Here is a 57671-nt window from a genome sequence, read left to right as displayed (position 1 = left end):
TAACAACAATGATGTCTTTTCCGTAAGTCAACACAAATTCGGCATCAATCAGCACTTCTTTGTTTTTCACATTAGCTTGAAGTGCCGTGATTGCACCGCCATTTTCGTCATCAACGACAAATTCGGAAACTTTGCCGATAAGTTCCCCTTTTCTAGTAATAACATTTGCATCGATAAGACCGATTTTTTTATTTACTAATTCACTGGCAATCGGAATTTCGTTCAAATCCATGATGGCATGGGCATTTTCAATCGTTACTGCATACTCGCCGACACCGACCACTTTTTTAAACGGAATAGCAAAATTGTTGTCCTGCCATTCTTCTTGTTCGATTGTCAAGAAATCTACCGTACCCTTTTCTGGGTTAATAATAAGTGATTGAACCTTTCCTTCCTGCTGTCCGTTTGAAATGCTAATGATTGGCAATCCTTTAATTTGTGTACTGTTTTTCATAAAATATCCTCACCTTATTCACATATTTAATTATTTAAGTAATTCTTCTCCATGAAGCTTAGCTGTTCTAAGATGATTGGTTCATGTTGGTATTTAGTTTGCAATTGAACAAACAATGACCGCAGCTTGGAACTTTCGTTATGCTGAACATAATGCTCGATCAGTAAATTAGACAGAGCAAAGTATTCATGTAATGGCAATGTCTCTGTTAGGCATTTCAGCAGGATTGCTTCATATTCCTCTCTGCTGAGGCTGTTCTTCATCAGGTCAAGCTGCATTAACGTATTATTGATAACCTGATGCGCCACTCTATTGTCTTTAACTGTCACTTCGTCTTCTATGACGTCGACTTCTTCCATACTTTCTTCTTTAATATTTTCTTCTTCGCTGATTTTTTCTGTGCTTAGTTCTAATAACGGTTCTTTATGGGCTAGAATGTCTGGCAGCAAATCTTCTGCTACAGTGTCGACTTCTTCTCGTTCCAACAAGTCAGGGTTTATAACAAAATCATCCACTTCTTGTTCTTTTAAGCTCTCATCATTAGCAGCCGGTGTTACGGCATCTTGGTCATCCTCTATACTTGCCGCTGCTTGATCTAAATCTTCTAGTAAAGACATATCAAAATCAGCAAACTCGGCTGCTGTTTTGCTCTGCTTATTTTCTTGCTGTGTTTCATTTTCATCAGAGTTCATCAGCATTTCCAGCTCCTCCATATAAGAAAAGCTTTCTGCTGAATGTTCTGCTACCGCATTTTCAGTTGGCGATGTGAGAACTTCCATTGCTGGAATTTCCTCTGCATCCTCTAATTCCCCTATGATTATTTCGTCCGCAACAGCTGAATTGTTAACATCTTCTTTCGCAGAAAAATCACTTTTCATAAATTCTTCCTCGACAGAAACTGCCGGAATAATAATATCTTCCTCATCATTTGCTTTTTCAGCTGTTAAAACTGGCTCGACTTCTTTTACTTCAGCTGCTGCAGGCAGCTTTTCGCTTTTGATATCCCATGTGCTATTTCGCTGTGTCACCTGCTGAGCTGTAGCCATTTCCCAGTCATAATCTTCTTCATCCATTTCTTCCTCTGCTTCAAACATCATTTCTGGGGATTTTTTAATGAAGATATAAGTAAATATAATTAAAAATAAAAGCATTAAAAGCACTGTTTGCCACCATGCAAACAATCGCTGTGTCAATAACCCGCATACAGATGTGAGCAGTGCAGCACCAATAATCCACCATTTGCCCTTTTTCGTAAACCCTAATGGGAGAAAATACACAATTGGCACAATCAAAATTAGGGAGAAAAGAGCTAGAACATACGATATCATGGTACACCTCCTTATAACGATATCTAATTTCCTAAAAAAACGACATTTTTTTCTATTTTTCCAATACTTTAGCACTCTTTTTCGACTTTTTTAGTCAATTTACGACTAATAAATATTGTATAATAAGATTAGTAATTTTGAAAGCAGGGGAATATATGAAATTTTTTAAAGTTCTATCTAGTAATAAAGGCTTAACTTTGATTGAGGTTCTCGTTTCCCTTACTATACTCAGTCTAATTTTATTAGGTATAATGAACTTTTTTAATCAAGCTTATTCTTTTACAAACTCGAACCAAAAAAAGACTGCTGCCATTAATGTTGCTAGAAACGCTTTAACGTATATGGAACAGTCTTCAGGCAATAACTCGTTTATTGCGCTAAGAGACAGGCTGGAAAAAAATCCGGCCACAGAAGGTACATTAAGAATTTGTGATAATTCCTATCAAGTATTTTGGAATGATGAGGTACAGGGCTGTGAGCCAATCACCATAAATAATGTAGCCTACAATGTTACTATTGTTCCTTCGCTGGATGAAAACAATACAGCTTATTTCATTCCCTTAACTGTTGAAGTGGCTTGGACGGTGAAGCAGCATGACTACACAACTTCAATGGAAGGGGCAATTAAAAGTGAAGATCTTAGATGAAAAAGGACTGACCTTGGTTGAGGTTCTTGCAGTGCTTGCGATAACAGCTATCGTGCTGCCTGTTATATATGGTGTCTTTCATACAGGTATTAATCTGTACAATAAGATACAAGTAGAAGGGCAGCTCCGTGATGATGCTGATTATGCGGTGTCTGTGATGATGAATTCCTTTAACAGCATTCCGTTTGATTATGTCACACAAGATGGCGACAAAATCGTCCTTGTTAATTCAGAGCAGACAGCTATTAACGAAAATGAAAAAGAGAATTCAACCTTTTACTCCTACAGTAAAGAAGAAATTGATGAAGAGAACACAGAAACACGATCGATTGAATTTGTAGAAAAAACAGTAGGTGGCAAAGAAATTCAGTCTGTTTCCATTGATGGAAATACACTGGAAGGAAACGGCGATTACAGTGCATCCACTATTAATTTAATGTGCAGTGATACCGATAGAAATGATAACAACAAATGTTTACACGGCATTATTGCAGTGGATTTCACCATTCAAAATGCCAGAATAGAACGGCCACTAACATTAGAAAGTCGATTTGGCTTTTAAGGAGTATTATATGAAGAAACTGAATGAAAAAGGAAATGCCCTCCTTACAGTCCTTTTAGTGTCGATTGTATTCACGACGATTGGTCTTGCCATTGTGGCATCTTCCATCAGTGGAGCAAAACGAGTGGAAACAAGGGAATCGGACATCACCGTAACGTTTGAGAGCAAAAAGGTGCTCGAGGAAATTACATCTGAAATTGCGGCAAGGCTGAATACATTAAATTTAGATATGGTGAAAAGAACAGATGGCACTTACCGAGTAAATGCATCATTTGAAGGAAATCTGCAAAATAGAGTGCTCGTTCCCAGTCTTGAACATATCCTTGAAAATACCAATTACGATGACTCTATTAAATGTTTAAGCATACAAGACTTAAGCAATACCAACGACATTCTATCTATCCAGCCTACTTCGGCACAAAACCAATGTGAGGCTGCAACGTTGGAAAATACAAGCTCTTATTCCATTAACAGAGATGATGATTACACAAGAGTGCTGGAGATTGTGCTTGTAACGAACAACCCGAATGAAAATGAGGGAGATGTCACGCGAACGTTGAAGAAAAAGATCATTCTGTCCCCACTTCCAAGCTTCCTTAAGTATGCTGCAGGGTCAGCTTCAGAAGATGATAAAGGCGGACTTTTCTTGAATGGTTCTTCTAATATTAACGGAAATGCCTTTGCTAATTATCTGACGATATCAGATGATGCAAAATATCAAGACCGGCAAGGAGGCGCAAGAACAGTACATTCTCTCCCGCCATCAGTTAATGGTGACTTCTACAGCACAGGAGCGCATATACTTCCGTTACTGAAGGAAAGCAATTTCTATCAGGAAGATGTACCTGATCTTAAGCATGATAGTCAATTTATCAATATTGAGTTTGATAAAACACTCAGAGACCGAATTAACACAATCCTTGGAAATAACAACATAACAGCAACTGTTTCAACAACAGAGGATATAAAGTATCTTCCAAGTGTATTAAAGCAGGAAATAAGCTCTAAGGTGACTACAAATGTTACCGAAAGTGAGATTGCAAAGACTGAAACACAGCAAGTCCCTCAATCTGTGCTAGGAGACTCCCTTGAGGAGCTGGAGGGCGGTTTCACGATTGACAGTAAAACTGGTCCAATTCAATTTAATAATACAGTACAAGTTAATGGAGATGTTGTTATAAACAGCAGCAACTATCCAATTACATTTAACAAAGATCTTATCGTTAATGGTGATTTATATGTTGTCAGCAATAAGGATATATCCCTTCAAGCTGTCAAGACAGCGGGCAATCTTCATCTTATTAACTTTGAAGGCAATGTCACAGTTGCGCAAGACATGGTGGCTACCGGAAAAATCGTAATAGAGTCCAGCGCTGACAAAACGGTAAACACAGCAAACGGAGTGAAGCTGAATGGCGATATCTTTTCAGGAACAACACTCAGCATTCGCCCCCTTAATACAGAAATGGATTTAAACAGTAATATTATCAGTCTTGGTTCTTTTACAGTCAAGGGCGATGAAACAGGGGAATCTGAACAAGAAAATGACATTGTGCGCTTTAATTCTGTTGTTTATTCGAATGCAGACAGCTTTATCTCCAACGTTAATATTATTGGCCTGCCATACACAAATACTTTAGGTAACGCAACGGAAGGGCAGCTGATACTGCTTTCAAAAGACAGGCTTACGATTACAAGGATGAATGAATTTAACAATTATGCTGACATGAATGAGCCGAGCTATCCGTACTTGCCAATCGAGGAAATGAATATCAAGCCATTACAAGCATTTTTCTATACAGAAAGGGATGCAGAATTATATGGAGTAGGATCGTTGTTTTATATTAAAGGAGGCATATTTGCCAGAGGTTCTCTTGAAATCAATGCGATCAGAGCGAACCGCTCATTTAAAGCAATCGAAAATGTTCCTGGGTCAACAGAAGGTTACATGTCCAGATTCATTGTCGATTATGACCAAGACGTATTATTGCAAGGAATAGATGCATTGCCGATAGTTGACCGCTTGCAGATTATTCCTGATGATTTTGTTATTCAATAACCATTCAAGGGTGCCCTATCTGGCACCCTTTTTAATTCTACAAAAAAAGGGATGCTTACATTTAGCATCCCTTCCTTATTACCATTTACCGTCCGTGCTGTTTCCAGAACCGCCGTTATCACCATCGTCTGTACTAGTATCCTCCACAACTTCAATCAAGGTGGATGCACTTGGACTTGTGCTATCTCTTTGTTCTTCTGCAGTTGCTGTCACATTTGAATAACCGACTTCTTTCCCTTTCAAGTAGTATTCGCCATCTTTATGAATGACTTCTACTTTATCTGGCTGATCTGCTACAACACTAATAATATCTTTGTCTGTTGCGTTGCTTGGGTTGAAGATTAAGTTATCTGTTACTGGCAGCTCTTCCCCAACCTCCACTTGGTAGGCTGGTTTCGTGAATTTAATTTCATCAAGGGCAATATACGGGTCCGTAACTGTCACCGGAATTCTTACCTCAAGATTAGAACCGTCTTTTGTCTTCACAATCAGCTCTGTTTCCCCTGCCTTATTTCCGTAAATGCTGTACTTTCCATCAAGGATACTAGCTATTGATGTGTCAGCAAGTTTAATATCCAAGTCTTTGTTTGTGGCATTTTCCGGGTTAAAGGTAACAGTGAAGTCAGTCGTGCTTCCTACGATAATATTTATAGGGTTAGGCGCAACCGAAATAGATTGTACTTTATCTTGTATTGTAATTGTCTTTGTGATTTCCTGGCTGTTAGCAAAACCACCTTCAGCCTTAACGTGAATCGTATTCTTGCCTGTCTTGTCTATTATGATTGCTTCAGTTGGATTAAATTTAATCCAACCTGTTGTCTCCTTGCCATTGTCCACTTTATAGGAGTAGACAACATCATCTCCTGCAACTTTCTGGACAAGCCTTGCCTCTACCGTTTCTGATGCTGTTTCGCCACTTCCATATTTATCGCCTGTAGACTTTCCGGTCAAATCATAATCTGGCGTGAAATACAGATAGGCTTTACTGTCATCATTATACGTGATTTCTATTGCCTGATTGTTCGTCCCTTCTTTAAAAACCATATCTTTCACAGGCTTATTTTCAAGTCCATAATCTTCCTTGAAATCAGCAGTGCTTGCTATTTTCGTATTTGTTGCCTGATCTCTCTTTTCAATCGTTCCTGCAGCATCACCTGTGTATACATTCGCTGTGTTTTCTTTTAACTGTACCTTCATATTAATCATTTGCGATGATGCTGGAATCGTTGTTTGACTGCTGTATGAAAAACGAGAATCAGTAAAATATAAATTGGCGATTGGCATCGTCATATTAGTGACCGCCCAATCTACTTTCAGCGGCAAGGAAGCCGTAATTTCTGAGGGCGTAAAGCTGCCTTTTGCGTAGTTTGCCACATCACTTAATGACATCACTGCATAGTTTTTACCATTCCTTGACTCTACCTTCACATTATCCTTAGGAATAACCGTAATCCCAGCTGGCAATGGCTGTTCAATAACTAAATTCTGTAATTTGCCGCTGACAGTGCTGTTCACTAAATTAATAGGCTTTAAAGAATAATTGACATTAAAATAATTTGTTCTGTCATTCGAATTGCTAGTTTTGACTAAATTATTTAAGTCATTCACTACTTTTGACAATGTCATAGAGGACTGGAAGCCGGCAGGTGCATCATCTTTAACAACAATCGTTGCAGAGGTTGATTTCTCCTGAAGCTTTCCATCTAGATCGGTATATTCAAGCTTAATATTATCAAAATTATATGTCCCTTTTTGACTGAATGTCAAAGGCAGTGACACATCAATCGGAGTCGTAACATTTTGATTGATTGGGAACAATATGTCCTTTTTAATGATTATATTTCCTGAAGAATCCAATGTAGCATTGGCATTGTCTGCAAGTTTAACAGTATCCCCAAACTTAGCAATATTAATTTTAACAGTAGCCGTGATAGTTGGTGTGGATACCTTCTGTGATATATCTTCAAATATTTTCGCAATAGTATCTGTTGAAGCCTGCTGTGCTGTCACACCAGTCTTCTCTGATAACTTACTTAAATAGCTCATATCTACTTCACTATTTGTCCCAAAGCCGACGGAATACAGCTTAATGTTATTGGCAGCAAGTTCGTCGACCTCTTCATCAACATATGATTTAATGGCTGTTTGCACTGTTTTTAAGCTGTTGGAAACAACTGTCCCATTAGAACGGACAGCAGTCGCTGTATTATTTGTATAAACAGTGTATGTTACTGTATCCTGCACTTTTTTGTCATAGCAGAAGTACTTAGATTGACAAACTCTATCAGTAAATGTCTCTACGTTTTTAGAAGATGTCGGCTCTCCATCTGTCATAAAGATGATATACTTCCTCGCTTGGCTTGTTCCAGTTGTTAACATGCTCCTTGCTTTTTGGAAGGATTGTGTATAGTTTGTTCCGCCAACGGCAGAAAGCTCCTTCACTCGGTTGTTAATAGTCTGCAGGTTTGTTCTCACATTATCTGTCGTTGGCGTGGACACAACCGGAAAACTTACAACCTTATCTGTTTCCACATCTGTAGAAAAAGGAATAAGAGAAAACCTGTCATTTTTATTAGGATCTTGGCTAAAGAAAGCCGCCGCTTCAGCCATGGCATTTTTTGCACTCAAAAACTTATACGGGCTTTTGCCTAGCTCATCCATGGAGCCTGATTTATCAAAAACAAATGCAACATCTATTGGAGAACGATTTGCATTTGTTGCCTTCCCCTCAGGAGTTAAACGAATATCTAAACTTCCCTGTGCCGAACTGTTTGCCGGTTTAACGATAACACTTTGAGATGGTGTCACTGTAAAATTAACTGTCGGCGCTGATGCAGCCGCATTTGCTTGGAAGGGTATCAACAGCAATGACAGTATTGACAATATAATAAACTTACTGAAACGTAACGCTCTCCTCATTTCCCCACTCCGTTCTTACTACTTTTAAACTAGTATAATATCTTCATTATATCAAGGACTTTTGAACTAGGATAGTCTTTTCTGCTGGGAATATATTACGCTCTAGCCTCTTGTGTTATCGTCCTTTCCCCCTATTTTTTCAGCATGTTTCTCGTGTTACTAAATCTTTGCAAAAAAAAAAGAAACTGCTAAATCAATAGAAGTTCCTTTGCACTTTATGAGCTATTTCATATAACAAGCGACGCGATTCCTGCCTGCCCGCTTCGCCCCAACATACAGGGCTCTGTCAGCATGCCTTATCAGCGCCATTGCTTCATCAGCTTGTTCAGGAGCACATGCAAGTCCCAGTGATGCTGTGATGCTTACCTGCAATTCTTTTTGTTTTTCATCTATATTTTGTTTGATGAAAAACGGCCGGGTTTCAATCATTTTTCTTAAAAATTCTGCAAGCTCCTGTGCTTCCTCGATTTCCGTATTTTCAAGGAGAATCACAAACTCTTCTCCCCCGTATCTCGCTACCACTCCGTGTTTATCGATAAGCTTTGAGACTCTGTCTGCAAACTCTGTTAATATTTCATTTCCTGCTTGATGACCATACGTATCATTAATTGACTTAAAATGGTCAATATCAAGCATAATGACAATTAAATTGTTAATAACATTATTGTTCATCTCTGTAAATTTTGCTGTTAAGTGCTTTTCGAAATAACGGTAATTGTATAGCTTTGTCAGCGCACAGCGCTCACTCTTTTCTTTCGTTTTTTCAAAGTATCGCGCATTATCAAGAGCAACTGCAAACTGGGTGCATAACAGATCCAATATCATCAGCTTTGTATGCGCGAATGCCTTTTTTTGCACGCTTCCTAGCAGCAAGATACCTATCACACCATTGTTTTTGATGATTGGCATGCACAGCACACTTTCAATATAATCGGGCATAAAGCCTTTGTTAAGCTTTTCCCAATCTTTGCGCCTATGATAGACAGCTGGTTTTTTTGCGGCAAGTACTCGGCCAATAATTCCCTCATTTTCCTTCAGTACATCGGAAAAAATCGGGAGCTTCTTCTGCTTCTCTACCCTGGCAATCGACTCTAGCTCATTTTTGCTGTTTACTTGATCCACATACACAACATCAACCTTCATCAATTCAAATATGCTGTCGATAAACAAATTGATTGTTTCCTTTACAAATAAGGCTTGTGACAGCTGATGTCCAATTTCGGCAATTTTTTTCAAATAGTCATTGATTGATTGGCTTGAATGATACAGTCTCAATACAACAGACAGGCAGATGAAAGGAATTCCTATCAAAACGAGAGCCATTAACCCAATATCCAAGTACATAATATACAGCGCGAAGCCGACAGGATATGTAATAAGCGTAGTGAAAAACTCCCACAAAACATCCTTCGTGAGAAAATTTACTTTTCTTTTATATACTAGACGGTCAATGCAAAAAATGAAAAGCGCATTCAGAACAAAATAAATAAAAGGATAAAAAAGAATGAGCATAAAAGAGTCAAAGTGGAACAGAAGGTCCGCTCCATGGCTTCCGCCAAGACTGTAGTATATAATTCCGCTCAATACAGAAACGAGAAAGAACATTGCTGAATTCATCGGCAGCCGGAATAATGATTTTTTATCGAGACGCATCTGCAGCATTAAGGTGAACAATGCTATTTGCACAAGCACTGTCTCGATAAATAAACCAAATATCAAGAAAACGGAGATCGTTGCCCACTGCAGGAAGAAAACAGGAGTTCCATTAATCATCATTGGCATGCTTGCAACGATTGCCATAAATATTAAAAACGCAAGGACATCACCATATTCCCCCGTAATGTCTGGTGGATAGAAGTGATATGTCAGCAATAAGCCAATAGGGATAAGCACTATCCAAATTGCCCATATTATTTTTTTAGTAGATGATTTAACCAAATGCTCCACCTAATTTCTTTTCTAAAAAGATGCATTGCCTATTTGGCCTTTAACAGGCTATTATTTCATATTACGAAATTTCAAACTTTTTACCTATTAGTATTATACTATATTTTTTTATTGCAAAAATATATAAAAATTTGTAAAAAATTCTGTTACTTTCCTCCTAAATTTCGTTCTTTCCAAAAGGCAAGCACATTTGACAAGAAATACAAGGAGCCAGTGATGACCAGCAGCTCATCTTCATGAAGTCTTTCGAGTTTTTCTGTAATTAATTTTTTCCAATCATCAGTAAAGCGTTTATTTGAATGACTGCTTTCTCTAAACAGCGCTTCAGCTGCTGCTGCGCGGGGAAAGTCAAAGCTTGTGAAAGTGATGTCAGAAGCTGCTTGTCCTAACTTTTCAATCATTTTATCTGTTTTCTTATCAGATAATGCAGCAAACAAAACACTCTTCTTCTTATCTTTGTATCTTGTTTCTAAGACATCAACTAACGCCTCAACACCTTCCTGATTATGTGCACCGTCTACAAGCACATACGGGTGTTTAGAGAGAATCTCCAATCTGCCTGCCCACCGTGCTTGAAGCAATCCTGTTCTGATATCTGCTTCACTCAAGTGTAAGCTGTCTTTAAGAAGCAATGCAGCCATAACGGCAAGAGCAGCATTTTCTGCTTGATGCTCTCCTAGCATGCCAATCTGCAAATGTAGAAGTTTTGTTGCTGCTGTTTTAAAGGTGAAAACCTCTCCATCTTCATTCGATTGATAATCTTCCACCACAAAATGTTTGCCTAATAAATAGTAAGAAGCGTTTTCCTCTTTAGCTCTGCGTACAATTACTTCCTCTGATTCCTGTTGCTTGACTGCAGCAATTACCGGTGTGTTCTCTTTAATAATCCCAGCTTTTTCAAACGCAATTTCGCTGTATCTTTCTCCTAAAATAGCAGTATGGTCAAGACCGATACTTGTGATGACAGATAAGAGAGGTGTAATGATATTAGTAGAATCAAAACGACCACCTAAGCCGACTTCATACAGAACAACATCTGGTTGATGGACAAATGCAAAATAATAAAGAGACATTGCTGTAATAATCTCAAATTCTGTCGGTCCGCCTAATTCGTCTTTATCCATTTCCATAACTATCGGATAAAGAATATTAGCAAGCTCCTTAATTTCCTCGTCGGCAATCGGCACGCCATTGATGCTGATTCTTTCATTAAATTGTTCAATATATGGGGAAGTAAAGGTTCCAACTGTTAACCCGGCACTTTCCATTATATTGCGCAAATAGGCAACCGTTGAGCCTTTGCCATTTGTGCCGCCCACATGAACAGCTTTAATCTTTTTCTCTGGAAAACCAAGCTTCTCCATCATGATGTTCATTCTAGTGAGCCCAGGCTTAATTCCGAGCCTAAGCCGTCCATGTATCCACTTTAATGCCTCTTCATATGTCTGGAACATAATTTCCACCTCTTCTTGGTTTATCTTTAAATAGGGAAGACGAACCCTATGTAGGATAGGGTTCGTCTTAGTTTAAAAGGGAGGTTTTAAGCATCGCCCTTAAGTTCTTTAATTCGAGCTTCTACTGTTGCTCTTTTTTGCAGATAGTCTTGCTCTTTTGCTTTTTCTTCATTGATGACTTTCTCTGGTGCTTTGCTTACAAACCCTTGATTGCTTAGCTTCTTCTGAACTCGGTCTACTTCTTTCGTCCATTTCTCAAGCTCTTTAGTAAGACGGGCAATTTCTTCCTCCATATTGATGAGGCCTTCAAGTGGCAGAATAATTTCCACACCTGTAATAACAGAAGTCATCGCTTTATCAGGAATAGCAATATCTGTTGCGATTTCCAGCTCTTCTGGATTACAGAAACGCTCAATATATGCTTTGTTGTCTTCCAATGTAGCTTTGATTGTATCATCTTGTGCTTTCAAGAGGATTTTAATCTTCTTGCTCATTGGTGTATTTACTTCCGCACGGCTGTTTCTTACTGAACGGATAATTTCTACAAGCAGCTTCATATCGTTAGCAGCTTTATTATCTGTAAATGCTGGATTTACCTCCGGCCATGCTGCAGTTGTAATAGACTCACCTGCATGCGGCAAGTTCTGCCAGATTTCTTCTGTAATAAATGGCATGAAAGGATGCAACAATCTCATTGTATTATCCAATACATATGCAAGAATAGAACGTGTTGTCAGCTTAGCAGCTTCGTCTTCGCCATAAAGCGGCAGCTTCGCCATCTCGATATACCAGTCACAGAAATCATCCCAGATGAAGTTGTAAAGGATGCGTCCTACTTCACCGAATTCATAGCGGTCAGACAGACGTGTCACTGTTTCGATTGTTTCGTTAAGACGTGTTAAAATCCATTTGTCTGCAACAGATTTTTCTCCAGACAAGTCAATTTCTTCATATGATAAGCCGTTCATGTTCATTAAAGCAAAACGGGATGCATTCCAAATCTTGTTGGCGAAATTCCAAGTCGATTCTACCTTTTCCATGCTGAAGCGTAAGTCTTGGCCTGGCGAGCTGCCTGTTGACAAGAAGTAACGCAGGGAATCAGCACCATATTGTGCGATAACATCCATCGGATCAACACCGTTACCCAATGATTTACTCATTTTTCTGCCTTGCTCGTCACGAACAAGTCCATGGATTAATACATCATTAAACGGTCTTTCGCCAGTGAACTCAAGCCCTTGGAAAATCATGCGGGAAACCCAGAAGAAAATGATGTCATAGCCAGTAACAAGTGCAGCTGTCGGATAATAACGCTTAAAGTCAGGAGCATCTGTGTCAGGCCAATCCAATGTAGAGAACGGCCATAAGGCAGAGCTGAACCAAGTGTCTAAAACATCTGTATCTTGCTCCCAGTTTTCAATGTCACTTGGAGCCTCGTGGTTTACATACACTTCGCCTGTTTCTTTATGATACCAAGCTGGAATGCGATGACCCCACCACAGCTGACGAGAGATACACCAGTCGCGGATGTTTTCCATCCAGTGTAAATAAGTGTTTTCGAAGCGGTTCGGCACAAATTGTACTTTCTCTTCTTCGTTGTTTTGCAAAGCAACAGCTGCATCTGCTAATGGCTGCATCTTAACGAACCATTGTGTGGACAAGTATGGCTCAACAACTGCGCCGCTGCGCTCAGAATGTCCAACTGAATGCATATGCTCTTCAATTTTAAACAGAACACCTTGCTCCTCAAGATCTTTAACGATTTGCTTGCGGCATTCAAAGCGATCCATGCCTTCATATTTACCGGCACGTTCATTCATCGTTCCATCCTCATTCATTACAAGGATGCGTTCTAGATTATGACGGTTACCTACTTCAAAGTCATTCGGGTCATGTGCTGGTGTCATTTTAACAGCGCCAGAACCGAAGTCCATTTCTACATAATCATCTGCCACAATCGGAATTTCTCTTCCAACGATCGGCAGAATTACTGTTTTTCCGATTAAATGCTGGTATCTTTCATCCTTTGGATGTACAGCAACACCAGAATCACCAAGCATCGTTTCCGGACGAGTAGTAGCAACTTCAATATAGCCGGAGCCGTCAGCAAGCGGATATCTCATATGATAGAATGCACCTTGTACATCCTTGTAGATTACCTCAATATCTGACAGAGCCGTTTTTGTTGCCGGGTCCCAGTTAATGATATATTCACCACGGTAGATTAAACCTTTGTTATAAAGAGAAACGAATACTTCACGCACCGCTTTTGACAGCCCTTCATCAAGAGTGAAGCGTTCCCTTGAATAGTCTAATCCAAGTCCAAGCTTTGACCACTGTTCACGAATATGACTTGCATATTCATCTTTCCACTTCCATGTCTCTTCAACAAACTTTTCTCTTCCTAGATCATATCTGCTGACATTGTTTGCACGCAGTTTTTCTTCCACCTTTGCTTGTGTGGCAATCCCTGCATGGTCCATTCCAGGCAGCCATAGAACATCATAGCCTTGCATTCTTTTCATTCTTGTTAAGATGTCTTGTAAAGTTGTATCCCAAGCATGACCTAAATGCAGCTTCCCTGTTACGTTTGGAGGCGGAATCACGATTGTATATGGCTGTTTTCCCTCATCTGACTTTGCCTCAAAAAATTTACCTTTCAGCCACCAGTCATAGCGTCCCTTTTCGATGGATTGGGGATCGTATTTAGTCGGCATTGATAACTCGTTTGTTTCCATACCCATTATCCTCCTTGTGAGAATTTTTTCAATACTTACATTTTGGCAAATAAAAAACTCCCTTCGTCATAAAAGGACGAAGGGAGTTTTTCGCGGTACCACCTTTTTTCCAATATAAAAATATTGGCTCTTTCAAAGATGATATCGGATGCTGTCCGTCTTTCACTAATAAGCTTTCCCGTTCGCAAAAGAAGCTCGAGGGCTACCTTCCAATGTGTTGAATGGAAATCTTTCAGCATGTGATTTCCTCTCTAAAAAACAACTGGCATTGTACTACTCCCTGTCATTGCCTTTTTTATTTATTTATATAGATAATACCGAATAAAAGTTATTTTCGTCAATAAGGATAACCTTATTTTTTAAAATTTATACATACTGGCCTTAAAAGCACAGCATAGTTAATTAGCAGTACTTAACAGGTTAACCGCGCCATATATTGATAGTAAGGTTAAAAAAGGAGGTTTGTGTTCCTTGAAAAAGAAGTTTAATCCCTACACATATCCACCATGGCTTAAAGGCGTCCGCAATGCATGTGCCCGTTTTATTATACCTTTTTGCATCTTTCAGGCTGTCAGAACAATGCTTTTACCGACAACCTTTGATGTGCTGTTTTTATCTCTTTTAATCGTGCTGGCTTTGTCTATTTATCTGGAAATTATTTAAGACCCAAGATGTTAAGAATCTTGGGTCTCTTTTTGTGCTTCCTGCTGCGCTTTTTTTTCCCGCTCCATTTCGTCAATACGCATGACAATATATTCGGTATTTTTCAGCAGCCAGTATTGCTTCAATAAGCTTTGTGCATATTTGCGCTCATTCTTTTTCTTATCGCTTTTATGGTATTTTTCACATATGCGGATTACAGGTCCAGGATGTGCTAAATAGCTCAAAAAAAGCAGCATCTCATCCGACTTGAGCGGATAATAATTGAAATAAGTATAAATCCATTCTAAGCAATCATTATTCTGCTTCGGAGTGGTTTTCAGAGACCTAGCAATAAACGGAAGCAGGTCATGGCTTGGAGAGCCAAACTTGGCATTTTCAAAGTTAGTGAAATACCCATACCCTTTCTCGTCATATAAAAAATGTTCTGGCGAGATTTTCCCATGAATGATCGATACCCTTGCCTTCTCATCATCCTTTGTCTCTTCATACCATTCCTTCAGCTTCGTTTCCGAATATTTCAGCGCTTGCCTCACATCATGGTAATACATGCAGAACATCCATTGGAACGGTGACATATATTCTGTGTTTTCACACTCTTCAATATAGCCATCCAAAAATTCTTGTTCCTTTTCCAGCTCCAATAGCGTATTTTCATAATGCTCTTCCCGATCTTCCTTTTCAATTTTCACTTCCTTAGAGGATAGGACATGCAGTCTTGCGAGCTCCCTGAACATTTGCTGATGCTTCTTGAAATAATTCTCCCGCTCTTCGTTCGGAAGCCACGGCATTAAATAATAGAGCTTATGCTCATACAAGACTGCATACCTGCCATCGACTGTCGGATAAATCGGCACAATTCTGTTATATCCTTTTTGGTACAATGTCCGAACGTGCCGGATAAAATCAGAGCCTTTATGGGGATCAATCGTTTTTAGTGCAAATGTGCCTTTGCTGGAATAAATTTTCACGATTCTGCCGAACTCCTCCACAAAATGCGGCTCCACTCCGTATGGCTCTAAAATGGGTGTATATTTTTTAATCGTGTTTTTTTCACTCATATGCGCCCACACTTTCTTATTAGGAAAAAGAGATTGACTAACATCTCCTTACATGTTGATTCGGGGCCCGCTTTACCCTTTTATGTGCACCTACAAAACTTACTTTTCAGCAATTTTACCTGGGATATATAAAACTTGCCCTTCTACAACATCCTGATTGACCTCAAGGTGGTTTTCCTTCAGCAGGTTATGAACATTAACATTATAACGTTCACTTAGCTTCTCAATCGTATCTCCCTGCTGAACAATAACTACCTTTACCTTTGTATGTGTTTCTTCTTCCTTACGGGCGAAGAACTCTGTAAAGGTCAATGATTTCTTTTTCGAGAAAATTCCTTTTTTCTTCTTCGGTCCATTATCATTCTCAGAAGAGGACTCTTCAGATTCATCCTTATCGTGTTCTGAGAATTCTGCTGTTGATTCATCAAGCTTTTGCTCAGAAGATTCTGGAACAGGCTTATCGAAAACATCCTCTGCAGGGAATGTCTCTTCTGATCTAAACAAGGAAACCTTTACTTCAGGTTTATGGTCTGCAACAGGTTCAACAACAGCTGCTGGAGGCTCTTCTAATACTTCAGCCTCAGCGAATAAAGGTACATCTGTCGTCGTGTCCTCTTCCCAATCATCGTCCTTTTGCGAAGGTGCTTTGCGGACTTCCAATTCAAACGGCTCATATTCCTCCAGACCAGACTCAGCGGAAATCCGTTCTTCCTCTTCCATCAATGGACTGATTCTTTGAAACGGCTGTACTTCAATTTTAACAGGTTCTAATTCCTCTTCACTGTCCCTAAACACAGGCTCATTCTCAATCTCTTCAGCCCCAAAGTTTACATCTTCTCTGCTAGAGCCTGCAGAAAGCTCGATTTCTTCAGGCTGCTGCCTTTGTTCGTAGCCCCTTGTTAATGCTTCTAGTTCATCCTCTTGATTATTTTCCTGTTGAACAAATATCTGCTCTGCCTCTGTGCTCTCTTCTCTTGCCGGATAATGGGAAGTCCATTCATCCTCCTCAGTTTCCTCTTCTGAGGCTTGCTCTTCATTCGTTAAGCCTGCAATAGATAATTCTGCTGTAAGATTCAGACAGCTTCTTTCTGGGAAGACATAATCAAATGTTTCAATTTCAACTTCAATATCTTCGATGCTGCGAACGCGTGAGAATGGAATCGTAATGTCGACAGGGAAATGATGAAGAAACTCATTAACTCCTTCTTCCCTCTCCAAAACGGAATGAACTAACTTAGGAGCCTTAAATACCTCCTCTTCTTCTGGCTGATTTGTCTGTGTTCGATTGTATTCACCTGTCAATTCTAATGATCCTTGAATGGTAATATACTGATCGTTTTCTTGGATGGTTATATTCGGGTCTAGTGAAATAGACAGCAGATCCTCTACTTCCTGTCCTTTTTGAAACCAGACTGACTCTTCCAACGAAAACCGTAAGATAGACGAATTTTCTTGAGACAAAGCGACTCCTCCCTTCATTCCTTTCACGTATAATCACTATGTCAATTACAATTTATGAACAGAAATGCCCTTTTATGAATATTTCTTTGTATAGAAAGTCTATGAATTTAAAAACAAAAAAATCCAAAGCGCCTGCAATAGCACTTTGGATTTTTATGGATAAATTATTTCAACTTAGAAAAAGCAATTTCTGCTGCTTTTATTGTGTGGTCAATATCTTCCTCGCTTAAAGCAGTTGATAGGAACAAACCTTCAAACTGAGATGGCGGCAGGAATACACCTTGCTCGAGCATTTCATTATAAAATGCAGCAAAGTAATCTAGATTGGAAGTTTTCGCACTTTCATAATCAACTACCTCTTCGTTTGTGAAGAAGAAGCCAATCATAGAACCGGCACGATTAATTGTAAATGGAATCTCGTATTTTTCAGCCGCAGCCTTTAGGCCTGCTTCAAGCTTATCTGCTTTAAGAATGAAATCTTTATAGCTTTCAGGCGTCAATTGGGACAATGTCTCGTAGCCTGCTGTCATTGCCAGCGGATTACCTGATAATGTACCTGCTTGATAAATCGGTCCGCTTGGAGCAACTTGATTCATGATTTCTGCTTTTCCGCCGTACGCGCCAACTGGGAGTCCTCCGCCAATAACCTTGCCAAGGCAAGTAAGATCAGGCGTAATACCGAAATAGCCTTGGGCACAGCCATAGTCTACACGGAAGCCTGTCATAACCTCATCAAAAATCAGCAATGCGCCGTATTGTTCTGTTATTTCACGCAGCCCTTGCAGGAAGCCATCCTTAGGAGGCACTACGCCCATATTACCAGCTACTGGCTCTACGATGATGCCGGCGATGTCATCTCCAAAGGTTTCGAAGGCATACTTAATGCTTTCTAGGTCATTGTAGGCTACTGTAATAGTGTTTGCTGCAACTCCTTCTGGAACGCCTGGGCTGTCTGGCAAGCCTAGTGTTGCAACTCCTGAACCTGCTTTAATTAAAAGAGAGTCGCCATGGCCGTGGTAGCAGCCCTCAAACTTGATGATTTTATTTCGGCCAGTATAGCCTCTAGCCAGCCTGATTGCACTCATTGTCGCCTCAGTTCCTGAGGATACCATGCGGATGATTTCAATGCTTGGCACTCTTTCCTTAACTAGCTTAGCAAGCTCAGTCTCGATTAAAGTTGGTGCTCCAAAGCTTGTCCCCTGCTCTGCAACTTTTTTTATTCCTTCGACTACCTGATCATTGGCATGCCCTAAGATAAGGGGACCCCATGACAGAACATAGTCAATGTATTCATTGCCATCAATATCGTAAATTTTTGAGCCTTTTCCTGAGTTCATAAACACAGGATTCCGCTTCACAGATTTAAAGGCACGAACAGGGCTGTTTACCCCGCCTGGCATTAATTCGACTGCTTCTTTGTATGCTTTCTCTGACTTTTCATATGAACGCATGCTATCCCTCTTTTCTTATTGTTCTTTCAACCAGCGAGCAACATCTTTCGCAAAATAAGTCATAATTAAATCTGCACCTGCACGCTTCATGCTTACCATCATTTCCATCACGATTCTTTCTTCATCTATCCAGCCATTTTGTGCTGCAGCTTTAACCATGCTGTATTCTCCACTTACATTATAAATCACGATTGGCATTTTCAACGTGTTTTTCATATCACGGACAATATCCAAATATGGCATACCAGGCTTAACAATCATGAAATCCGCGCCTTCTTCCACATCTGATTCAGCTTCTCTCAAAGCTTCCATACGGTTAGCAGGATCCATTTGATATGCTTTGCGGTCACCAAATTGCGGAGTGCTGTCAGCTGCTTCTCTGAATGGTCCGTAGAATGCAGATGAATATTTCACTCCGTATGACATGATTGGTGTATCTAAATAACCTGCTTCATCAAGACCTTTGCGAATCGCAGCGACAAAGCCGTCCATCATATTGGAAGGAGCGATAATGTCTGCACCTGCTTCAGCCTGGCTTACAGCTGTTTTCACAAGCAACTCTAATGATTCATCATTCAAGACACGGCCGCTCTCGACAATGCCGCAATGTCCATGACTTGTATATTCACAAAGACAAGTATCCGCGATGATAACAATCTCCGGATAGTTACTCTTAATAAACCGAATTCCTTCTTGCACGATACCGTGATCATGAAATGCCTGTGTTCCGCATTCATCCTTTTCTAACGGTATTCCAAACAAAAGCACTGATTTAATACCAAGGCTTTGCACCTCGTCCATTTCCTCTTTCAAGCGGTCAATCGACAGGTTATAGATACCTGGCATTGATGAGATTTCCCGCTTAATGTTTTCACCCTCAGCAATGAAAATTGGATAAATCAAATCATCTACATGAACATGCGTTTCCCTTACTAATGCTCTCATGCTTGCAGATTGACGAAGTCTGCGGTGACGTTTAAATTGTAATGACATGTTTGTTCTCCCCTATTCTGTTAAATATTGAACTAATTGCTCCAGCATGCTGTCTACTGTAAAATTGTCGGGAAAAATGTGAACATTTATTCCATTATCAGCTAGTTTTTTCTTTGTTATCGGACCTATGCATCCGATGATGCAGTCCTTTATATAATCGTAAAGGTTGTATGTATGGACTACATCCATAAAATATTCCACTGTGGATGAACTTGTAAACAAAAGCACATCCAAACTTCGCTTCTTTAAAGCCTCTACTAATAGAGTCTCGCTCTCCTTTGGAAAGTAAGTTTCATAAATGATTGCTTCCTCTGCCGCAATCCCTGCCGCACAGAGGCTTTTGTAAAGAACGTTTCTTGCTAAGCTGCCCTTTATAATAAGAACCTGTTCATTTTTTGCTACTTCCTTTGCGAATTCCTGAGCAAATGTTTCAGCAACAAACGAGGACGGAATAAAAGCAGCCTTATGGCCATATTTGGCTAATGTTTCGGCTGTTTTATCCCCAATTACCGCAATCCTATATAAAGAGTCTTTAAGCTCCATTGTTGAAAAAAAAGCGTTCACTCCATTGCTGCTTGTAAATACTAGCCAATCATAAACGCCTTCTTTAAGCTTTGCTTGCATATTACTAGCTAATGGGAGGCTGCGAAAGGCAAGTAACGGTATCTCGACAGGCGCGCCTCCCAATTGCTTAATTGTTGCAGAAAGTTCAGTAGCTTGTTTTTTCGCGCGGGGAACCAGAATGCTTTTGCCGTGCAGCGGCTTAAGCATCAATAATATTCTCTTCTTTCAGACGATCAATTAATTTCTTTGCTCCGCGCTCTGTAAGAATTTCTGCAGCCTGTTCACCGAGTTCTACAGGGTTTGTACCTGTCAGTACCTCTTTAAACACCGTTTTGCCATCTGGAGAGGTAACAAGGGCTGTCAATGTCAGCTCCTCGTTATTAACCATTGTGGCAAATCCGGCAATCGGAACTTGGCAGCCGCCATCCATTTTGTTTAAGAAGGCTCTTTCAGCATAAACTGTTTTCGTCGTTTCCTCAGATGATAGCTTGCTTAATAATTCGAGCACTTCCTTATCATCTTCTCTGCATTCAATAGATAATGCACCTTGACCTACTGCCGGCAAGCATGTTTCTGGATCAAGAAACTCTGTAACAACATCGCTTGTCCAGCCCATTCTCGCTAACCCTGCAGCTGCAAGAATAATTGCATCATATTCCTCTGTTTCCAGCTTCTTTAATCGTGTATCAATATTTCCACGAATCCATTTGATTTCCAAATCCGGTCTTACAGCTAACAGCTGAGCACCGCGTCTTAAGCTGCTCGTCCCAATAATAGCGCCTTCCTTCAAGTCCTTTAATGGAATATGGCCTTTTGAGATAAGCGCGTCGCGATGGTCCTCTCTTTCTGGAATACAGCCGATTGTAAGTCCCGGCGGCAGTACTGCAGGCATATCTTTCATGCTGTGCACTGCGATGTCAATTTCCTTATCAAGCATCGCTTGCTCAATTTCTTTGACAAACAGTCCTTTTCCGCCAACCTTTGATAACGTAACATCAAGGACGACATCACCTTTTGTAACCATTTCCTTAATTTCAAATTCATATGACGGGTCTAATCTTTTCAGTTGATTAATAACCCATTTCGTTTGTGTTATCGCTAATTTGCTTCGTCTTGAACCGACAATAATTTTCCGCATAAGTATGCCTCCAGCTTCAACTTTTAGCCGCTTTTCGTCGGCTTATGTAGCTTTATCACTTATAGTGAAACGTTGAAAAATTCCCTATTAAAAAGAAGTTAATCAACAATACTAAAAAACATGCAATATTAAAGAAAGCAATTCCTTTTCCTACTAGTTTGTGCGTTACCCTTATATATAAACAGCATCCGTAAATAAATAGGACTAAAAAGGAACCAAGAATTTTCGGATCATACCAGATAAACCCTGGCGCTTGAACACTTGCCCATTGAATTCCCAGTATCAAGGAAATCAGCAATGTAGGCACACTGAACACATTAAACAAATAGGAGAGGTTTTCTAACCTCGATAAGTCGGGAATGCGCCGCAGCCTTTTTCCCCATGCTTTCTTTTTTAAAAGATTATATTGAACACAATACAGTAAAGAAAAAATAAAAGATAATGAAAAGCCCCCGTACGCAAGCAACGCTGCTGTAATATGAATAAAAAGCAGCTCTGAAACAACTTGCTTGGCCATTTCTGTTCCCTCGCTCATCGGCGCAAACGTATGGATGGCCATAATAATAAACCCAAGTACATTTGTAAAAAAGACAATAAAGTCTATTTTCAGCAGCTTGTTAATTAAAAGCGAAAAGGAAACTAAGACCCATGTGTAGAAATACAGTCCTTCCATAATAGTCAGCACCGGAAACCGTTTTGTCTGCATCATGTAAATAAACAGAAACGAAGTCTGCAGGAGCCAAACAACGGAAAGTAACCAGAAAGCTGCTCTATTGGCTTTCTGGTTATTATGCATAAAATCAAAAAAGTATAAGAGCACAGATATTGCATAAAGAATAATCGTTAATTCATGAAGTCTTGTCAAATAAGCATCTGTCATATATGTGTTTCCCCTTTAACAATTAAGGCCTTGTGTAAAGATTGCTTCCATATACTATAATGCCAAAACTCTTATAAACAATCTAGCTTTCAGGTTGATTTTTTAACCTTGAAAGTTTGGCTGTAAAGAAGAAACTGTTTTCTTGTCTTCCTTCACAACTGTTGCTTGAGAATGGACATCCTGCTCTAAATTAAAAATTTTAACGAACAGCTCCATCGCCTTTTCTCGATCATCGGAAGAGGCAAGTTCTTTCGCATGAAGGATTGGATCCTTTAGCATTTGATTAATGATGCTTTTCGTATGTTTATTTAAGACTTTCTTATCACGGTCACTTAAATGAGGCAGCTTTCTTTCAATGCTCTTCATCGTTTCTCCCTGGATTGCCAAAGCTTTATCGCGAAGGGCAGAAATCACTGGAACGATTCCTAATAAATGAAGCCATTCATTAAACTCTACAATTTCTGTTTCAATCATAAGCATGATTTTTGCTGCTTCTTTTTGACGCTCTTGAAGGTTTGCTTCCACAATCCCTTCCAAGTCATCTATATCATATAAAAACACACTATCCAACTCTGCTAGTGCAGGGTCTAAATCACGAGGAACAGCAATATCAACCATAAATAACGGTTTACCTTTGCGAATCTTTTCCACTGTATTCATCATACTTTTCGTAATGACAAACGAGCTTGCACCAGTAGAGCTGATAAGAATGTCAGCATCAATCAATGCACATTGAAGCTCACTCAATGACTTCGCCTGACCTTCAAACCGGTCTGCAAGGCTTTGTGCCTTTTCAAAAGTGCGGTTAATGACCGTCACGTTTTTAGCTCCATTGCTGTACAGGTTCTGAATTGCCAGCTCGCCCATCTTCCCCGCACCTAATATGAGTACATTTTTGTTCTCTAAAGTTCCGAAAATCTTTTTCGCCAATTCTACAGCCGCATAGCTGACAGAAACTGCATTAGCACCGATATCTGTTTCTGTATGAGCCTTTTTCGCAAGCGTAATAGCCTGCTTGAACAACTGGTTAAAGACTGTGCCAGAAGACTGAATGGATTGGGCTTCTAGAAAACTTGCACGCACTTGCCCAAGAATTTGAGTTTCCCCTACCACCATAGAATTTAATCCGCACGCAACTTGAAAAAGATGGTTCATAGCTCCATCCTGTTCGTATACAAATATATATGGACTGAATTCTGACTGGTCAATCTCAAACCATTCAGACAAAAATTCTTTTATATAATAACGACCAGTATGCAATTGGTCGACAACAGCATAAATTTCTGTACGATTGCAAGTAGAAATGATGATATTCTCTAATATGCTTTTTTTCTTTTGCAACTGACTCATCGCTTCCCCTATTTTCGAAGAGTCAAATGTTAACCGTTCTCTAATTTCTACTGGGGCCGTTTTATAATTTAGTCCAACCACAACTATATGCATAAGTAAATGACACCCCCAAAGGATTTCAACCAAAAATCGATTCTTTATTTATAATAATTCTAAACATGTACTTATTATAACAAAAAAACACTAATTATGGGCAAGAAATATGCTTTTAATTGTGAACAAATTGTGAATTGATATGTTAACATATAGTATTATTGGCAAAGTCAGTTTTATACTATGTGTATTTACTAGTAATAGTGTATGCCAAAATCATCTATTAAAACAGCTTTTTTTGTTTTTTGCTGTTCAAAAAACAGCCTATCTAATACTATCTACTCAATGTACAGTAACAAAGATATCGGTTGTATTCAAGCTTGTATTACTGGAAACGGAGGAAATATGAAATCTTATAAATTATTTACTGGTGTTGTGCTAGTTGGATTCGGATTATACTTTTTACTAAATGAATTAAATATGTCTCCATTCCCTGACTTTTATTCTTGGCCTACATTGCTAATCATCGTTGGCCTTGCCTTTTTATGTCAAGGCTTTATAGGCAAGGATCATGGCTCTATCTTGCCTGGGGTGATTTTAACAGGGTTTGGCCTTCACTTTCACCTTGTTAATAAACTGGCGATTTGGCCGGATGATACGGGAACATTTTTATTGATTATCGCGTTAGGGTTTATTCTCTTCAATCAAAGAGCAGGTTCGGGCCTGGTAAATGGTGTGCTGTTTCTACTGTTGGCAGGCTTGCTGCTTTTTTACGAAGAAATAGTGGCTTCCATTACGTTCATCCATATCGGTGAAAGTACACTGAAATTCTTTACACCGCTTTTATTCCTGCTTATTGGCGGATATTTTCTGCTTTCGAAACGGAAATAAAGCAAAACAGATAGCTAAAGCTATCTGTTTTTTTATACTTCAATAATGATCGGCAGGATCATCGGTTTTCTTTTCGTTTGATGGAAGATATACTGGCCTGCAGCTTTGCGCACTTCCTGCTTAATGGCACCCCATTGATTTTTACCTCTTGCGTCAATGCTCATGACTGCTTCTTTAATAAGGCGGTTTACCTCCCGAAGGAGATCTTCGGCATCTCGTACGTATACAAAGCCTCTTGAAATAGTATCTGGCTCTGCAATCAGCTTTTTCTCATGCTTGCTCATTGTCAGCACGATTACAAGCATTCCATCCTCAGCAAGCTGCTTGCGGTCCCGAAGTACTACCTCGCCGACATCCCCTACACCAACACCATCAACATAGGTGTTGCCAGCATGGACATTTCTTGTAAATCTTGCTTTTTTATCTTGAATGTCGACAACGTCACCATTGCCGATAATAAAAGTGTTGCCTTCCTCTACACCGACTGATTCAGCAAGGCTACGGTGCTGGTTAAGCATTCTGTATTCACCGTGTATTGGGATGAAATAGTGCGGCCTCATCAATGTCAGCATAAGCTTTAAATCTTCTTGGTACCCATGTCCCGAAACATGCATGCCAGACATGCTGCCAGAACCGTAAATTACATTTGCTCCGATTGCAAAGAAGTTGTCCACAATTCGCGAAACATATCTTTCATTTCCTGGAATTGGACCGGCAGCAAAAATAACGGTATCACCGCGAAGCACTTCAACTCCCCGAAAATTTCCAGTCGATAATCTGGCAAGTGCAGCTAATGGTTCTCCCTGACTGCCTGTACAAAGTATCGCGACCTTTTCTGGAGGGAATAGTTCAATCTGGTCCTGGTCGATTAACAGACCTTCTGGAACTTGTAAGTAGCCACGAGTCATCGCAACCTCCACGACATTAAGCATGCTTCTGCCAAGAAGAGCAAGCTTGCGATTTGTATCGATTGCTGCATCCACAACTTGCTGTACCCTGTTAATATTGGAAGCAAATGTTGACAAAATTACTTTTCTTTCTGCTTTTCGGAAGGCTTCAAGAATATGGCTGCCTACTAATTGTTCAGATGGAGACAGGCCAGGCCGTTCAGCATTCGTGCTTTCAGATATAAGCAATAAAACTCCTTCTGAACCGATTTGAGCCATTTTATGTATATCTGAGTGTTCCTTATTCGCAGGGGTTAGATCGAACTTAAAGTCTCCCGTGTGCACAATATTTCCAAGTGGGGTACGAAATACGATGCCTACACAATCAGGAATACTGTGATTCACCTTGAAAAATTCGGCTTTAATTTCGTCAAATGTTAATTGTGAGCTATTAGTAATCTCAATCAATTCTGTATCCCCTGCAAGACCATGTTCCTTAAGCTTTAGTTCAATAAGGCCAAGAGTAAATTTTGTTCCATAAACAGGTACATTTAATTGTTTCAAAAAATAAGGGATGCCGCCAATATGATCCTCATGACCATGTGTGACAATAAGTGCCTTCACTTTCTCCTTATTTTCTACTAAATAACTGATATCAGGGATTATTAAATCGATTCCAAGCAGACTTTCATCAGGAAATTTGTTTCCGCAGTCAATTGCTAAGATTGTGTCCCCATATTCCAATACGTACATGTTTTTTCCAATTTCATTTAAACCGCCTAAAGCAAATATGGATATTGGTTTCTCACTTGTCACAAGTTACTCCTCCTACTAAGCCATGATTTGCTAATAGCTTTTCCTGTTTCCGCCCTTTTTATTATCCTTCTGGTGATTTTCCCATAAATAAAAAAGCCAAATCGTTGTCCGATTTGGCTTTTTTGCATTTTAGTTTTTGGAAAGGTACTGCAGCAATGACCAGACTTTATCTTTCCCTTCTCCTGTTTCACTTGAGAAGAGGATAAGATGGTCGTCTTTGCTAAGATCTAAAGTTTCCCGTGTGACTTTTAAATGCTTTTGCCATTGGGATTTAGAAATTTTGTCTGCTTTTGTTGCAATGATTACTGCCGGTATACCATAATGTTTGAGAAACTCATACATCGTGACATCATCTGCAGTTGGGGCATGTCTAATGTCTGTAATCAAGACAACTGCTTTAAGCTGCTCTCTTGTCGTAAAATATGTTTCGAGCATCTTGCCCCATGCTTCCCGCTCCTTCTTGGATACTTTTGCGTATCCGTAGCCAGGAACGTCTACAAAGTGAAGCATTTCGTTAATTAAGTAAAAATTTAATGTCTGCGTTTTCCCTGGCTTGGAGGAAATACGAGCAAGCGCCTTTCTGCCAAGCATTTTATTAATAAAGGAAGACTTTCCTACATTTGATCTGCCAGCTAACGCGAATTCAGGTAAATCTGTTTCCGGGTATTGATGTGGCTTTACTGCACTAATTACTATTTCTGCACTATTTACTTTCAAGAATTTACACTTCCGTTCAGAGCATGTTTTAACACTTCGTCCACATGAGAAACAAGAATAAAATTCAGTTCCTCTCGGACACTTTCTGGTATATCATCTAAGTCTTTCTCATTATCCTTCGGAGCAATGATGGTCGTCAAGCCTGCACGATGGGCGCTGAGTGACTTTTCCTTCAAACCGCCAATTGGCAGAACTCTGCCGCGCAACGTTACTTCCCCTGTCATGCCTACTTCTCTTTTAATCGGTCTACCAGACAGTGCGGAAACAAGAGCTGTCACCATCGTAATACCTGCGGACGGTCCATCTTTTGGCACCGCTCCTTCTGGGACGTGGATATGAATGTCATACTTCTCATGGAATTTCGAGTCAATGCCCAGCTCTTCCGCTTTAGAGCGAATATAGCTGAATGCTGCCTGTGCTGATTCCTTCATAACATCACCCAGTTTCCCTGTAAGGACAAGCTTACCTTTACCAGGAGCTAATGATACTTCTATTTGCAGCGTATCTCCGCCGACTGTCGTGTATGCAAGTCCTGTCGCAACACCAACTTGATCCTCAAGTTCTGCCTGACCATATCTAAAGATAGGCTTACCTAGAAATTCTACCACATTTTTGCTTGTTAAAATTACTTTTTTCTTTTCTTCTGATACAATCATTCTCGCTGTTTTGCGGCAAATCGTCGCGATTTGACGCTCCAAGCTTCTTACGCCTGCTTCTCGGGTATAATGGCGGACAATATTTTGAATGGCATCTTCCCTGATTTGCAGCTGTCCTTTTGTAAGTCCATGGTCTTTAATCTGTTTAAGCAGCAAATGATCTTTGGCAATATGGATTTTTTCCAGCTCTGTGTATCCGGAAATATTTATTATTTCCATACGGTCACGAAGCGGTCCTGGAATAGTTGCCAAATTATTAGCTGTTGCAATGAACATTACATTGGAAAGATCATAAGTTTCTTCAATATAATGATCGCTGAAGTTATGGTTTTGTTCTGGGTCTAGCACTTCCAGCATTGCAGAAGAAGGGTCTCCTCTAAAGTCGTTCGACATTTTATCGATTTCATCCAATAGGAATACTGGATTAATGGTTCCTGCCTTTTTCATCCCTTGAATGATGCGGCCAGGCATCGCCCCGACATATGTCCTTCTATGACCTCTAATCTCAGACTCGTCTCTGACTCCTCCGAGGGAGATGCGTACAAAGTTTCGGTTAAGAGATTTAGCAATGGAGCGTGCTAAGCTCGTTTTTCCGACTCCCGGAGGTCCTGCCAAGCAAAGGATTGGTCCTTTAAGGGAATTGGTTAAGCTTTGAACGGCCAAATATTCCAAAACCCGTTCCTTCACCTTTTCAAGACCGTAGTGATCTTGATCAAGGATTTTTTCAGCTTTTATTATATTTAAATCATCTTCTGTCGCATTGCTCCACGGTAATGCTAAGAGCCAGTCAATATAATTTCGGATAACAGAGCTTTCTGCTGATGTAGACGGAATCTTTTCATAACGGTCTAATTCTTTCAGCGCTGCAGCCTTAACATGCTCAGGCATTCCGGCCTGCTCTATCTTTTCGCTTAGTGTACTGACTTCTCCGCTTTTTCCATCTTTATCGCCAAGCTCTTTTTGGATCGCTTTCATTTGCTCACGCAAATAGTATTCCTTTTGCGTTCTTTCCATGGATTTCTTCACACGCTGTCCTATTTTCTTTTCTAAGTTAAGGACTTCTTTTTCATTATGAATGATATCAATCACATGATTCATGCGCTCTTTATTATCTAATGTTTCCAGAATCTGCTGTTTTTCCTTCAATTTAATCGGCAAGTGGGAGGCGATAATATCAGCCATTCTTCCCGGTTCCTCCATGTCAGAAACAGTTGCATACGTTTCACTGGAAATCTTTTTGGAGATTTTTATGTATTGCTCAAAGTACTGAAGCATTGTCCGCATTAATGCCTCGTCCTCTACATCCTTAGAAGTGTTCTCTTCCATCACTTTAAGAGATGCGGCATAATAGCCGTCCTCTTCCGACAACTCCACTAATTCGGCACGCTTCAGACCTTCCACTAAGACACGAATTGTACCGTTAGGAAGCTTCAGCATTTGCTTGACCTTAGTCAGTGTTCCAACCTTGTATAAATCCTCCTCAGCAGGATCATCAATATCAATATCCTTTTGCATTGTTAGAAAAATCAGGTGGTCTTCCACCATTGCTTTTTCAAGTGCCTGCACCGACTTTTCTCTACCAACATCCAAGTGTAATACCATTGTTGGATAAACAAGTAATCCTCGAAGCGGCAGGAGGGGTACTAATGTATTCTTTTTTTCCTCCATGACGTTGCACCTCCAGCATCGCATTTCATACTTTGTACAATTCTATCCTATTTAGGAAAAAGTGTCTATTAACTAGGGTTATTATAGGAAAAAAGGAAATAGAACTCACTTGCCCTCATTATTTTTACTTAAGAATTGTAAGCATGCTTGCCGATGTTCTTGTATTCGTATTGAAATATTGCATGATTGTATAAGTTGTAAGTTACCACTCTTACTTATGTCATAATGTTATTATTTTAACAAATGGGCTGTATTATGTCTCTTTTCTGTAAAAGAATTAGCAAACCTTCTGTCGCTTACATTATAAAGCATCTTTGCCTGCTGTTAAATTAATTGGCATTTACTCATATAAAAAAAGCTCTGCACTTTTATTTGTTAGAATCAACAATTTTTAGTGCAGGGCTATTTATCAGTTATACACTTTCCTTTTTAGATATATTAATCGAAGCAGGTATTGCTTCCTCGTTATCTGGAGCTTCTTTCAGCAAAGCAAGCTCCAGCACTTGATTAAACGATGCAACTGGGATAATCGTTATACCCGAAATCTCCTTGAGAACAGATTGCATATTCTCTTCAGGGATAATGACAGTGCTGACACCGGCTTTCTGTGCTGCTTTCACTTTTGCAAACACACCGCCGACAGGCTTCACATTTCCATGGATGCTTATTTCGCCCGTCATTGCTACCTTTCTGTCAATCGGTTGTTTATAGATGGCTGAATAAATGCCTGCAGCCATTGAAATCCCTGCCGATGGACCATCTATTGGGACACCACCTGGAAAGTTGACATGGATGTCATATTGGTCTGCTGGAACACCCATTGACCTTAGTACGGTTATGACATTTTCAATCGATCCTTTAGCCATGCTTTTCCGTCTTATTGATTTGCCTTGGCCGCCAATGCTTTCTTCTTCTACAATTCCCGTAATATTGATAGAGCCTTTATCCTTTTCTGCAGGTATAGCAGTCACTTCTATTTCAAGGAGTGCCCCCATATTTGGACCATGTACTGCCAGGCCGTTGACTATACCGACGTGGGATACATCGTTTATCTTACGCTCCATTCTTGGAGAAAGCTGGCTAGAATGGATAACCCATTCTAATTCATCGTCTTTAATGTATGTACGATCACCGCTTATCGCAAGGCCTGCTGATATTTGAATAATATTGACTGCTTCGCGCCCATTGCGTGCATATTCAGCCAATGTTTCTAAGCTTTTCTCGCTAATATCCAATCGCACTTTATCAGCGGCTTTTTTGCCGATTTTTACGACCTCGTCTGCTGTTAATTCACGGAAAAATACTTCCATACATCTGGAACGAATAGCAGGAGGAATTTCATTCGGTGTTCTTGTTGTCGCTCCAATCAGTCTAAAGTCTGCTGGAAGACCATTTTGGAAAATATCATGTATATGTGTTGGGATTTGGGTGTTTTCTTCATTGTAATACGCACTTTCAAGAAACACCTTTCTATCCTCCAGGACTTTGAGGAGCTTGTTCATTTGCGTTGGATGAAGTTCACCTATCTCATCAATAAATAGTACTCCTCCATGGGCATTCGTTACTGCACCTTGCTTAGGTTGAGGAATCCCAGCTTGTCCCATCGCTCCAGCCCCTTGGTATATTGGGTCATGAACTGAACCAATCAGCGGATCGGCAATACCTCTTTCATCAAATCTGGCAGTAGTTGCATCAAGCTCTACAAAAACAGAACTCTTTTTAAAAGGAGATTTTGAATTTCTTTTCGATTCTTCGAGCACAAGCCTCGCTGCAGCTGTCTTCCCGACTCCAGGCGGTCCATATATGATGACATGCTGCGGATTAGGACCACAAAGAGCAGCCTTCAATGCCTTGATGCCATCCTCTTGACCAACAATGTCTTCAAAGCTTGTCGGTCTAACCTTTTCCGATAACGGAGCTGTCAATGAGATAGAACGCATTTTTCTCAGTTGATCCATTTCCTTTTTTGATTCCCGATCAATTGATACTTTTTGTGTTCTTTGACTTTTTAAAAGGTTCCAAAAATACAGACCGATTATGATGCCAAAGAATAGTTGTACAAATAAAGCAATCTCTGTCCAACTCATATTATTACCTCCTGAATTATATCTTGCTGATAGGAAGTAGTATCTCCTTCCCAGAGTTGGAATAAACAAATTTTAATGGAAAAAATCACAGAATTGGTTAGATTATCTTAAAACAAACAAATAAAGGGCTGGCATCCACGGAGGATTCCAGCCCTTAAGTTACAGCTAACTGTTGTTATGCAGATGTTTTCGTTTCTTTATCAACAACTGTTCCGTCTTCTAATACAAGTTTCGGAGCAGCGTTATCCGCGACTGTTTCTTTTGTGATAATGCATTTGACGATATCTTCACGTGAAGGAAGGTCAAACATCACATCAAGCATAATGCCTTCAATGATGGAACGAAGTCCGCGGGCACCTGTTTTTCTTTCAATTGCTTTTTTCGCAATTTCCCTTAGGGCATCCTCTTCGAAGTCCAATTCAACATTATCTAGTTCAAGCATCTTTTTGTACTGTTTCACTAAAGCGTTTTTCGGCTTTGTCAGTATTTCTACAAGCGCCTCTTCATCAAGCTGTCCTAAGCTTGAGATAACAGGAAGACGCCCGATGAATTCCGGAATAAGACCAAAACGAAGCAAGTCTTCCGGAAGTACTTTTGAAAGCAAGTCTTTGTCTTCCACTTCTTCCACTTTCGTTTCTCCGCCAAACCCAATTACCTTTTGACCAAGACGTCTTTTAATGATAGGCTCGATGCCATCAAATGCACCGCCGCAGATGAAAAGGATGTTTGTTGTATCAATTTGGATAAACTCCTGATGCGGATGTTTTCTCCCACCTTGAGGCGGAACACTTGCAACAGTTCCTTCAAGGATTTTCAACAATGCCTGCTGCACACCTTCACCAGAAACATCTCTTGTAATAGACGGGTTTTCTGATTTGCGGGCCACTTTATCAATCTCATCGATATAGATGATTCCTTTTTCTGCTTTTTCCACATCATAATCAGCAGACTGGATTAGCTTTAAAAGAATGTTCTCGACATCTTCCCCAACATAACCAGCTTCTGTTAATGATGTTGCGTCAGCAATTGCGAATGGAACATTCAGAATTCTTGCCAGTGTTTGTGCCAAAAGCGTTTTACCGCTTCCTGTCGGCCCGATCATAGCAATATTACTCTTAGACAGTTCAACATCATCAATTTTGCTGTTGGAATTGATACGTTTATAGTGGTTATATACGGCTACAGATAAGGATTTCTTTGCTTGCTCCTGTCCAATAACATACTCATCAAGTATATCGCGGATTTCTGCAGGCTTCGGAACATCCTTGAACTCCACTTCTTCTTCTGTTCCAAGCTCCTCTTCCACTATCTCTGTACATAATTCAATACATTCATCACATATGTACACACCTGGTCCTGCAACAAGCTTGCGGACTTGGTCCTGTGTCTTTCCACAGAAGGAGCATTTTAATTGACCTTTTTCATCATTAAATTTAAACATGTGTTCACCCCTTAAAACTCTTATATATATGTTTTACCGCACGGATTATAAAGTTAATCATCTATTTATCTTTTTTACAACAGTTATGTATTGCATTGTACCACATTAGCGATTGTACAGGAAATGATACAGCTTGGATAAATCTATCCATGTAATCCATTGCGGTAAAACGTATGTACTTCTTTTAAGCATAACCAGAATTGCCTGCTTTAAGTCTGGAAATATGCCACTCTTTTTATATGTATAAATTCCTGTACAAGAAAAGTGAGGGAATTAAAGTCTTGTGACTTTATTATATGTTGGTTATTACTAATATAAAACTAAGGCACGATACTTCGCGCCTTAGTTATTTTTATCTACTTCTATTATGCAACAGTTTTGCTGTTTTCTACAAGGAAATCGATTGCTTTTCTGATTTTTAGATCCATTTGCAGATTCTCAACGCCGCCTAGTGCTTGTTTAATAGCATCTGTGCTCATGTTGTACATTTCTGCCATTTTATCTAGTTCAGCTGTAACTTCTTCTTCAGAAACGGAAATGTTTTCTGCATTTACGATAGCTTCTAGAGTCAAGTTAACGCGAACACGTTGTCCTGCATCTTCTTTCATTTGTTCTTTAAGTGCAGCTTCGTCTTGACCTGAGAATTGGAAGTAAAGGTCAAGGTTCATTCCTTGCATTTGCAAGCGTTGTTCGAATTCGTTCATCATGCGGTCGATTTCTGTATCAACCATTGCAGATGGGATATCAATTGTAGCATTTGCAGCAGCTTTTTCCACTACAGTGTCACGAACTGCATGTTCAGCTTGATGCTTTCTGTCAGCTTCAAGGCGAGTTTTGATTTTTTCTTTAAGCTCTGCTAATGTTTCTGCTTCAGCATCTACATCTTTAGCGAACTCATCATCTAATTCTGGAAGCTCTTTTCCTTTAATTTCATGAAGAGTTACTTTGAAAGTAGCAGGTTTTCCAGCTAGCTCAGCAGCATGATACTCTTCTGGGAATGATACTTCTACTTCTTTCTTTTCTCCAGCTGCAAGACCAACTAATTGCTCTTCGAAGCCTGGGATGAATTGGCCTGAACCAAGTTCTAATGAGAAGTTTTCAGCAGTGCCGCCTTCGAAAGCAACTCCGTCTTGGAAACCTTCAAAATCGATAACAACTGTATCGCCTAATTCAGCTTTCCCATCTTCTTTAACAACTAATTCAGCTTGTTTTTCTTGCAATGCTTTGATTTCAGCATCTACATCTTCATCTGTAACATTCGTGTCAACAGCTTCTACTTCTAGGCCTTTGTAATCACCTAAAGTAACTTCTGGTTTAACAGTTACAGTTGCTTTGAAGATAAGTGTTTTTCCTTTTTCGATTTGCTCTACATCGATTTCTGGACGATCAACTGGCTCAATGCCTGTTTCATCGATTGCGTTAGCATAAGCTTCAGGCAATAGAATATCGATTGCATCTTGGTATAATGATTCAATACCGAAACGTTGTTCGAACATTCCACGAGGAATTTTCCCTTTACGGAATCCAGGAATATTAACTGTTTTTACTACTTTTTTGAATGCAAGGTCTAAACCTTCGTTTAGCTTTTCAGCATCCAATTCAATTGTTAGAACACCACGGTTCCCTTCTAATGCTTCCCATTTTGCTGACATAACTATATTTCCCTCCAACAATCTATTCTACTTTTCAATACTTCTAACAGTTGTTTAGATAGTACTTTTATTTTAATAGAGAATTTTGATACGAACATCTCCGAATAACTCGGCAGATGTCAGCTCTATATAACTAAAAGCAGGTATCTACTAATGTTATACACGCTCGCATTTTAAGAATGCAACCATTACATTATATCATACGTTCATGTTGTTTCAACATCCAAGCTACATATTAGGATAAGAAATTTCCTCTAATCTATTAATTAGCGCTTTTGCATCTTCCACTTCATCAAAAGAAACATGATAAAGAGTAGGTAAATCCTCTCCCATTTCAGCTCCCATTCCATAGTACTCTTGAACGATAGAATGGTAGGCAGCTGCCCATACAGCACTCGTTTTCCCTTCAAGTGTGAACGGAAAAAGCAGGAAGAAGTGACGTTCAAGCAATGCGTTAATATTCTCGAGCATTACTGGATTCTCATGCTCAAGTTGGTCTTTTAGAACACTCTTGATGTCAACAGCTTGCTTATGGAAACGGATATCGTCCAAACGTTCAGGGACAACAGTCATCTCTCTGCCCAATTTCCTTATACATATCGGTTTGTCATACTCCTGCTCTTTCAGGATATTTAAAAGCATAGACTGGAAAAATGGGTTTGCTTCAAGATTTTCCAAGTATTCATTTATTTCATCTATGTATGGCCGTATATTTGCCTTCTCTAATTTGGCTGCAAGCAGCATCATCTCATTCTGATCATGAATGGCAGACAGTTCAAGCTTGTCTGTGCCTATGTCCTCAAATACATACTCCTCTTCAGCTGTGTCGCTTAATGCTGCCATCCTTCTGCTGAAATCGAGAAGTTTGGAGAAATGCTCCATTTTTCCGGCTGGGATATGTCCGTCCTCAAGCAGTATTTCAATAGTCGACACAATCTCATCATATTCATGGAGCTGAACAAGAATCATCATATATAGATCCAATACTTGCAGGTAATCGCCCTGCCCTTCCTCTAGCATGCTTTTCGCCATTAGTTTGGATTCCCGCAGCATGCCCAGCTCATAATAGCTTAAAACAAGCCCTGTTTTTATCTCACTGTTATCAGGATTGATTTCCATTGCCCTCTCTAAGAAGGAAACAGCCTCCTGGAAATCTCTGTCTTGAACAGCTTCCAAACCTTTTTCTAAATAACGTTGGTCCAAATCAGGGAAAAGGATGATATTGCCTTTTTTGGTCAAATCCCGTTTCTTCATGTCATAACACCCTAATTATTCTATTTTTTGCTAGTTTAGCATGGTTGCGGTTTTTATTGCAACATTGCCTAAAGATTCCAAAAAAGAAAAAGGAGCTTCCTGCGGTGTAAATACCTTGATTCTGCATGCAGCTCCATCTCTGCAATATCAAGCATCCACCGTTCGAAAACTCTTTTTCTGTTATTTCGCTAATTCAAATGTATTAATGTTGTTTTCATATGCTGTAATACTATCCTCATACTGCAAAGTAATTTGGATTTCATCCCAGCCATTAATCAGCATTTTCTTCCAGTATGGATGAATGGAAAATTTAGCGGTAAAGCCGCTTTCATCCTCTACCTGTTCTGCTTCTAAATTTATATGAAGGGTATATGGCTGATGCGCTGCCGCCTTTAACAAGTATTCTACTTCACCTGCTTCGAGCACTATAGGCAGCATGCCGTTCTTCAAGCAATTCTGATAAAAAATATCGGCAAATGACGGTGCAATTACAGCTTGGAAGCCGTAGTCATTCAACGCCCATGGAGCATGCTCCCTAGAAGATCCGCAGCCGAAGTTCTTGTTTGCAACCAAAATAGTCGCCCCTTGATTTTCAGGGAAATTCAACTCAAATTCAGGATTCGGTTCACCATTTTCCTTATAACGCCAGTCAAAGAAAGCAAAGCGTCCAAATCCAGTTTTTTCAATTCTTTTTAAGAATTGTTTAGGGATGATTTGATCTGTGTCCACATTTACACGATCCATCGCCACGGCCTTTCCGGCCAATTTCTTAAAACCGCCCATGGGACGTCCCTCCTTTTTCCTTATACAAGTTCTGCTACATTGCCTTTTCTTATATCGACAAAACGTCCATTCAACGCTGCTGCAGCTGCCATTGCCGGACTGACCAGATGTGTTCTTGCTCCTGCTCCTTGTCGTCCTTCAAAATTACGGTTAGAGGTAGATGCGCAATGCTCTCCACTTGGGACAACATCATTATTCATACTTAAGCACATACTGCAGCCTGCATCTCGCCATTCGAAGCCTGCTTCTGTAAAGATTTTATCCAGACCCTCTTCTTCTGCTTTCTTCTTTACTTGCTGTGAACCTGGTACGACTAATGCACGGACACCCGGATGCACCTTTTGACCGCTAATTACACTTGCTGCCTGACGTAGGTCTTCAATTCTAGAATTTGTGCAGGAACCGATGAAAACATGCTGGATTGCAATATCTTTAATGTTTTGTCCTTCTTTAAGTCCCATATAGTGAAGGGCACTCTTTAAAGCACGGCGGTCTGTTTCATCTGCAAAATCATTCTCTGTCGGGATTCTGTCATCAACTTTCGCTGTCATAGACGGGTTTGTTCCCCAGCTTACCATTGGTGCGATATCACTGCCGTCTATTTCAATGACATGATCATAAACAGCATCTTCATCTGACACTATTTCCTCCCACGCTTTTACTGCCTCTTCAAAGTTTTCAGGAGCATATTTTCTGCCTCGCAAATAGCTGAATGTTGTTTCGTCCGGACATACCAACCCAGCTCTTGCTCCGCCTTCAATGGACATATTGCAAATAGTCATTCTTTCTTCCATGCTTAAATTTCTGATAACCTCACCAGTATATTCAATAACATGACCTGTTCCAAAGTTTACTCCATGCTTGGAAAGAACATACAAAATGACATCCTTAGCGTTAACACCTTCAGCCAATTTACCGTTCACTTCTACTTTTAGAGTTTTCGGCTTTGTTTGCCATAAAGTTTGTGTCGCCAATACATGCTCTACCTCACTTGTGCCAATTCCGAATGCTAATGCACCGAATGCACCATGTGTTGATGTATGGCTGTCACCGCAAACAATCGTTTTTCCTGGCTGTGTAAGTCCTAACTCTGGACCAATGACATGGACAATACCTTGTTCGGGACTCTCCAAGTTTGCCAAGGGAACATTAAATTCAAGGCAGTTCTTTTCCAATGTTGTCATTTGATTCAATGCTACTTCATCATCCACTTTAAAGCGATTGATTGTTGGAACATTATGGTCCATTGTAGCAAAGGTGCGATCTGGTCTGCGGACTTTGCGGTTTTTCATCCTAAGCCCTGAAAATGCCTGTGGTGATGTCACTTCATGCACTAAATGAAGATCGATGTACAGCAGATCCGGTTTTCCCTCTTCCCGATGAACAATATGCTTTTCCCAGATTTTTTCAATAATGGACTTGCCCATTATGGTCCTCCCCTTTCTTTCGACTTTTTTCTTCTATATAATATTATCCTTTGTATCTCTCCAATTTTCTTACCATTCTCTCTATTTATCTTACTTCAACTGTTTGTAGGGTTTTAATAATTTCCGCTTTTACTTGCTCCACCATTTGTGAAGTAGTAAGCAATGTAGTATCTGCAGATAGAATATCCTTCGTCCGGTAGCCTTGTGTCAGCACTTGGTCTACTGCATCTTCGATAGCCTGCGCTTCCTGCTCCATATGAAAAGACAGACGGAGCATCATTGCTGCAGACAAGATGGTTGCCAAGGGATTAGCAATATTCTGTCCAGCGATATCCGGAGCCGAACCGTGAATTGGTTCATAAAGGGATGGACCAGCTTGTGAAATACTCGCAGATGCAAGCATTCCCAATGATCCTGTCAACACACTTGCCTCATCACTTAATATATCTCCAAACATATTTTCCGTGACTACTACATCGAACTGTCTTGGATTGCTGATAAGCTGCATCGCTGCATTATCTACGAGCATATGCTCAAGCTTAATTTCAGGATATTTCGCTGCCATCTCATTCGCACACTCTCTCCAAAGTCTGCTTGACTCTAGCACGTTTGCCTTATCAACAGAGGTAACCTTTTTAGATCTAGTTTTCGCTATTTCAAATGCCTTTTCTAAAACGCGGTCGATTTCTTCTTTTGTATAAAGGAGTGTATCAACAGCTCCTGGTTCTCCGTTAATTGATCTTCTTTCACTAGGAGTACCAAAATAAATACCGCCAGTCAGTTCTCTAACCATGATTAAGTCAACATTTTCAATGACATCCTGGCGCAGCGGAGAAGCAGCTGCTAAACTCTCAAAATATTTAGTTGGTCTTAAATTAGCAAAAAGGTTCAGCTCTTTCCTGATGCGAAGCAGACCTTGTTCTGGTCTTTGGGAAACAGGGAGATTATCCCACTTCGGACCACCAACTGCTCCAAGCATAATGGCATCACTAGATTTGCAGAGGGAAATCGTTGCGTCTGACAACGGAGTTCCTTCTTGTTCAAAGGCACAGCCGCCAATATTAGCATATTCATACTCAAATGAGTGACCAAATTTTTCTTCTATTACTTGCAAGACGTCAATTGCACCTTGGATGATCTCTGGTCCGATACCATCTCCCGGCAATACGGCAATTTTCTTCTTCATATATTGCGACCTCCTAGCCCATGGATGAACAGCCAGTGTTTGTTTTTTTGTAGAGAACGGTCCAGGGAATGAACCCTGCACCGTCTTTGTTTATGCTCAACTTAGAGCAAAACCAGTATAAATTTAGGTTTTACTTTTGGCCGCTGCCAACCACTTCTTTTTTACGTGAGCTTTTTACAAACGGCATCATTGAACGAAGTTCTTTGCCGACTTTCTCAATCAAATGCTCGCTTTCTCTAGCATTAATTGCATTAAACTCCGGTCTGTTCGCTTGGTTTTCTAAGATCCAGCCTTTTGCAAACTTCCCTTCTTGGATGTCTGTCAATACAGCTTTCATTTCTTTCTTCACATCTTCTGTCACGATTCTTGGTCCTGTAACAAAATCGCCCCATTGTGCAGTATCTGAGATAGAGTATCTCATTCCAGCCATTCCATCTTCATACATCAAGTCAACAATCAATTTCAGCTCGTGTAAACACTCAAAGTATGCTAATTCAGGCTGGTAACCAGCTTCTACCAATGTTTCGAAACCAGCTTTTACTAGTGCAGTCAAACCACCGCATAATACTGCTTGCTCACCAAACAAATCTGTTTCTGTTTCTTCTTTAAATGTTGTTTCCAAAGCTCCAGCGCGCAATGATCCGATTGCTTTTGCGTAAGCTAATGCAAGCTCTCTAGCTTCACCAGTTACATCTTGGTAGATGGCAAATAATGCAGGTACTCCAGCTTCTTGTTCAAACGTTCTTCTTACTAAGTGACCTGGGCCTTTTGGCGCTACCAACAATACATCGCTGGAAGATGGCGGTACGATTTGGCTGAAATGAATATTGAAGCCGTGTGCAAACATCAATGCTTGATTTGTTAAGTTCGGTTTAATTTCTTCATTATAAACCTTTGTTTGCTGCTCATCTGGAAGCAAAATCATAACAACATCCGCTTTTGCTGTCGCTTCGCCTACTGAATATACATCAAAGCCGTCCTCTGCTGCTTTATCCCATGATTTTCCTTGTCGTAAGCCGATGATAACATTTACTCCGCTGTCCTTCATATTTAAAGCATGTGCATGGCCTTGGGATCCATATCCAATTACAGCAACTGTTTTTCCTTCAAAATATCCTAAGCTTGCATCTCCGTTATAGTACATTTTCGCCATTTTAAATTTCTCCCTTATTAGTAGATTTGTTTTTATATAAATTTAATTAAACAATAGAGTAATGGTTTCTTTGACTAGTGTTTTTCTGAGAACCACGAGGGAATGCCGTTGTTCCTGTTCTGGCAATTTCTTTAATTCCATATGGTCTTATCAACTCAATGAATGCTTCAACCTTTGATGATTCGCCGGTTATCTGGATGACAAGGCTCTCTTTGCTCACATCAATTACAGATGCCCGGAAAGGTTCAATCAAGGAGTAAAGCTCATTTCGTGTTGAAGGCGTCGCAAGCACCTTAATTAGCGCAAGCTCCCTTTCAACGATAGCCTGGTCTGTAATATCAACGACCTTTAAAATATCGACTTGTTTGTTGAGCTGTTTCGTCACCTGTTCAATGACTCCTTCACTATCAACATGCACAACACATGTGATTCTTGAGACGCCTTCCTGCTCTGTATGACCCACAGAAATACTTTCAATATTATAGTTTCTCTTCGAAAATAGATTAGTAATCCGGTTTAAAACACCTGATTTATTCAGCACTGTTAAACTGATTATTCTTTTCATGGCTTCATCCCTACCATTTCGTGTAAACCTTTGCCTGGAGCAATCATTGGATAAACATTTTCATTTGGATCAATGCGGAAGTCTAAAACAACCGGCTCCCTGTCATGAAGCACTTCATCCAATATCTTGTCAGCATCCTCCACATTCGAAATTTGATACCCTTTAATTCCATATGCTTCAGCAAGCTTAACAAAGGATGGCTGAACTGATTCTTTACTGTGAGAGAATCGTGATTCATAAAAGAACTCCTGCCATTGTCTTACCATTCCTAATGCCTGGTTATTGAAAATGATAATTTTGATTGGCAAATTCAACTCCCTAATAAGAGCCAATTCCTGACTGCACATTTGAAAGCCGCCGTCACCGCTGATTGAAAGGACTGTTGCATCCTTATCGGCAATTTGCGCGCCGATACTTGACGGCAATCCGAAGCCCATTGTTCCTAGTCCGCCTGAAGTTACCCATTTGTTAGGGTCTTTAAAGCGGTAGTACTGAGCTGCCCACATTTGATGCTGGCCAACATCTGTTGTTACAATTGCCTCGCCGTTTGTTTTCTCATGAAGAAGTTCAAGCACCTGCTGTGGTTTTAACTTGTCGGAATTTTCGTAATAATAAGGATAGTCTTTTTTCCAATTTTCAATCTTTTCTAACCAGTCTTTATGCTCGGATTGCTTACCATTTTGGCTGATCAGCTCTGTTAAAGCCTCTTTTGCATCTGCAACAACAGGTATTTTTGTCGGGATGATTTTGCCAATTTCAGCTGGATCAATATCAATATGGGCCTTGATTGCATTTGGTGCAAAATGCTGCAAGTTACCCGTTAAACGGTCATCAAATCTCGCACCGACATTTATGAGCAAGTCACACTCATATAAAGCCATGTTTGCTGCATAACAGCCATGCATTCCACCCATTCCAACAAACAAGGAATTATCAGCAGGCAGCCCTCCTAAGCCAAGCAATGTGTGAACAACCGGTATTTGCTGCTGCTCAGCATAGCTTTTTAGCTCTTCTGACGCCTTAGAAAAGATAACACCTGCGCCAGCTAGGATAACTGGTTTTTTTGCTGAACTGACAGCCTCAGTCAGCTTTCGGATTTGCAGATAATTCGGCTTTGTTGTAGGCTGATAACCCGGCAAGTCCACTTCCTGCTCCCTCGGTTCCTCGGCCACAGTTGCAGCAATGTCTTTCGGCACATCGATAAGCACTGGACCTGGTCTTCCGCTTGTTGCGATATAAAAAGCTTCCTTTACAATTTTCGGAATGTCTTCCAAGTTTCTGATTTGGCAATTATATTTTGTAATCGGTGTTGTTATCCCAAGAATATCTGCTTCTTGGAAAGCATCTGTCCCGATTACTCCTGTAGCTACCTGTCCTGTAAAAACAACGAGTGGCAACGAATCCATCATTGCATCAGCAAGGCCTGTTACTATATTTGTAGCACCAGGTCCTGATGTAGCAATCACAACACCTGGTTTTCCAGAGATACGTGCATAGCCTTCGGCTGCGTGTATTCCGCCTTGTTCATGTCTAGGAAGAACATGAAATATTTTCGAGTCATATATTTTGTCATAAATAGGAAGTACTGCTCCTCCTGGATAGCCAAAAATACATTCCACATTTTCTTTTTCCAAAGCTTGCAGCAAAAGATCTGCCCCAGTTAATGGCTTCGTTTTAGCCTTCGTCTCTTCAAAGGCGGTTTTCTGTATCATCAATATAACCTCCTTATTAAAGTGGTTCCTTTTCTCCAATGATCAAACAGCGCGATTACGATGTTACAACAGCTAAAATAGACCTATATCATAAAAAAAGCCTTCACACCCCCAATGTATACTTTATAAGTAGACAAAGGGGTGAAAAGGCCATTTCAGCTTTCCACGGTACCACCCTCATTCATACATGAAACACATGTATGCACTCAATGAACAGTTCGTTCGTTTTTGGTAACGAGTGGCGTGTCACTCGGTCAGCTCTACTTCACTTTGTGTTTCAAGCTAACACTCAGAGGTGAGTTCATTTCTAATCGGCTTCACCGGTTCTCAGCAACCACCGGCTCTCTGTGGAATCCCAAAATTAGAAACTACTTATCCTCATCATCGTATTTTTCATTATCTTTTATTTAGGCTATTAGGATTTTTCTTAAACAGCATTTCAAATGGTTTCAACAAAGTTCAAAGCTGTATTTATCAGCTCCGTTTTGCTTTTGTTGAGGTTATCTTACGCCGATTTGAAACAAGAGTCAACACCCTTTTTAAGAATTGTTCGATAATTCAAACAAAAAATAATACTCAGTAAACGCTTACAATATTGATAAATAAATGATGCCTGTACTTTGAAAAATTACAAAAAATTTTTTTATTCCGAATACTTTGTTCTATTCTTACTTATTCTTACTCTTCTTAGCCTGCCATTTTTGATTATGGAGAATTCATTATAATACGATAATGAGAGTGCTGTATATTATCTTGTCAGAATTCCTAACAGGTTTTTTACAAAAGAACCGCCCCCCCAGTAGGAAAGCGGTTGCAAAAATATGTGTATTCAACCTGCTGTCGGTGTAATGTCATGTATCCATGATAGCTTTATCTGCAGGATATTTTCCTTTTCATCTTTTAAGCCAATTGTCTGCTCATGCAGATTCAGCATTTCTACATTGCCTTTGCATGTCTGCAAAAGACCATTTTTATAGTAGTTAATGACTAGTTGACGATTTCTTGCCAGCTCCTTTAAGATCATTGCTTCTCCTCCTTTGCCTTATACTCCTATCTGTTTCATCTATTTTCACAAATAATTATCATAGTTAGAATTTACTATATGTATAGTATACACTAAAATTAGTAAGCGTTTGCAACTTTTTTATGAACAATTTGTGAACTTTTTTACAAAAACGATAGGGTTATATCTTCAATATATCCAATTCACCATTTCTTAACCGTTTACACTAGTTTATTTTTCCATTTTAACAATTATAGACGAAGCTCCCTTTTTAGGAAAACTAACAAATGATGTAACAAAAGCACTGCGTCATACAATATCTATCACCTCCACAGAAATTAGCAGTTTAAAGAGGAAAAGAATGCAAAGTTATATTGGAATAAGGATTTTAGAATTTCTTAAAGGATAGCTAATCAAGGAGTACTTTGCCTTGCTAATTAGTGCTTTCACTATAAAATGATAACAGTAAAAACGATAAAATAATTAAATGAGGCCATAACTCCTATTACAGCTTTCACAAGTTTTCTGGTACGTTGGCCTTATACGATCAGCAAATTAAACATGCGAATATTTTGTTGATTGCTTGAAGTGGAAAAAATAGTGTAGGAGTAGCACATGCGGTGACAGATTTCAGCTATTGCTGCAATCTTACTGATTTAAAAAGGTTGGAATCGGCGAAACTTCTATTAAAACTTCTGCAATGTTATTTTGGAGAGGAAGTCGCTGTTATTCTCCTTGCATCACCTAGCGTAAATATCCTTTTATCTTCACGTCGGCGTTGAGAAGATTAACCGGCATCCTGGATAGCAAGAAAACGTTAAATCCCTATTACAGGGTTTTTTATGCATTTTTCCTTCCTCTCATTCCTGGATAAGAAGCTGCGAGAATTGAATCCAGTTTAAAAATTCTTGGCTGTTTTCTGTGCAGACAAAAGGCTTTAATATAGTTACCCTTCACTTCCCGAACAAGAATGGTCCTTTTAGAGAAGATTTCATTGCCGCTCATATAAATAATTTCAATTTCTTTGTTTTCCTTTAACGCTCTTTCCAATTGACGATTCATCTAATAATTCACTCCCTTCTTGCATATATTATATACGAACAAACGTTCCAAATCAACCTTGATAAAGAACATTTGTTCTGGTATATTTTACTTAGAGCAAAAGGAGATGGATAACTTGATTAAAGACAAAGGAAGAATGAAATGGACTGCAATGATTACTCGGCAACTGCCGGAAAAGGAGGATACTGAGAATAGCGCAGAAACAGACGGAGGTTTCCCAGCAGACATCGACATGCTCATACATGAAGCAATGGAGTATAACTGGACGCTTGAATACAAGCTAACATTCGCTGACTCCATTCATTCGCTATATGGAACGACTGTTTTTATTGATTATCTAAAAAAAGAGCTGCGGATTAAGGATAAAGAGCATCATATTCATTTTGTGCCATTTGCTAGTCTCCTCTCAAGCAAGAGAGCGGAATAGGAGATTAGGGACATGACAGCAATACTTGATTCAGATCGAAGATTAATCAGCCAATCCGTACATCTTGCCCTTGTATTATCTGTATTGGAATATGATCGCAAAAAAATAGAGGGTACTTCTTTTAAAATCAAAAATGTTTATTTGAATCTGATTGAACATACGATGCTGAAGGTGCAAGCCGACTTGAAAGTAATCAAGGAGGATATGAAAAGGAATCAATTGAGAGTACAACGGGGCAAAAATGACGGATTTGCTACAGAATATGATTTTTACTGCAGGGGATATCATGAACCACACCGCTTTTATAATACAAACCTTAAGAATAATACACAGAAGCTGCTTATTTATTATTTGATGCGCAACAAAGAGTAAAACTTGGCTGCGCATAGTTCAGGGGTTAATATGCCGATTATACGTTTGCTTATGCAACCCCTTTGAACATACAGGTTAATCTGATTCATTTCCATTCTTCGCTTAATATCGCATAATAGTATTCATCCCACCAGTTTTCCCCTGCCGGAATGCATTTTTTAAAATATCCTTCTCTGCGCATGCCAATCTTCTCCATCACTTTAAAGGAAGCAATATTTTCTGGCTGACATGTGGCGATAATCCGATGAAGCTGCATATGTTCAAAACCGTATCCAATCATAGCCTTGGCCGCTTCTGAAGCATAGCCCTTGTTACAGTAATCAGGATGGAACACCCAGCCGATTTCATAGGTATGATCACCGAAGTACTTAAAAAAACCGAGATGACCAATCAGCTTATTTTCCACAGCTAATATGACAGGAAAATATTCAGCAGACTGACCTTGATTTTTCCGCACAAATTGTTTTGTTTTCTCTTCCGTCATCACACCTTCAGGGATATAATGCATTACATTACTGTTGGAAGTATAACGAAATACATCCTGCCAGTCATTATCGTTAAACTCGCGGATTAGCAGCCTAGATGTCTTTATTTTCATGATTTCCTCCCCCACCATTCTCTATAACTTTAAAAAAAGCTCTTGTCTATATATTCCATCTATATCTCTTATCCCCTGTTATAAATTTACAAAAAATAATCAACAATAGATTAAAAAAATGAGTTCTAAGATAAATTTCCGCCCAATAAATAGGTTGAATCAAAAGTCACTCATGATGAAGTGATTTTTTATTTTGAATAAGCCAAGCAGTACAGCACATAATCTAAACGGGAAGGAGTGACGCAATTGGCTAAAAAAAAGGAACAGGTATTTCTTGTTGTTGTAATAGAAGGGTCTGTGATTAAAAGAATTATGATTCTCGATATAATAGTCGGTTCTGGCATTTATTATGCCTTGCAATGGATGTGTTCGAGTATAATAATCAGCATGATTGGCAGTATGGTTGGTACAGAAGGAATTAAAAAGGTGCAGAAGCAGCGAAAGAATCCTGATGTAAAGCTAGTACGAGTTTTAAAAACAGCGAAATAGACTTCGATCGCCCCCCTGAACAATATTCCTCGTTATTTATGAGGTTCCCCTTTTAAGAATCGGACATGTTTCCTTAATCACCAGACGGCATATAGTAACCTATAACGACTGCAAGGAGATGATTAATTGTGCATTTATACTATGACTATGCATCATTTCAACAGCGTAGCAAAGAGCTCGCCGCAAAAATTGCAAAGGCAATAGATGAGGAGTATGCCGCTATTCACTGTTACAAACAATTAGAATCATTAGCACCAACTAAACGAGAAAGAAAGATAATTAACGAGATACGCAGAGACGAAATCAACCATTATAATATGTTCTCCTATATTTACACCGAGCTCACTGGTCAAAAGCACTCAGCTGCCATTTCAGAAGCCTGCCCGCAAAATTATCATGCAGGAGTTAATTCTGCCTTTGTAGACGAACAAGAAGCTGTCGATTTTTATTTAGAAATCTCTGACAGCACAAATAATAATTTTATTAAAGAATCATTTAAAAGGGCAGCGATGGATGAACAAAACCATGCTGTTTGGTTTTTGTATTTCTTGACAGCCTTATCCAAAAGATAAAAAAAGCACCCGATGGATGCTTTTTTTAATGAAACTATTTTTTCACAGTTATTGGGGAAAAACTGCCGGAAACCTTCATCTTTTATGCTTCTTATCATTTTCTAAAGTGTAAATTGACATAATTGTAATAACCAGTACAACAACACTTAAAATATAATATGTATTTTGGTAGCCGATAGTGGAGTACATACCTCCTGCCACACTGGAAAAAACCATAATGGAAATTTGCTTCGCAAAATTAAATGCTAGTAAATATACGGTAGCTGATAGTCTAATATCAAATACACCTGTTATATATTTAAAAATGGAAATTAACAATAATGGCATTTCAACAGCTGCAATTAAGCGCACAATCGATAGGGAAATAGGACCGATTGCAACAGCACTGCCAAAAATACGAATGAATGTTAATGCACCGAACAAGAGCAAACCATTTTTCGCACCAATCTTATTGATAAGAATCGGCATAAAAACCATGATGATTGCTTCAAGACCAATCTGTAGTGAAACAAGCTTGCTGAATACATTTGTTCCTTCAGCAGGTGTAGTAAAAAATTGCTTATAATAATTCGGAAACTGCTGGTCAAATACATCATACATGCATGCAGTACCGATGATGAAAAGCCCCAGCATCCAAAAGTTCCTTAGCTTAAATACAGAGAAAATGACTTCCTTCGTCAACGGCTCTGCCGCAGATTCCTTTGCTGCAAAAGATGCTGTTTTGTCGATCTTCGCCGTATACAAAAGAATACTAAGAACAATTCCTGATAAGGATGCCACCCAAAAGATGCTGAAAGGATGTGCAACGAAAAGAAGCCCTGAGACGAAGGTAGCCGTTGCTCCAGCAACAGAACCAAACAGACGAGCACGTCCATATTCAAACTTATTAGCCCTGCTAGCCCTTTCTATGTATGATTCTATTACACCAACTCCGCCATATAATACAGAACTTAAATAAACGCTGCCAAGAAGTGCACCGGCAATTATATTTAAGTCTAATAAAGAAATAAATACATAACTGAAAAACGGACCCATAAAAATGGCTGCACCTGCCACTGTAGCAAACAAATGCTTTTTGAACACAAGCTTGTCCGACAAGATTCCAAAGAACGGCTGATACAGGAGTGCAACTAATGACATGGCAGAAAACACATAGCCAGATTCTGTAGCAGATAAACCTGCCTGCTCCTCAAGCCATATTGGTAAAAATGTAAAAACAGTCGCCCAAATAAAAAAGTAAAAGAAAAAGAGTCCACCGAAGTTCCAAAAGCTCTTTTGAGTTTGTATCATTTTTTTAACACTCCCTCTTTCTGTAAAACTATTAAATTATATACCTTTTCATAATAAGATAGACTTACACTGTGATTGCTAACATCTAAAAGTGTTCAAGCAATGTATTGTTGAGCCTTTAATTATGAAAGGGCTTACTTTCTGAAGATTATAGTACTAGTACGTACAATTGTCAAATTAAAATACATCTAGTACGTACTAATTTATTTAATTTTTATATGAATATTTTCATACATTTACCTACAAATTGCCTATGTTTAAATTTACCACTTTGTCTAGTTTTGTCGAAAGTATAGTCAAATAGAATCTATTTTAATAAAATGGTTTTTGTATTAGAGATATGAGGGGGAAAAAGTTTTGAAAAAGTTTTTTAAATTTGGTTGTTTAGGAATTATTGCACTTATTGTCCTAATTATTATCTTAGCAGTTGCATTTAGTGGTAATGACGATAATGTATCTACTAAATCAAAGTCTGGTAGTTCAGAACAGGCATCTAGCGAAGAAAATACTAAGGAGTCTAAAGTAGGAACACGCTCCAATCCAGTAAAACTAAACGAAGTTGCTACTATTGAAACTTCAACATATGATGATGAATCAAATAGCTATAATACTACAATTGATTTATCTGTCGAAAAGGTTATTCGTGGTGAAGAAGCACAGAGTCAACTAAAGAAAATGAATGAGTTTAACGAAGATGCTCCAGAAGGTTATGAATGGGTGCTTGTTGATGCTAAAGTTAAAGTAGCTGATTCTGAGACAGAGGACTATCCTTTTTCAATTGACGGCATAATGTACTTTGATTTTGTAAGTGAAAGCGGAGATATTTATAGCGGTGATATAGTAGGTACTACAGAACCTGATTTTTCTTTTGAAATGTATAAAGGAAATGAAAAACAAGGTTACATCGCTGGTCTTGTTAAAACTGGAGAAAAAGCAACTCTCCAATACGACCCAATGGTAAGCAGTTCTGTATTCTTCAATTTACAATAAATAACCAAGCAGCCCCTCTCAAACGAGAGGGGCTTTTACTCTATACTTTACTACCTCTTTAGATAGTCGTTAATCACAGAAAGGAGAAAAGAGATAACAAAATCCTAAAGCATAGTTATTATAGAAAGATTTTATAGCCTACTTTAGGATATAGATCATTGAAATTGCATAAATGCTTCATAAGAAACTTTATCTTTTTTTAAAACTAAAATCACCATAAAAAAGATATTAGAGTTTATAACAAAAAACCACTTACGAAAGAATTCATAAGTGGTTTTTGTTAGGACGTCCCAGGAGAGATTCGAACTCCCGACCGTACGCTTAGAAGGCGTATGCTCTATCCGGCTGAGCTACTGGGACATGGCTTTGAATATTTATTTAACGTCCTCATCAGGACAATATTTATTATATGTTCTAGGCGAAATAAAGTCAACATGTTTTTGAAAGTTTTTTTCCTGAAGAGGAAAATTATCTTTTTTCCTCTTCAGGAAGTTTTTACAGTGGGAACTCTGCTGTTAATTCAGAGAGCTGCCCTGAATTAAAATCGTATACTTCTGTTTTTAATGATTTATCTTCGACTGTGAGAATGACATATGTCTTTTCCATTCTTCCTCTTGGAAGACGAAGACTGCCTGGATTGATGAAGAGGACATCTTCAATCATTTCCATGCCAAGGTAGTGGCTGTGGCCGAAGCAGGCAATTTGCGCACCAACCTCTTTTGCTCTGTACAGCAATCTGCTGACAGATGATTTCACGCCATAGAGGTGGCCGTGAACCATTAAAAGTTTTTTTCCGTTCACTTCTTGTATTGTTTCTTCTGGATATTTTGCGTAATAATCGCAGTTTCCTTGAACTACGACATAGCCAGCGATGGCTTGGTCATCAGCTGGGAGCTCTGAGTCTCCGCAATGGAGAAACAGATCTGCTTCATCCTTATGCCTTTCCTTTAATTGCTGAAGCTCGTCCACAAGTCCATGGCTGTCACTGACGATTAGAACCTTCATTGTCCATTCCTCTCCTTAAAGAACATCTGACAGCTGTTCTTTTAGTTTTTTCAGTGCATTCGCTCTGTGGCTGATGCTGTTTTTCTTTTCTGGCGGCAATTCAGCCATTGCTTTCCCTTCTTCTTTTACAAAGAAAATTGGATCATAGCCAAAGCCGTATTCTCCTCTTTTTTCCTCTAAAATAACGCCTTCGCAAGTTCCTGTGAAGGTTTGTGTTCTGTTTTCCGGATTAGCAATAGCTAAGGTACAGCAAAAGCGTGCTGTTCGCTTTTCATGCGGAACTCCTTCTAATTCTCTTAGAACTTTATCCATATTTGCCTGGTCATTTTTCTGCTCCCCTGCATAGCGAGCAGAATAGACACCTGGTCTGCCTTCTAATGCATCAACCATCAATCCGGAATCATCGGAAATAACGACCTTTCCTAACAGCTTAGACACTGTCTCTGCCTTTAATACCGCATTTTCCTCGAATGTAGTGCCTGTTTCTTCTACATCGTCTATTTCTGGGTAATCAAGCAATGTTTTGACAGAGTAGCCTAGTGGTTCAAACATTTCCACAAATTCTTTCGCTTTGCCTCGGTTTTTTGTTGCGATAATAACTTCTTTCATTTTGCTCCCACTTCCTGCTGCGTTTTTTAATTATGTAACTCTTGATTTTTCTTCTTACATTTTACTATCAAAAAATAGGACAGTCCAATCATATATGAAAAGTTCCTACAAACTAAAAAAGGCTGCATAAGCGCAGCCTTCTTATTAGAAACTTCCAGTATTAACTTTTTCAGGACGAGACACTGGTTCTGTGAGGCTTTTTCCTTCCTCATTAACAAGGTCTTGTTCACCGTTCACCGTAATAGCGACACTTTCAATTCCTTCCTGTTCTGTCAGTGACAGCACTAAGGAATTTAACAGATCATCAGAAACAGTTTTTTCTTCTCCATCTGCGCTGTTATAAATAGACTCATTGAAGTTTAATGTAACTTTTCCATCTGTGACAACAGGGTCATCCAACAGCGCTACATCTTGCTCCATAAATGTTGCCAAAGCAGATCCTGTTCCAGGGCCTTCCGCAAGCTCCCCTACTGCAGCAGCAATATTATTTTCTTCTGAATTGCTAACACGCTTTGTTACTGGAACATAGTAGTATTCGCCAGTCTCTCCGCCAACATAGTAAACCGTAAGCGGTTTTGTGTTTGTGATGTCGGCAACATCTTTCGTATCAATATTGATTCCGTCTGCTCTTGTCAAGGTACTTTGAAGCGGGGTTTTAGCTACAGGCATTTCTTTCAATTCTTTGCCATTAACTTGCAGTTTAACGGAATCAATTGTATCAAACTGAGTTAATGTCCATGTAACGGACTGCATAATTTTTGACTCATCACTTGCTTCGTAGTCATTAAACTCTTTTGAGAAATCAACTGTAGCAACTTTATCCTTAATATTAACACTAACACTTGTGCCAGCAGGAAGCACGCCTTGGAAGCCGTTTGGCAGCATTTCTGTGACAGGACCATCCTTCACTAAATACTCAAGGCTTTCCTTCGCAACACTGTTAGTTTTAGGGATATTTAAGGTTTGCGGAACAACAAATCCATCTTTATCGACTAAATAAAGCTCGATTGGCATGGAATCAGCTGCAGTTGCTTCTTCTCCAGCCTTGGCTGCCGTTTCCTCTGCCGCATTATCCGTATATGTAGTTTCTTGCGGCGGATCGACACTCTCTTTTCCACTATCTTCACCAAAAAGGCCACAGCCAGATAGCATAACTGTTGATACGAATGCAGCAGACAAAATCGTTAGCTTTTTATTCTTAGACATCATTAATCACTCCTAAGACAGTTTGTACTAATATGTATACGAGCTATTTCTAAATTTAGACCGAGCTCTCCAAATTTTTTTTAATCCATATAAAAAAGACTAAGCATAAGCTGCCTAGTCTTTAGGAGAGTTTAATCGTCTCTACTGCTTCAATTTTCTGGTCGAGCCAATCTGATGCAATTCTTGCAAAGATATCGCTGGAACCTGTTGTATAAAACTCATGCTCGTTCTTTTCCTGGGGTGATGCCAGCTGTTCACTGTGAGCAAGAATTGTACTTACTTCCCGCGCTGTCTCAGCACCGGAGCTGATCACCTTAACCTTGTCCCCCATTTCCTCTCTTATCACTTTTTCTAAAAGAGGATAGTGTGTACAACCAAGAATCAGTGTGTCAATGTCACTGCCTTTAAAAGGAGCAAGCGTTTGTCTGACGATGCGTTTCGCTACCGGTCCATCGTACTCTCCGCTTTCCACAAGGGGAACGAATTTAGGGCATGCAAGACTTTCCGTGCGGACTTTTTTGTTTATTTGCTTAAGAGCCTTTTCATATGCTTTACTTTTCACCGTACCGATAGTTCCAATCATGCCTATATAATTGTTCCTCGTCACTTTAATCGCAGTTCTAGCTCCGGGAACAATCACACCGATGACAGGAATGGACAGCTGCTCCTTTATTTCGTCAAGGGCAACAGCTGTTGCTGTATTACAGGCAATGACAAGCATCTTAATGTTTTTCTGCAACAGAAATCTTGTCAATTCCCATGTGAATGCTTTTACTTCTTCTCCAGATCTTGGTCCATATGGACATCTTGCTGTATCACCTAAATAAATAATCTTTTCATTTGGCAGCTGCCGCATGATTTCTTTTGCAACAGTCAAACCGCCAACTCCAGAATCTATAACACCTATTGGTCTATCCAAACTTACCGCCTCATTTTTCCCGCATTTCTTGATGTAGTCTAATAAAGTTGTCTTTCAAATGTCCAACTTCTTCTAGTGAGTAATTACCCAACACTTCTTGTAAATACATTTGTCTTTTTTTGATTACTTCGTCAATCAGCCTTTTTCCTTCATCTAATAAATGGATGCGCACGACACGGCGGTCATTCGGGTCTTTGACACGCTGCACCAATTCGTTCTTTTCCATCCGATCTACTAAATCAGTCGTTGTGCTGAAGGCAAGATACATTTTATTAGATAATTCGCCGATTGTCATGTCCCCATCTTCAAAAAGCCATTGCAATGCAACAAATTGAGGCGGAGTAATCGTATAATTACTTAGGATTTCCCGACCCTTCTGCTTAATGATTCCAGAAATGTATCTCATATCTTTTTCAATGATTGCTATCATATCTAAATACTCTTTTGAGTTTTTTTCTTCTACATTCATTGCTACATCTCCTATTATCTGTCCAATTTATCTATCATCCTCATTACTTAATAATAATTATAGTCTAGATTGGGCAAATCGTAAACGTATAGACTAAAATGCCTTTATATTGCTGTGACAACTAAAAAGAGGCTTGAACAATACAAAATATATCTTTAAAAATGAATAATAAATAATTTTCTCTTATAGCCGAGATATCGATTACCCTCCGCTCCACTCCGTTAAGGCCTTCAATCATTTTATCCAACAGAAAAAAACCAAACTATTATGAGCAAGTTTCATTAGAATATCGCATAATAATTCGGATTTGTTATTTTAAGTACTTTTGACACAGCTACTTTTTGCAACTCATTATGTATTTTTTCAGGTAAAACTTTGAAAGGTGACATAAAAAGCCGTAAGTAATCCTTCCCATTGGTAGGATTCTTTTAGTCAGCTTTTTATAAAGTCACCTTTCGTTAGCTTATAGCTCTAGTTCTCCCATTCTTAGGAGTTCTACAACAGCCTGTGAACGCCCCTTAACGCCCAGCTTCTGCATCGCATTAGAAATATGGTTGCGAACTGTTTTTTCGCTGATGAACAAATCACTCGCGATTTCCTTGGTCGTTTTGTCTTGGACCAACAGTTCAAATACTTCTCTTTCCCTTTTTGTTAATAATGGCTTGTGAGTAAATTCATTCTCCTTCAAGTAGTGTAACCCTCCTTGCCTTTGCCAGCTATGAACTATGGGATGGGTATATTTTATAGTCTGAATATATTATGTGGGGAAAAGCATTGGAGTGACTGTATATCCTTAAAATGGACGGCATTTTTTATCGTTTATACGCTTGATATACGCTTTCCCTTTAGTTCTGATTTTCCCTACAATTCGCAGGACAAGGCATTACTTTTCCAATCTATCGTGTCCTTTAATAACGGCCATTAGAATAATATGGCTGCTGCGTGCTGTAGGGATAATATCCGTGATTATAATAAGAAGTTTCATTATTTCGACTGTGCTGTGTTTGGACACATTCGTCTGTTGGTCCAATTACTATCGTTTCATTCTTTAATGGTGCAAGTATCTTTTTTAATTGGACTGGGTCGAGACAATACGTGTGAGCGAGCACTTCGACTGGTGTTTTTGTAAGGATATCAGAACCAAATATATATTCAGGGTACGGAGCGTCAAAGATGGCAAGCAGATGAGTTCTATCTTCCGAGGCTATTTCCCAATGCCACCAGCCTTGGGGTATGTTGGCTACTTGACCTGGTTTAATGGGAATATTGGATACTTTATTGGTAAATGGATTGATAAGTGAGACAACTGCAGATCCAGATATACAGTAGACAAGTTCTGCAGCGTTCTGATGGTAATGAGGTTCGACCACTTTTTTGCTGCTCAAGTAAATATCTAATAAAGAAACCTCACCGAGAGTGTTTAACACATCCCTGCCTAGTCGGTTAATATAATTATCAGCATTTCGAGTGTTTAGACGATTCCTATTAACGTCAGAAAAATAGCTGATATTAGGCTTTGTATAGTCCATATAGGAGGTTGGCATCGCATACAGTCCCCATTTCTTGTTAAAGTGCTACAACGTATTGTATGAAAAATGGCAAAAAGCGTGACACTCACCCTAATTTATAAAAAAAGAAGGATACCGTAAAAGGCACCCTCCTTCTCTATGATATGTTATCTAACGTCAGCAGGAATCGTTCAAAATATGGCTTTACGATGAAATCCTTCGCACCATGCTTTAAAGCAGCTGTAACATTCCTGCTTTGTCCCATCGCGGAACAAATAATGATTCTTGCATCACAATCAAATTCCATAATCCTTTGCAATGCTGTCATCCCATCCATACAATCCATCGTTAAATCGAGGATAAGGATGTCCGGCTTCAGCTCTTTGTATACCGATACAGCCTCACAGCCGTCAGATGCTTCCCCGATGACTTTGTATTTGCTGTTATTTAATAGATTTTTTATGTAAGTTCTCATAAATAAAGAGTCGTCTGCAATAACAACCCTGACTTCCAATGTTACCACTCCTAATTCTAACTTTGGCAAACTTAAGAAAGGAGTAATTTGTATGTATGCAGGACTTAAGATTCCTGGCAGCCCGGCTGCCATTGCTGTTGCTTTAGGCCCGTGGCTTTGCGTCTTTTACTTTCGTAAAATTTGCCAATGATTTTATCATAGCACAGTATTTTTCAACTATATAGTTGTTTTTATAAGGAAATGAAAGAACATAAACAGCTTGTTAAATGAGCAACAAAAATCCTTTCACCTAAAAAAAAACTTGGAATACAATTAGACTATATCCCAGATTTTAATATGTATACTTGATTGCCTACTACCAATACGTACAAAGTAAGGTCTATTTTTTATGAGATCCTTTCTTTTCATTACAGAATCCAACAATTCTATCTCCCAACCTTCCATTTTCTTTATTTCAAATATACCCCACAAATTAATCATTTTCTTTTTTGGTTAATTGTATGATTTATTATAATTTTTGTTCGGAATTTTACTGATATCTATAAAAATATACGTTTGCCCTATATCCCGGCATTGCAATTATAAATATAATGCCTAATTAATTCATGCACAAAAAAGAGTCATTTACATAAATAGGCAGGTAACATAGTACATTGTCTTGCCCTGACACATATCATACATGGAAAACATAACTAGGAGGTTATTTGGAGATGAATAAAGAAGTATTACAGACATTAGTAGGTAAAACAATTAAAGTGGATAGGGGAGGCCCTGAGTCTCGTATCGGGAAATTATTAGGAGTTAGCGAAGACCATTTCACTCTTCTTACTGAAGCAGATGGTGTCGTTTATTATTTAACACATCACATCAAAAGCCTGACAGAGAACACAAAAAAGGGTCTTCCATTTGAACTTGAAATACCAGAATTATTCACATTTGTAACTGCTCCAACTCTTTTTGAAGTAATGGAAAGCTTAAAATACAATTGGGTAAAAATCAATCGCGGTGGCAAAGAGTCAGTTGAAGGCGTATTGGATGACATTAACCTAGAGTATATCACAATCGTTCATAATGAAGAGATTATCAGAATTGCTACATTCCACATCCACAATATCAGCTATGGACTCAAAATTGAAAAACCAAAGAAAGATGAGTCTGAGAAACAAGAAGAAAATAAGAATGATAAGAAGGAAGAAAAAACAGAAGAAAAGGGCAGTGAAAAATAATCATTATGATTAGTCGCTTCTTTTATAGAAGCGACTCTCATTTAGGAGGTGGTTCTTATGGGAGAATTCACTTTTTCCAATGCACTTGATAGACTGAAAAGATTCAAGATACGACTTTTCCTAAATAAAGATCAATATGTGGAAGGCACATTACTCGATGTAAAAGAGGATCATTTAATTCTAGAAACGAATGGAAACATCTACTATTTCGCATTAGACCAGATTCATGCTATTACAAAAAATGCAAAAGACAATAATCCATTACCTTTAGAATTTCCACTTGAGACTAAAAAAGACTTAAATGAATTATTAGAGGAATTACGTTACAGTTGGGTGACCATTACTTGCAACTCCAATCAGGTTTTTAAAGGGATGCTTAGTAAAGTGACCGACGACTTCTTAATTTTAATTAATAAGGAAGAACAAATGTATATTCTTAAAACCTCTATCATTAATATCTTTAATGGCCTGCAAGAGGATAATAGTCCTTCTTCTAATCAGGAGCAGTCGTCTAATAAAGAAGATGATTCTTCACAAATCCGTATGGAAGAAGTAGCAGAAAACAGCGAATCATCTAAGGAAACTGCTGCTGATTATGATACAGGAACAAGAAATGATGCTGACTCCGAACACAGCACAGAACCAGTTAAAAGTGAGGTCTACGATTTCAGCACAAACTCAGTTGAAGATACAGTTTCTGATTTCAACACAGATCCAGCTGAAGAGGCGGTCTCTATTTTCAACACAGATCCAGCTGAAGATGCGGTCTCTGCTTTCAACACGGAACCAGTTGCAGATACGGTCTCTGCTTTCAACACGGAACCAGTTGCAGATGCGGTCTCTGCTTTCAACACGGA

51 protein-coding genes, 1 tRNA gene, 1 riboswitch and 2 other annotated features (1 of these 55 running past the window's edge) are annotated in these 57671 nt (G+C 39.2%); of the genes, 12 read left to right on the top strand and 40 right to left on the bottom strand.

Translation table 11 applies throughout. From position 1 onward, the window contains the following. Positions 1-454: the 5' portion of a PRC-barrel domain-containing protein gene (locus LXM54_RS24350; RefSeq protein ID WP_233318382.1), read on the bottom strand. Its footprint begins 323 nt before the window's first position; only the first 454 of its 777 coding nucleotides appear in the window; the start codon lies at positions 452-454; its stop codon lies beyond the left edge, outside the window. Between the two features lie 26 nt (positions 455-480). After that, positions 481-1782: a hypothetical protein gene (locus LXM54_RS24345; RefSeq protein ID WP_233318380.1), complete on the bottom strand. Its 1302-nt coding sequence runs from the start codon at positions 1780-1782 to the stop codon at positions 481-483. A 155-nt stretch (positions 1783-1937) separates the two neighbouring features. Between LXM54_RS24345 and LXM54_RS24340 the strand changes: the two genes are divergently transcribed. Genes LXM54_RS24340 through LXM54_RS24330 form a run of 3 tightly spaced genes read left to right on the top strand, consistent with a single transcriptional unit; the run spans position 1938 to position 5050 of the window. Next, on the top strand, positions 1938-2429 hold the full coding sequence (locus LXM54_RS24340; RefSeq protein WP_233318378.1) for a type IV pilus modification PilV family protein: 492 nt from the start codon (positions 1938-1940) through the stop codon (positions 2427-2429). Then, complete coding sequence (locus LXM54_RS24335) at positions 2413-2991, top strand: prepilin-type N-terminal cleavage/methylation domain-containing protein (protein ID WP_233318376.1); 579 nt, start codon at positions 2413-2415, stop codon at positions 2989-2991. The genes LXM54_RS24340 and LXM54_RS24335 overlap by 17 nt, the downstream gene beginning before the upstream one ends. A 10-nt stretch (positions 2992-3001) precedes the next feature. Continuing rightward, positions 3002-5050 carry a hypothetical protein gene (locus tag LXM54_RS24330; RefSeq protein ID WP_233318374.1) on the top strand — a complete coding sequence of 683 codons (2049 nt, stop codon included), beginning with the start codon at positions 3002-3004 and terminating at the stop codon, positions 5048-5050. Positions 5051-5128: 78 nt separating this feature from the next. Here the strand turns inward: LXM54_RS24330 and LXM54_RS24325 are convergent, their stop codons facing one another. The 4 genes from LXM54_RS24325 to LXM54_RS24310 all read right to left on the bottom strand — a co-directional run bounded on the left by LXM54_RS24325 (position 5129) and on the right by LXM54_RS24310 (position 14108). After that, positions 5129-7969, bottom strand: a complete 2841-nt coding sequence (locus LXM54_RS24325; RefSeq protein WP_233318372.1) for a vWA domain-containing protein — start codon at positions 7967-7969, stop codon at positions 5129-5131. Between the two features lie 222 nt (positions 7970-8191). Continuing rightward, positions 8192-9916, bottom strand: coding sequence for a sensor domain-containing diguanylate cyclase (locus LXM54_RS24320; RefSeq protein ID WP_442780542.1), 1725 nt, complete (start codon positions 9914-9916; stop codon positions 8192-8194). A 146-nt stretch (positions 9917-10062) separates the two neighbouring features. Beyond that, positions 10063-11370: a bifunctional folylpolyglutamate synthase/dihydrofolate synthase gene (locus tag LXM54_RS24315; RefSeq protein WP_233318368.1), complete on the bottom strand. Its 1308-nt coding sequence runs from the start codon at positions 11368-11370 to the stop codon at positions 10063-10065. 86 nt (positions 11371-11456) lie between these two features. Then, positions 11457-14108, bottom strand: a complete 2652-nt coding sequence (locus LXM54_RS24310) for a valine--tRNA ligase (protein WP_233318366.1) — start codon at positions 14106-14108, stop codon at positions 11457-11459. A 69-nt stretch (positions 14109-14177) separates the two neighbouring features. Beyond that, positions 14178-14404: a binding site (T-box leader), on the bottom strand. Positions 14405-14579: 175 nt separating this feature from the next. On the opposite strand from LXM54_RS24310, the gene LXM54_RS24305 reads away from it, so the two are divergent. Beyond that, complete coding sequence (locus LXM54_RS24305; RefSeq protein ID WP_233318357.1) at positions 14580-14771, top strand: hypothetical protein; 192 nt, start codon at positions 14580-14582, stop codon at positions 14769-14771. 11 nt (positions 14772-14782) lie between these two features. Here LXM54_RS24305 and ysxE read toward each other — a convergent pair whose 3' ends face one another. The 8 genes from ysxE to hemA all read right to left on the bottom strand — a co-directional run bounded on the left by ysxE (position 14783) and on the right by hemA (position 23759). Then, on the bottom strand, positions 14783-15829 hold the full coding sequence (gene ysxE, locus LXM54_RS24300) for a spore coat protein YsxE (protein WP_233318356.1): 1047 nt from the start codon (positions 15827-15829) through the stop codon (positions 14783-14785). Between the two features lie 99 nt (positions 15830-15928). Beyond that, positions 15929-17290, bottom strand: a complete 1362-nt coding sequence (spoVID, locus tag LXM54_RS24295; RefSeq protein ID WP_233318346.1) for a stage VI sporulation protein D — start codon at positions 17288-17290, stop codon at positions 15929-15931. Between the two features lie 164 nt (positions 17291-17454). Continuing rightward, complete coding sequence (gene hemL, locus LXM54_RS24290; RefSeq protein ID WP_233318344.1) at positions 17455-18741, bottom strand: glutamate-1-semialdehyde 2,1-aminomutase; 1287 nt, start codon at positions 18739-18741, stop codon at positions 17455-17457. Between the two features lie 15 nt (positions 18742-18756). Continuing rightward, positions 18757-19734: a porphobilinogen synthase gene (gene hemB, locus LXM54_RS24285; RefSeq protein ID WP_233318341.1), complete on the bottom strand. Its 978-nt coding sequence runs from the start codon at positions 19732-19734 to the stop codon at positions 18757-18759. A 12-nt stretch (positions 19735-19746) separates the two neighbouring features. Next, positions 19747-20505 (bottom strand): uroporphyrinogen-III synthase, encoded by a 759-nt coding sequence (locus LXM54_RS24280; protein ID WP_233318420.1) that lies wholly within the window; start codon positions 20503-20505, stop codon positions 19747-19749. Beyond that, entirely contained in the window at positions 20498-21436 is a 939-nt protein-coding gene (gene hemC, locus LXM54_RS24275) for a hydroxymethylbilane synthase (RefSeq protein ID WP_233318339.1), read from the bottom strand. Before hemC ends, LXM54_RS24280 begins: the two co-directional genes overlap by 8 nt. Positions 21437-21491: 55 nt before the next feature. Further along, positions 21492-22316, bottom strand: a complete 825-nt coding sequence (locus tag LXM54_RS24270; protein ID WP_233318338.1) for a cytochrome C assembly family protein — start codon at positions 22314-22316, stop codon at positions 21492-21494. Between the two features lie 102 nt (positions 22317-22418). Then, on the bottom strand, positions 22419-23759 hold the full coding sequence (gene hemA / locus LXM54_RS24265; protein ID WP_233318336.1) for a glutamyl-tRNA reductase: 1341 nt from the start codon (positions 23757-23759) through the stop codon (positions 22419-22421). A gap of 345 nt (positions 23760-24104) precedes the next feature. On the opposite strand from hemA, the gene LXM54_RS24260 reads away from it, so the two are divergent. Then, positions 24105-24590, top strand: a complete 486-nt coding sequence (locus tag LXM54_RS24260; RefSeq protein WP_233318334.1) for a LiaI-LiaF-like domain-containing protein — start codon at positions 24105-24107, stop codon at positions 24588-24590. Positions 24591-24622: 32 nt separating this feature from the next. On the opposite strand, the gene LXM54_RS24255 is transcribed toward LXM54_RS24260, so the two are convergent. From LXM54_RS24255 to LXM54_RS24185, 15 genes are all read right to left on the bottom strand, one after another. Further along, entirely contained in the window at positions 24623-26230 is a 1608-nt protein-coding gene (locus tag LXM54_RS24255; protein WP_233318418.1) for a ribonuclease J, read from the bottom strand. 192 nt (positions 26231-26422) lie between these two features. Further along, entirely contained in the window at positions 26423-27010 is a 588-nt protein-coding gene (gene yihA / locus LXM54_RS24250; RefSeq protein ID WP_233318331.1) for a ribosome biogenesis GTP-binding protein YihA/YsxC, read from the bottom strand. Further along, positions 27007-29334 carry an endopeptidase La gene (gene lon / locus LXM54_RS24245; protein WP_233318329.1) on the bottom strand — a complete coding sequence of 776 codons (2328 nt, stop codon included), beginning with the start codon at positions 29332-29334 and terminating at the stop codon, positions 27007-27009. The genes yihA and lon overlap by 4 nt, the downstream gene beginning before the upstream one ends. 413 nt (positions 29335-29747) lie before the next feature. Continuing rightward, the gene (lonB, locus tag LXM54_RS24240; protein WP_233318327.1) at positions 29748-31421 is read right to left on the bottom strand and encodes an ATP-dependent protease LonB; all 1674 of its coding nucleotides are present in this window, start codon (positions 31419-31421) and stop codon (positions 29748-29750) included. 175 nt (positions 31422-31596) lie between these two features. Continuing rightward, on the bottom strand, positions 31597-32862 hold the full coding sequence (clpX, locus tag LXM54_RS24235) for an ATP-dependent protease ATP-binding subunit ClpX (RefSeq protein ID WP_233318325.1): 1266 nt from the start codon (positions 32860-32862) through the stop codon (positions 31597-31599). A gap of 365 nt (positions 32863-33227) precedes the next feature. Further along, complete coding sequence (gene tig, locus LXM54_RS24230; RefSeq protein ID WP_233318323.1) at positions 33228-34514, bottom strand: trigger factor; 1287 nt, start codon at positions 34512-34514, stop codon at positions 33228-33230. A gap of 228 nt (positions 34515-34742) precedes the next feature. After that, the gene (locus LXM54_RS24225) at positions 34743-35768 is read right to left on the bottom strand and encodes a tetratricopeptide repeat protein (RefSeq protein ID WP_233318321.1); all 1026 of its coding nucleotides are present in this window, start codon (positions 35766-35768) and stop codon (positions 34743-34745) included. 180 nt (positions 35769-35948) lie between these two features. Further along, positions 35949-36551 (bottom strand): 3-isopropylmalate dehydratase small subunit, encoded by a 603-nt coding sequence (gene leuD / locus LXM54_RS24220; protein ID WP_233318319.1) that lies wholly within the window; start codon positions 36549-36551, stop codon positions 35949-35951. A 20-nt stretch (positions 36552-36571) separates the two neighbouring features. Further along, positions 36572-37978, bottom strand: coding sequence for a 3-isopropylmalate dehydratase large subunit (gene leuC / locus LXM54_RS24215; protein ID WP_233318317.1), 1407 nt, complete (start codon positions 37976-37978; stop codon positions 36572-36574). 85 nt (positions 37979-38063) lie between these two features. Continuing rightward, the gene (gene leuB, locus LXM54_RS24210) at positions 38064-39164 is read right to left on the bottom strand and encodes a 3-isopropylmalate dehydrogenase (RefSeq protein ID WP_233318315.1); all 1101 of its coding nucleotides are present in this window, start codon (positions 39162-39164) and stop codon (positions 38064-38066) included. A 130-nt stretch (positions 39165-39294) separates the two neighbouring features. Continuing rightward, positions 39295-40317, bottom strand: a complete 1023-nt coding sequence (ilvC, locus tag LXM54_RS24205; RefSeq protein WP_233318313.1) for a ketol-acid reductoisomerase — start codon at positions 40315-40317, stop codon at positions 39295-39297. A 46-nt stretch (positions 40318-40363) separates the two neighbouring features. Further along, positions 40364-40882, bottom strand: coding sequence for an acetolactate synthase small subunit (gene ilvN / locus LXM54_RS24200; protein WP_233318311.1), 519 nt, complete (start codon positions 40880-40882; stop codon positions 40364-40366). Beyond that, positions 40879-42594: an acetolactate synthase large subunit gene (ilvB, locus tag LXM54_RS24195; protein WP_233318302.1), complete on the bottom strand. Its 1716-nt coding sequence runs from the start codon at positions 42592-42594 to the stop codon at positions 40879-40881. Before ilvB ends, ilvN begins: the two co-directional genes overlap by 4 nt. Positions 42595-42728: 134 nt before the next feature. Beyond that, positions 42729-42988, bottom strand: a binding site (T-box leader). A 435-nt stretch (positions 42989-43423) separates the two neighbouring features. Next, the gene (locus tag LXM54_RS24190; protein ID WP_233318300.1) at positions 43424-43618 is read right to left on the bottom strand and encodes a YolD-like family protein; all 195 of its coding nucleotides are present in this window, start codon (positions 43616-43618) and stop codon (positions 43424-43426) included. Between the two features lie 819 nt (positions 43619-44437). Beyond that, positions 44438-44659: a WYL domain-containing protein gene (locus LXM54_RS24185; protein WP_233318299.1), complete on the bottom strand. Its 222-nt coding sequence runs from the start codon at positions 44657-44659 to the stop codon at positions 44438-44440. A gap of 115 nt (positions 44660-44774) precedes the next feature. On the opposite strand from LXM54_RS24185, the gene LXM54_RS24180 reads away from it, so the two are divergent. Together LXM54_RS24180 and LXM54_RS24175 are read left to right on the top strand one after the other, a co-directional pair. Continuing rightward, a complete protein-coding gene (locus tag LXM54_RS24180) occupies positions 44775-45086 on the top strand; it encodes a YolD-like family protein (RefSeq protein ID WP_233318297.1) in 312 nt (103 codons plus the stop codon). 12 nt (positions 45087-45098) lie between these two features. Beyond that, positions 45099-45458: a hypothetical protein gene (locus LXM54_RS24175; protein WP_233318295.1), complete on the top strand. Its 360-nt coding sequence runs from the start codon at positions 45099-45101 to the stop codon at positions 45456-45458. A gap of 85 nt (positions 45459-45543) precedes the next feature. On the opposite strand, the gene LXM54_RS24170 is transcribed toward LXM54_RS24175, so the two are convergent. Further along, positions 45544-46056, bottom strand: a complete 513-nt coding sequence (locus LXM54_RS24170; protein ID WP_233318292.1) for a GNAT family N-acetyltransferase — start codon at positions 46054-46056, stop codon at positions 45544-45546. A gap of 246 nt (positions 46057-46302) precedes the next feature. Between LXM54_RS24170 and LXM54_RS24165 the strand changes: the two genes are divergently transcribed. Together LXM54_RS24165 and LXM54_RS28350 are read left to right on the top strand one after the other, a co-directional pair. Next, a complete protein-coding gene (locus LXM54_RS24165; protein WP_233318290.1) occupies positions 46303-46545 on the top strand; it encodes a hypothetical protein in 243 nt (80 codons plus the stop codon). 128 nt (positions 46546-46673) lie between these two features. Continuing rightward, positions 46674-47117, top strand: coding sequence for a ferritin-like domain-containing protein (locus LXM54_RS28350; protein WP_233318288.1), 444 nt, complete (start codon positions 46674-46676; stop codon positions 47115-47117). A gap of 75 nt (positions 47118-47192) precedes the next feature. Here LXM54_RS28350 and LXM54_RS24155 read toward each other — a convergent pair whose 3' ends face one another. Further along, positions 47193-48407 (bottom strand): oligosaccharide MFS transporter, encoded by a 1215-nt coding sequence (locus LXM54_RS24155; protein ID WP_233318286.1) that lies wholly within the window; start codon positions 48405-48407, stop codon positions 47193-47195. A 357-nt stretch (positions 48408-48764) separates the two neighbouring features. Between LXM54_RS24155 and LXM54_RS24150 the strand changes: the two genes are divergently transcribed. Next, complete coding sequence (locus LXM54_RS24150) at positions 48765-49397, top strand: hypothetical protein (protein ID WP_233318284.1); 633 nt, start codon at positions 48765-48767, stop codon at positions 49395-49397. Between the two features lie 286 nt (positions 49398-49683). Here the strand turns inward: LXM54_RS24150 and LXM54_RS24145 are convergent. The 9 genes from LXM54_RS24145 to LXM54_RS24105 form a co-directional block, all read right to left on the bottom strand. Then, positions 49684-49757 (bottom strand) — tRNA-Arg (locus LXM54_RS24145). Between the two features lie 135 nt (positions 49758-49892). Continuing rightward, on the bottom strand, positions 49893-50402 hold the full coding sequence (locus LXM54_RS24140; protein WP_233318283.1) for a metallophosphoesterase family protein: 510 nt from the start codon (positions 50400-50402) through the stop codon (positions 49893-49895). A gap of 15 nt (positions 50403-50417) precedes the next feature. Beyond that, positions 50418-51011, bottom strand: coding sequence for an XTP/dITP diphosphatase (locus LXM54_RS24135; RefSeq protein WP_233318281.1), 594 nt, complete (start codon positions 51009-51011; stop codon positions 50418-50420). Positions 51012-51155: 144 nt separating this feature from the next. Continuing rightward, a complete protein-coding gene (locus tag LXM54_RS24130) occupies positions 51156-52217 on the bottom strand; it encodes a GerMN domain-containing protein (RefSeq protein WP_233318416.1) in 1062 nt (353 codons plus the stop codon). Positions 52218-52338: 121 nt separating this feature from the next. Then, complete coding sequence (gene racE / locus LXM54_RS24125; protein ID WP_233318279.1) at positions 52339-53136, bottom strand: glutamate racemase; 798 nt, start codon at positions 53134-53136, stop codon at positions 52339-52341. Between the two features lie 10 nt (positions 53137-53146). Continuing rightward, positions 53147-53605 carry a MarR family winged helix-turn-helix transcriptional regulator gene (locus tag LXM54_RS24120; protein WP_233318277.1) on the bottom strand — a complete coding sequence of 153 codons (459 nt, stop codon included), beginning with the start codon at positions 53603-53605 and terminating at the stop codon, positions 53147-53149. Between the two features lie 463 nt (positions 53606-54068). Further along, positions 54069-54293 (bottom strand): spore germination transcription factor GerE, encoded by a 225-nt coding sequence (gerE, locus tag LXM54_RS24115; protein ID WP_016201768.1) that lies wholly within the window; start codon positions 54291-54293, stop codon positions 54069-54071. 220 nt (positions 54294-54513) lie between these two features. After that, a complete protein-coding gene (locus LXM54_RS24110; protein ID WP_233318275.1) occupies positions 54514-55149 on the bottom strand; it encodes a cupin domain-containing protein in 636 nt (211 codons plus the stop codon). Positions 55150-55270: 121 nt separating this feature from the next. Then, positions 55271-55627, bottom strand: a complete 357-nt coding sequence (locus LXM54_RS24105) for a response regulator (RefSeq protein WP_233318273.1) — start codon at positions 55625-55627, stop codon at positions 55271-55273. 73 nt (positions 55628-55700) lie between these two features. After that, positions 55701-55783, bottom strand: a riboswitch (cyclic di-GMP riboswitch). 515 nt (positions 55784-56298) lie between these two features. Here LXM54_RS24105 and LXM54_RS24100 point away from each other — a divergent pair. Then, positions 56299-56814, top strand: a complete 516-nt coding sequence (locus tag LXM54_RS24100) for a hypothetical protein (protein ID WP_233318271.1) — start codon at positions 56299-56301, stop codon at positions 56812-56814. A 57-nt stretch (positions 56815-56871) separates the two neighbouring features. Further along, positions 56872-57671, top strand: an 800-nt coding sequence (locus LXM54_RS24095) for a hypothetical protein (RefSeq protein WP_233318269.1), incomplete at its 3' end; no start/stop codon positions are given.

The organism is Bacillus sp. Au-Bac7, assembly GCF_021341655.1.
Lineage (GTDB): Bacteria > Bacillota > Bacilli > Bacillales > Cytobacillaceae > Niallia.
This window is presented reverse-complemented; position numbering and strand designations above follow the sequence as displayed.

Coding starts and splice junctions, on each gene's coding strand:
- tig (WP_233318323.1), bottom strand. CDS start 34,514: ATGTCAGCAAAATGGGAAGCATTAGAAGGGAACCGTGGTGTTCTAACA.
- LXM54_RS24185 (WP_233318299.1), bottom strand. CDS start 44,659: ATGAATCGTCAATTGGAAAGAGCGTTAAAGGAAAACAAAGAAATTGAA.
- LXM54_RS24330 (WP_233318374.1), top strand. CDS start 3,002: ATGAAGAAACTGAATGAAAAAGGAAATGCCCTCCTTACAGTCCTTTTA.
- LXM54_RS24170 (WP_233318292.1), bottom strand. CDS start 46,056: ATGAAAATAAAGACATCTAGGCTGCTAATCCGCGAGTTTAACGATAAT.
- hemA (WP_233318336.1), bottom strand. CDS start 23,759: ATGCATATAGTTGTGGTTGGACTAAATTATAAAACGGCCCCAGTAGAA.
- hemB (WP_233318341.1), bottom strand. CDS start 19,734: ATGTCATTACAATTTAAACGTCACCGCAGACTTCGTCAATCTGCAAGC.
- clpX (WP_233318325.1), bottom strand. CDS start 32,862: ATGTTTAAATTTAATGATGAAAAAGGTCAATTAAAATGCTCCTTCTGT.
- LXM54_RS24225 (WP_233318321.1), bottom strand. CDS start 35,768: ATGAAGAAACGGGATTTGACCAAAAAAGGCAATATCATCCTTTTCCCT.
- LXM54_RS24340 (WP_233318378.1), top strand. CDS start 1,938: ATGAAATTTTTTAAAGTTCTATCTAGTAATAAAGGCTTAACTTTGATT.
- LXM54_RS24155 (WP_233318286.1), bottom strand. CDS start 48,407: ATGATACAAACTCAAAAGAGCTTTTGGAACTTCGGTGGACTCTTTTTC.
- leuB (WP_233318315.1), bottom strand. CDS start 39,164: ATGAAGAAGAAAATTGCCGTATTGCCGGGAGATGGTATCGGACCAGAG.
- ilvC (WP_233318313.1), bottom strand. CDS start 40,317: ATGGCGAAAATGTACTATAACGGAGATGCAAGCTTAGGATATTTTGAA.
- LXM54_RS24120 (WP_233318277.1), bottom strand. CDS start 53,605: ATGAATGTAGAAGAAAAAAACTCAAAAGAGTATTTAGATATGATAGCA.
- LXM54_RS24280 (WP_233318420.1), bottom strand. CDS start 20,505: ATGCTTAAGCCGCTGCACGGCAAAAGCATTCTGGTTCCCCGCGCGAAA.
- leuC (WP_233318317.1), bottom strand. CDS start 37,978: ATGGGCAAGTCCATTATTGAAAAAATCTGGGAAAAGCATATTGTTCAT.
- LXM54_RS24310 (WP_233318366.1), bottom strand. CDS start 14,108: ATGGAAACAAACGAGTTATCAATGCCGACTAAATACGATCCCCAATCC.
- LXM54_RS24135 (WP_233318281.1), bottom strand. CDS start 51,011: ATGAAAGAAGTTATTATCGCAACAAAAAACCGAGGCAAAGCGAAAGAA.
- LXM54_RS24190 (WP_233318300.1), bottom strand. CDS start 43,618: ATGATCTTAAAGGAGCTGGCAAGAAATCGTCAACTAGTCATTAACTAC.
- hemC (WP_233318339.1), bottom strand. CDS start 21,436: ATGCGGAAAATTATTGTCGGTTCAAGACGAAGCAAATTAGCGATAACA.
- ysxE (WP_233318356.1), bottom strand. CDS start 15,829: ATGAGTGAAAAAAACACGATTAAAAAATATACACCCATTTTAGAGCCA.
- leuD (WP_233318319.1), bottom strand. CDS start 36,551: ATGGGCGGTTTTAAGAAATTGGCCGGAAAGGCCGTGGCGATGGATCGT.
- LXM54_RS24110 (WP_233318275.1), bottom strand. CDS start 55,149: ATGCCAACCTCCTATATGGACTATACAAAGCCTAATATCAGCTATTTT.
- LXM54_RS24130 (WP_233318416.1), bottom strand. CDS start 52,217: ATGTCTAAGAATAAAAAGCTAACGATTTTGTCTGCTGCATTCGTATCA.
- LXM54_RS24325 (WP_233318372.1), bottom strand. CDS start 7,969: ATGAGGAGAGCGTTACGTTTCAGTAAGTTTATTATATTGTCAATACTG.
- LXM54_RS24100 (WP_233318271.1), top strand. CDS start 56,299: ATGAATAAAGAAGTATTACAGACATTAGTAGGTAAAACAATTAAAGTG.
- ilvN (WP_233318311.1), bottom strand. CDS start 40,882: ATGAAAAGAATAATCAGTTTAACAGTGCTGAATAAATCAGGTGTTTTA.
- lonB (WP_233318327.1), bottom strand. CDS start 31,421: ATGAGTTGGACAGAGATTGCTTTATTTGTACAACTATTCTTTGGCATC.
- hemL (WP_233318344.1), bottom strand. CDS start 18,741: ATGCGTTCATATGAAAAGTCAGAGAAAGCATACAAAGAAGCAGTCGAA.
- LXM54_RS24315 (WP_233318368.1), bottom strand. CDS start 11,370: ATGTTCCAGACATATGAAGAGGCATTAAAGTGGATACATGGACGGCTT.
- LXM54_RS24270 (WP_233318338.1), bottom strand. CDS start 22,316: ATGACAGATGCTTATTTGACAAGACTTCATGAATTAACGATTATTCTT.
- LXM54_RS24345 (WP_233318380.1), bottom strand. CDS start 1,782: ATGATATCGTATGTTCTAGCTCTTTTCTCCCTAATTTTGATTGTGCCA.
- lon (WP_233318329.1), bottom strand. CDS start 29,334: ATGGAGGAAAAAAAGAATACATTAGTACCCCTCCTGCCGCTTCGAGGA.
- LXM54_RS24175 (WP_233318295.1), top strand. CDS start 45,099: ATGACAGCAATACTTGATTCAGATCGAAGATTAATCAGCCAATCCGTA.
- ilvB (WP_233318302.1), bottom strand. CDS start 42,594: ATGATACAGAAAACCGCCTTTGAAGAGACGAAGGCTAAAACGAAGCCA.
- LXM54_RS24140 (WP_233318283.1), bottom strand. CDS start 50,402: ATGAAGGTTCTAATCGTCAGTGACAGCCATGGACTTGTGGACGAGCTT.
- LXM54_RS24255 (WP_233318418.1), bottom strand. CDS start 26,230: ATGTACGTATTGGAATATGGGGACACAATCTTAGCAATTGACTGCGGA.
- LXM54_RS24260 (WP_233318334.1), top strand. CDS start 24,105: ATGAAATCTTATAAATTATTTACTGGTGTTGTGCTAGTTGGATTCGGA.